Here is a 53,878-nt window from a genome sequence, read left to right as displayed (position 1 = left end):
GGTGCGGGCGCCGCGGGACTCACTGGCCGAGGATGTCGGCGATGCCCTGCCGGTAGGTCGTCACAGCGAAGTCAGGGAAGCGGGAGGCGAACTTCGACGTGTCGAAGATGTTGTCCCCGCGGTACCGGGGAAGGAGTTCGGCCGCCTCGGCGAGCATCGGATTGAACCGGCTGCCCAACTTGAACACCCACAGCGGGAGCACGGTGTAGCCGATCTTCCGCCCGGTGATCTCGGAGGCGATCGCGATGAGCTCACGGTACGTGCGGCGATGCTCGTCGATCGGCAGATGCCAGGTCTGCCCGTACGCGTCGGGGGTGTTGCCGAGCAGCGCCAGCGCCCGACTGGCATCCGGCGTCCAGATCAGCGATCGCTTCGTCGTCGCACTCACCGGCACGAGCGGACGCTTGCCCGCCCTGATCCGGTCGAATACGAGCATGTTCGACCAGCTCTTCGTCTTCCCCGGCCCGTAGAACTCCGGGGCCCGACCGATGAGCGCGTCGATCTGACCGGCGGCCATCGCATCGAGGAGCATCGTGACGATCTCCGCCCGCACCCGCCCCTTGCGGCCACCGGGGGCGAATCCCGTCGACTCGATCTGCGGGGTCGGGGTGCCCGGATACATGTACGTGTTGTCGAAGAAGACGAGCTTCGTCCCATGGGCCATGCACGCATCGATGACATTGCGCATCATCGTCGGGAACTTCTCCTCCCACAGGGCCGAATCCATCGGCAGACCCACCGTGAGATAGGCGATCGCGCTGCCCGCGACAGCACGCTCGGTCGACGCCGGGTCCATGAGGTCGGCGGCGACCAGCTCATCCGTGCCGTTGACCTGCTTCGGGTGCCGGCTGACGAGCCGGATGTCCTGAGTGAAGTCGCGATGGAGGGCGCGGGCGAGTTCGTCGGCGATCGGCCCACCTGCACCGAGAATGGTCTGCATTCCGTCTCTGCGTTCGCTGGTCGGGTTCACTTCACACCCGGTATCCGCTTGAGCACGCGCAGCGCGCCGGTGACGATGCGCGCGTAACGCGCAGGATCGACGTTGTCCGGCACACCGACGGGCAACAGCCGCGAGGCGGCGATCGTCTGCGACTCGGTGTACTTGAGGATGCCGTGCTCCCCGTGCCGCCGGCCGAGGCCGGAGGCCTTCATGCCGCCCATCGGGGCATCCATCGACCCCCACGCCGCGGCGTACGCGTCGTTGACGTTGACGGTGCCGGCCTCGAGCCGGGAGGCGACGCGGACTCCGCGGTCCTCGTCGGAGGTCCACACGCTGAAGTTGAGGCCGTAGTCGCTGTCATTGGCTCTCGCGATCGCCTCCTCCTCGTCGGCGACCCGGTAGAGGCTGACGACCGGACCGAAGGTCTCGTGCGCGTAGACCTCCATCGACTCGTCGACATCGGTGAGGATCGTCGGCTCGTAGAAGTAGGGGCCGAGCTCGGGACGGCGCCGACCGCCGGCGAGCACCGTGGCGCCCTTGTCCCGCGCATCATCGACATGGCGCATCACCGTCTCGAGCTGCTTCTGCGAGACGAGCGAGCCCATGTCCGCGGAGTAGTCGATCCCGGCGGTCAGCGTCATCGCCCGGGCAGCGGCGGCGAACTTCGCAGTGAAGTCGTCCCAGAGGACGTCGGGGACATAGATGCGCTCCATCGAGATGCACAGCTGCCCGGTGTTGGAGAAGCTCGCCCGGATCGCCCCGGACACGGCCTTGTCGACGTCGGCATCGTCGAGGACGAGCAGGGCGTTCTTCCCGCCGAGCTCCATCGACGCATCGATGAGGTTCTCCCCGGCCTGGGCGGCCACCGTCCGTCCCACAGCGGTCGACCCGGTGAACATGAGGAAGTCGGAGTTCTCGATGATCGGCAGACCGAGTTCGGCGCCAGACCCGGTGACGACCTCGACGAGACCGGGCTGCATGCCCGCCCGCTCGAGCATCTCCACGGCCCACAGTGCAGCGAACGGCGTCTGCGCATCCGGCTTCGTGACCACCGCATTGCCGGCGATGATCGCCGGCAGGGCATCGCTGATGCCGAGCGTCAGCGGATAGTTCCACGGCGAGATGATGCCGACGACGCCCTTCGGATGATGGAGCTCCCACACCTTCGTCAGCGCCAGCTGCGCACCCTGACGGCGCTTGGGTCGCAGGTACCTCTCCGCCGTGTGCGCGTAGTAGCGGGCGTTCAACGCGACATCCATGATCTCCTCGAACGCATGCCGGCGGGCCTTGCCGTTCTCCAGCTGGATGAGGTCGAGGACTTCGTCCTGGTGGCGCAGCACGAGGTCGTGGAAGCGCATGAGCACCTCCGCCCGTTCCCGAATCGGACGGGCGGCCCACTCCTTCTGGACGCTGCGGGCCCGTGCGGCCGCGGCGACGACATCGGCCGGGGTGGCGTGCGGAACAGTGCCGAGCACCTCACCGGTCATCGCATTGGTGACGTCCTGCGTGGCGTCGGGGTCGGCGACCCGCACGCGGCGGCTCAGCGCCGCGAGTCGGTCGGCGGTGATCCTCGGAGTGATCCGCGCATCCGCGGTCAATGTGGACACGATGGTCTGCCCTTCTGTGGTCGTGTGTCGGGAATGGAGCGATTGGCTGGGAGTGTAGGTCAGTGACATGAACGTCGTCAGTCGAGCGAGATGACGCGCGGCATGTGGAGAGCCGCCTGACCGTGGGTCATGACATCGAACATCAGGGTCCGCGTCGGACGCAGCGAGCGGATGTCATCGGAGATCCGTCCCTCGCCGAGGCGGGTCTCGACATGGCGCGGGAACAGCGCGGTTCCCGAGACGAGGGCGTTCGTCTGGTTGAACGTCGCATGCCATCCTCCGTCGAAATGCGTATACGACGTCAGGGAGGACACCGCGGTGCCCGACCGGTGCCGCTTCTGCCGGGGAGTCAGGGCCCGGAGTTCGAAATCGGTGCCGCCGGAGTCGTTGAGCACCCGTCCGGTCACGGACTGCGCGGTGATGTCGACATCGATGTCGGTCACCCACTTGGGGAAACCGTAGCCGTCGTGCCCGCGGACCTGGGCGATCTCGGTGTTGACGGGCAGGGAGAGCACATAGGAGTCGAGGTGGTTGTTCTTCAGCGCCGCGAGCAGGTCGATCGCCCCCAGCGGACCGTGGTGGGGCGGTTTGACCGCGATGCCGACGGCCGCCTCGGTGTAGAAGTCGATGTCGGCGACGTCGTAGCGGAACAGCAGCACCGAGGCGAGACCGAAGCCGGGAACGGCTTCGAGCGGATCGAGCGGTGCGGGCAGCCGGTCGCGCAGCGCGCTCATCGGCGCGAGCATCGTCAGGCGCGCGCTCGACATCGCGTAGTAGAAGTTCGGGGTGAACGTGCGCCCGATGCGCGACTCCACCTCGACCTTGGGCTGATTGCGGAAGAAGTCGACGCTGGTCACGCGGGGGTCGCGGGCGACCTCGTCGAGGTCGGGCTGCATGCGATAGCGGTCGAAGAGACCGCCCGCGGGCACCTGGAGGGTGCGCGAGCCCAAGGTGACTTCGGTGGTCGGGGCGGTGTTCGTCTCGGTCATGTTTCTCACTCCACATCTGATTCCGGACTCTCGAACTGAGAGTAGGCTGACGAAGTTAACAGTGTCAACATGGCGATGCGGGGATTCATTCCCGACCTCCGGGTGTGTTCCCGGTCTCAGCGGCGCTGCGTGGGTCTCAGTCGGTGAGCAGGGCGGCGAAGGCGGCGCGGACGCGGGTGTCGAAGTCGACGTCGTCGTTGGCCCCGAGGGTGCCGTCGATGTGGAGGGTCGCCAGTCCGTGGGCGAGTGCCCAGCCGGCGGTGGCGAGTCCGTGCGGGTCCCGCTGCGGGTGGGTGGCGATCGCGACCTCCTGGATGCGGGCGAAGACGGCCGCGCAGGCGACCCTGACCTCGTCGACGGTGCTGAGCTCCTGGCCGAACATCAGTGCGTAGAGGGCGGGATGCGCCTCGGCGAAGTGGATGTAGGTGAGCGCGAGCTCGACGAGCGGGGTGTCGCCCTCCCCGTGCTCGCCGACGACGGCTTCGAGTGAGGTCTGGAGCTCGGCGAAGCCGTCGGCGGCCATCGCGGCTTCGAGGTCCTGCTTGCTTTCGAAGTGGCGATACGGCGCGGCCTGGGAGACGCCGACCCGGCGGGCCACGGCGCGCAGGGAGAAGGCCTCGCCCGTCTCGAGCATCTCGACGCCGGCGGTGATGAGCGCGTGGCGCAGGTTGCCATGATGATGCCGCGGCTTCTCCGCGGACGCTGTTGACACAGTCGATCCTCCCCCGTACTTTTTCAGTGTGGACACTGTTAACTTTAGCAATCGAAGCGTCCTCCCCACAGCGTCCTCGTCGTTCTAGGAAAGGTCCCCTCATGACATCGGTTCTCTTCGTCATCACCGCCGCCACCGGATGGACGCTTGAGGACGGTACCGTCCATCCCACCGGCTACTGGGCCGAGGAGGTCGCCGAACCCTACCGTCTCTTCTCCGAGGCCGGGTGGGACATCACCGTGGCCACGCCCGGGGGAGTGCCTCCGACGCTCGACGAGCTCAGCCTCGGCATCGCCGGGGGTCGACCGAAGAAGCGCCGGGAGATCCGCGCCTACCTCGACTCGATCAAGGACGCCCTCGACCATCCCGTCGCCCTCGACACCGTCGACGAGGCCGACTACGACGTCGTCTTCTACCCCGGAGGGCACGGCCCGATGGAGGACCTCGCGGTCGATCCGGTCTCCGGCGCACTCCTTAAGCGGCGCCTCGACTCCGGCAGGCCGCTCGCCCTCCTCTGCCATGCGCCGGTCGCCGTGCTCGCGGCGAAGAACGAGGACGGGTCGAACGCCTTCGCCGGACGGACGATGACGGGACTGTCCAACGTCGAGGAACGTCTCAACGCCTTCGCGTGGAAGGCCAAGTGGCTCCTCGAGGACGCCGTCAAGGACGCCGGGATCCACTACGAGAAGGGCGTGGTTCCGCTGCGTCCCCACATCGTCGTCGACGGCAGCCTCTACTCGGGGCAGAATCCCGCGTCCGCCGAGGCGCTCGCCTCCCGGATCATCGCCGACGTCGACGGCCGACGCGCGGCACCGGGGCCGACGGCGTGAGTCGGCACGCACTCGACGTCCGCGGCACCACCGTCCTCATCACCGGCGCGAGCTCGGGCCTCGGGGCGGAGTTCGCCCGACAGTTCGCCGCCCGCGGTGCCGATCTCGTCCTCGTCGCCCGCCGCCGTGACCGGCTCGAGGAGCTCGCCCGAGAGCTCGAGACCGCCCACCGCATCACCGCCCATGTTCTCGTCCATGATCTCGCCGAGGCGGCAGGGGTCGACGGGCTCCTCTCGGATCTCACCACCGGGGGCATCGCGGTCGACTCGCTCGTCAACAACGCCGGGTTCGGCATCGCCGAACCCTTCGCCGACACCGCCCCCGAGCGGATCGATGAGATGCTCGCCGTCAACGTCGTGGCACTGACCCGGCTGACCCGCGCGCTGCTGCCGCAGCTGACCGGGGTGCTCGTCAACATCGCGAGCACCGCGGCCTACCAGCCCACGCCCGGGATGGCCGCGTACGGTGCGACGAAGGCCTACGTCCTCTCCCTCACCGAGGCGATCGCCGAGGAGACGCGGTCGGTTCCGCTGAGGGTGCTGGCGCTCAGCCCCGGTCCGACGAACACGGAGTTCTTCGCCGTGGCCGGCAGCGACTTCGCCGGCACGGGACGCTTCGACACCCCCGAACAGGTCGTCGCGGTCGCCTTCGCCGCACTCGAGCACCGTCAGCCGCGCAGCGTCATCTCGGGGTTCGGCAACAAGGTGCTCGCCGCCGGTGCCGGTCTGCTGCCCCGGAGGATCGCGCTCAAGGCCGCCCGGAAGGCACTGGAGTGAACCTGTTCACCGCAGGTACGGTGGGGACATGACGATCGAGACGACCGAGATCACCGCCTACCTCGATGAGTACGCGCGCTCGCTGAGCGAATTCGACGCCGAGGCGGCGAGCCGTCTGTGGTCGATGCCGGGAATGATCGTCGACGATGCGTTCTCCGGGGTGCTCGAATCGCGGGAGGCGATGGCCGCGGGGCTCGAGCAGTCCTACCCGCTCTACCGGCAGCTCGGGCTCGCCTCGGTCGGGTACGACCTCCTCGGCGAGGATCATCTCACCCCTGACCTCGTCATGGTCCAGGTGCGCTGGGACTTCGTCGACGACGCGGGGGAGCCGCTCACCGACAGTGTCGCGCACTACCTGCTGCGACGCGAGAGCGAAGGGCTGCGGGCGACGGTGTGCGTGCAGACCGACGACCGCGAGAAGCTCCAGGCGCTCGCGACGGCGAAGGGCGTCGACCTTGGATAGCCGGTCGACTCACGTGCTGCTGCGGGCGCCGAGGAGGCCGAGCCGCTCGAGGTCGGCCCGCAGGTCCTGAGCACCGGTGAAGACGATGCCGATGAGCCCGAGGCCGCGCGCCGCCTCGACATTGGCCGCGAGGTCGTCGACGAACACCGTGCGCGCAGGATCGAGGTCGAAGCGGTCGAGGAGGAGGCGGAAGATCGCGGGGTCGGGTTTGATGAGCTTCTCCCGCCCGGAGACGACGATGTCCTCGAGCTCGCTGATCGCCGGTGCCGCGACGGGCGCGAAGTGGACGGTCTCGGCCGACCAGTTCGACAGGCCGAGGAGCCGCACGCCTTCGGCTCCCAGGTCGGCGACGATCTCGGCCATGCCGGGGATCGGACCGGTCAGCGACCGGTCGAACCGCTCGTAGTACGTCGCGACGATCTCCCCGTGGCGGGGATCGGTCGCGCTCGCCCGCTCCACCACCTCGGCGATCGTCGCCCCGTTGTCGGCGGAGACGTTGAGGGCGGCGAAGTCGGCTTCGGCGGCGAAGGCGTCCCATTCGGCCCGGCTCATCCGGTCGGCCAGCGGCCCGGACTGGTCCCATCCGACGAGGACCTGACCGAGGTCGAAGACGACGGTCGTGGGAACGGCGACCCCGGTCCCGCTGTCACCGGCGGGGATCGGGTCGTGGGAAGCTTCGGTCATCGGCGCACCGCCTCGGCGTTGGTGGGTGGATGGTCTGGTCTCCCACGCTACCGGTTCGTCGGCTCCCGTTCCCGCCATGCCCGCAGATCGTCGGGGGTGTCGATGTCGGAGGCGTCCCCGAGGTCCGAGCACTCGACGAGGTCGACGAGGTGGGCGTGCCCCCGCAGCCACGCCCGTCCCGCTTCGTCGCCGCACGCTCGCCGGACGGCGGCCCGCGCATGGTCGAGCGGCAGGAGCACGGGGTGGCCGGGGAACCCCAACCAGGCCGCGCGGGCGATGCGCCCGGGATCGAACGCGCCGATCAGTCGGTCGAGGACCGCCCGACCGATCCCGGGCTGGTCGACGAGCATGACGAGGACCGGGGTCGCCGAGGTGGTCCCCGGCTCCCGACCGATCGCCGCGATCCCGGCCCGCCACGATGCGGACATCCCCACCTCGGCGTCGGGCACGTCGATGACGGCGACGTCCCCGAGCCCCGCCTCGGCGAGGTGGGCTTCGATCTCTCCGCGACCGGGACCGGCGGTGACGACGGGCCTCAGCCCGGCGGCGACGGCCACCTTCACGGCCCGGACGACGAGGACCGAGTCCTCCCACGGCAGCAGCGCCTTCGGGCCGAGCCCGAGCCGGTGCCCGGACCCGGCGGCGAGGATGAGGGCCACACCCCGGCCCGTCATCGCCGACCTCCCGGAACCCGACGTCGTGGGCCTGCGCGCGTGCGGCACGGTCGCGCTCATCGCTGCAGCACCCCCGCCTCGGCGAGTCCCGCATAGATGGCATCCCTCGTCAGAGGGGTCGTCGTGAAGTGGACGCCGGTGGCATGGCGGATCGCGTTGGCGAGTGCGGGAGCGACCGGATTGAACGGGGACTCGCTCATCGACTTCGCCCCCTGCGGTCCGACGGCGTCATGGGTGTCGGCGAAGTGGACCTCGGTGCGGGGGATGTCGGCGAAGTTCGGGGCCTTGTACTGGCGGAGGATGTCGGTGACGGGCCTGCCGGTCTCCTCGTCGACGATGATGCGCTCGTAGAGGGCGGCCCCGATCGCCTGGGCGACCCCGCCCTCGACCTGTCCGCGGCACTGGTGGGGGTTCATCACGACGCCCGCGTCGGCGGCGTGGACGGACTGGAGGATCCGGACCTCACCGGTGCTCATGTTCACCGCGACCCGGAACCCGTGGACGTTGAACGCCACCGACCGCGGCTCCCCGCCCCAGTAGCCCGACCCCGTCGGGGCCTCCCCGGTGGTCGCAAGCGACTCGCGCAGGAGCTCATCGAGGTGGACCGCGCGCCTGCCGCCGGCGGGTCCGACGACCTGGGCGAAGCGGGCATTGAGGTCGGCCGGGACGCGCACGCACGCAAAGTCACCGGCGATCTCGACCTCCTCGGGCCGGGCGCCGAGGTGGGGCGCCGCCAGTGCCTGCAGGCGCGCGATGAGGTCCTTCGTCGCGAGATCGTTGGCCTTCCCGGCGATCGTCGTGCCCGTCGACCCGAAGGCCCCCGTGTCGTGTTCGACGACATCGGAGTCGGACTGCCGGAGCGTGATCCGGTCCGTCGTCGTGCCGAGCAGGGTCGAGGCGAGCTGCGCGTGGACGGTCGAGGTGCCGTTGCCGAACTCCGCGGTGCCCACCCGCAGCTCGTACGTTCCGCCCTCACCGAGGGTGATGTGAGCGTGGGCGATGTGGCCGCGCGGTGGGGCGGTGGCGATCATCGCGATCGCGTGCCCTTCGCCGATGTTCCACTCCTCGCCGAGGTCCTCCCCGTGCCCGGCGGCGACGTGCTCGGCCCAGCGGGTGCGGCCCCGGTCGAGGGCGGAGCTGACGAGGTCGATGCACTGGTCGAGACCGTAGCTGCCGATGAGGAGGTCCTCCTCGGGTTCGTCGTGGGCGCTGAGCATGGGGTCGGCGGGTCCGATGATGTTCTTCCGGCGCATCTCGAGTTCGTCGATGCCGAGCTTGTCGGCCAAGGCGGTGATCGTCGACTCGACGGCGAAGATCATCTGGCTCAGCCCGTAGCCGCGGAACGCTCCCGAGGGCATCGTGTTCGTGTAGAGGACCATCGCGTCGACCTTCTTGTGCGGTGCGTTGTAGACGGCCACCGACTCCCCGACCCCGTGGAAGAGGACGCCGGGACCGTGATTGCCGTAGGCGCCGGTGTTCGACCGGACGTCGACGGCGAGTGCTGTCAGCGTCCCGGTCTCGTCGGCGCCGGCGCGCATCCGCATCCGGAAGGGATGGCGGACGGTGGTGGCGGTGAAGACCTCCTTGCGGGAGAGCTCGAGGCGCACGGGCCGACCGGTGGCCATCGATGCGAGCAGGGCGACGTCCTCGCAGAGCACCTCCTGCTTCCCGCCGAATCCGCCGCCCACGCGCTCGCAGTAGACCCGCACCCGATCCGGGTCGAGGTCGAAGATCTCGCTCAGCGCCCGGCGGACGAGGAACGGCACCTGCGTGCTGCTGCGGACGACGAATCGGCCTTCGTCGTCGGTCCACGCGATCGCCCCGTGGGTCTCGAGCGCCATGTGCGAGAGGCGCTGGGTGCGGTACGTCGCCTCGTGGGTGACCGCCGAGGCGGCGAGTGCGGCCTCGACGTCGCCGATCTCGTGGTGGACCTCGGCGAGGACGTTGTCACCGGGGCGGGCGATGCCCGCGTCCGGTCCGGCGTCGGGGTGGATCGCCGGGGCGTCGGGGGCGTCGGCGAGTTCGACGTCGAAGACCGCCGGCAGGTCCTCGTATTCGATGTCGACGAGGCGGACCCCGCGTTCGGCCGCCCGTTGGGTCTCGGCGACGACGACGGCGACGCGCTGTCCGTAGTACCGGACGACGTCGTCGAAGACGCGGGTGTCCTTGGGGTCGTCCTCGACGATCTCGTGCTGTGCGGTCGAGAACCGTTTGGCCGGGGCATCCTCGTGGGTGAGGACGGCGATGACGCCCGGTTCGGCGAGCGCCCGCGCCGTGTCGATGGCGAGGATCCGCGCGTGCGCCCGGGTCGCGTGGACGAGCGCGCCGTGGAGCAGGGGTGCGGGCAGCTCGTCGGGCTGCATGTCCATCGTGTACCGGACGGTGCCGGTGACGACGCCGGGGCCGGCGAGCGCCCCGGTGTTCGCCCCGATGCCGCGGAATCCGGGGTCGACGTTGCGGTGGCCGGCCACGGCATCCTCGATCGTCCGGTAGCCGGTGCACCGGCACACGTTGCCCTTGAGACTGCGCGGCAGGTCCTTCTTGTCGGCCTCGGTCATCGCGGCGACGGTGCAGATCATTCCCGCGGTGCAGAACCCGCACTGGAAGCCGCCGGCGGCGAGGAAGTTCTCCTGCACCGGGTGCAGGTCCTCCGGGGTGCCGAGTCCCTGGATCGTCGTCACCGACTTCCCGGCGATCCGGTGGGCGGGATAGAGGCACGAGTGGATCGCCTCGTCGTCGACGATGACGGTGCACGCTCCGCAGTCGCCGCCGTCGCAGCCCTTCTTCACCCCGGTCGACCCCTGCTCCCGCAGCCATGTGCGCAGGCACTGGCCGGGTTCGGGTGAGACGGCGACGGTGCGTCCGTCGACGGTGGCCGACGGCCTCTTTGGCGCGGTGGCGGGTGGGGTGTGTGCGGTCGTCGTCATCGCGTGCTCCTCGTCATCGTGATGTCTCCGGTCGTGCGCGCGGCGAAGCGCGGGTGCGGTTCGGCAGGGTCGAGCAGTTCGGTGAGGATCTCCGCGCCGAGGCGGTGCGTCATCGCCTCCCGCCACTGCGGGGTGCCGTGGATGTCGTCGTGCCAGACCCCGGCGACCGCCTCGTCGATCGCCGCTTGCAGTCCCTCATGCGTCGCCGCATGCGCGGCGTCCGGGCCGAGGTCGATGATGTGCGGGCGACGGGTCGACCCGGTGATCGCCAAGCGCAGGGCTCCCGCGCCGAGGCGGCGGCCGATGATCAGTGCCGCGGTGCGTCCGCGTTCGGTCAGGGAGATGCGGCGGAACGCGCACGGCTGCGTGAGCGCCGCGATCGGGATGTGGAAGCTGCGGATGAGCTCCCCGGGCTCGAGCGTCGTCTGCGCCTCCCCGACGACGAGTTCGGCCACGGGCAGGGCCCGCAGCGACCCGCGCGGACCCCACAGGAGGGCGACGGCGTCGAGGCCGGAGAGGAGGGAGATCATCGGGCCGGCGGGCAGTCCCGTGGCGACGTTGCCGCCGATCGTCGAGGCGTTCCAGATCTTCCACGATGCGACGAAGGAGTCGCACGCCGGGGCGAAGAGATCGAGGCCGGGCAGCGCCCGATCGCCGTGGCCGGGCACGCGCGGACCGCTCGTGCGGAACTCGAAGATGTCCTTGATCAGGCAGGTCGCGGCGATCTCGAGCTCGACGGGCTCACCGGCGGCGTCGCAGCGCCACAGCGTCGGCGTCCAGCCGGACTCGGTGATGTCGAGCAGGCGCCGCGGCGGGCCCTGGGTGATGTCGGTGCCGTAGGAGAAGAGCACGGTGCCCCCGGCCAGCCAGCTGTCACCGGGCTGCCACCGTTCGGGATCGGCGCAGGTGAGCACCTCGTCGACGCAGCTCATATCCATGAGATCATCGCCTCCCCTCGGGTGAGCGCAGTGCCGAGGCGGTGCAGGGGATGCGGGGGTGCCGCGGGTTCCTCCCGTGGGGGTGTCGTGGGGTCGGGGCCGGGTGCTGGTGGGCCGGCGCTGGGTGCCCCGTGGTCGGAGTTGGGTGCAGCACTGTCGCTGCCGCGGGACCCGTGGATCGGTCCGCTCGTGTGGCGCAGTTCGGGGATGCCCGCCGAGGTGGCCCGGCCCGTCGTCACGGCGATGAGTTCGGCGAGGACGGCGACGGCGACCTCCTGCGGGGTGCGGGCGCCGATGTCGAGGCCGATCGGGGAGTGGAGCGCGTCGAACGCGGTCTGCGGCAGGCCCCCGTGGACGAGTTCCTGCGCTCGCCTCTCGTGGGTCGTCCGCGACCCCATCGCCCCGACGTAGGCGAGATCCATCCGCAGGGCGCGGTCGAGGACCGGCAGGTCGAAGCGCGGGTCGTGGGTGAGCACGATGACCGCGGTGCGCGAGTCGACGCGGCCGGCCGCGCACTCGCGGGCGAAGTGCTCGCCGGGACGGTCGACGACGACCTCGTGCGCGCCGGGGTGGCGGGCCCGGGTCGCGAAGACGGGACGGGCGTCGCAGACCGTGACGTGGAGGCCGAGGAAGGAGGCGGCCTGGGCGATCGCGGTCGAGAAGTCGTTGGCGCCGTAGATGAGGACGCGGGCGCGGGGGCGGCGGGATTCGACGAAGAGCCGGCGCACGGTCGGGCAGTCGGGTCGGGTCTCGTCGCGGACCGCGACGATCCCGCAGCCGCCGCGGCGCACGATCTCCGCGACGGGGGCAGCGGCGGTGCCGACCGCCTCGGCGAAGGCCTGGGGCAGGGGATCGCCGGGGCCGAGCGTCACGGGTGGCAGCGGCGCGCGGACCGCCCGCGGCTCGGGTGCGACGAGTTCGCCGCCGCGCATCGCGACGTCGAGGGGGATCTCGCGGATGAGGGCACCGGCGTCGTCGCGGTCGGAGTCGATGAGACTGGTGACCGCCTCGGCGAGGGAGGTGAGCGGTTCGATGAGGACGCTGATGTCGCCGCCGCACATGAGGCCGACGGAGAGTCCGGACTCGTCGCTGAAGCCGAACTCGCAGACCAGCGACCGCTGGCCGGTGATCGCGGTGAGGGCGGCGTCGACGATCGCCGATTCGACGCAGCCGCCGGAGATCGATCCGATGGTCAGGGTGTCGTCGCGGACGGCCATCGACGTGCCGATGGGGCGGGGGACGGACCCGGAGACGGCGATGACGGTGGCAACGGCCCACCGGTCGGGAGATTCCACGGTCGACGAATAGGCGTTGAGGCGATCCAACACGGGGCTACCAGTCCTTTCTGCAGCGCCCGGTAGATAGCCCAAGTTCGACCTTGAACTCGCCATAGGCAAGTACGAAGAATCTTAGATCACAGTTTTTCCGCCTGGCAATAGGATGTTTCCACTTTGTGAGAAGCGCGGCGGCTCACGTACCCGGATGAATGCGAAGCGGCCGGTGACAGTGGTCATCACTGTCACCGGCCGCTGCCGATCAGTTCACCGCCGTCGACGCCAGTGCGGCGTCAGTCGCGGTGAGAAGTCTCTGGGCTCTGAGCTCAGAGGGGGCGAACGCTCGTGGCCTGGAGGCCCTTCTGTCCCATCTCGGACTCGAATTCGACGTTCTGGCCCTCGGTGAGCTCGCGGTAACCGGTCGATTCGATGGCGGAGAAGTGCGTGAACACATCGGCCGAACCGTCGTCAGGCTGGATGAATCCGTAGCCCTTTTCCGCGTTGAACCATTTCACGGTACCTGTGGTCATATTCCTTGTTTCCTTATTCAGCTGCGACCGCCGGAGCGGTCTTGATGGTCGGATCCGACGTGGATCCGGCTTGTCACACACAGTCGGCCGCTCTGCGAACGGCGGGGGCCGATCGCTCGGTGGCCCAAAGGTGTGATCTTCCCGTCGGAGCACAGGCGAGTGCGCTGCGGAACCGACGAAAACCTGGGGGACGCGTCGACACAGGACGCGAACGAAATGAAGAGGGAGGGAGTTGAAGCGATGGTGCCAGTCTATCAGAGATTCGTCCCGGTCCGGCGTCGAATCGGATGCAATGATCCCTGCCCGAATTCGGCCGTGGGGTCTCGCCTCAGCCCTACACTGAGACGGTGACGCTCCCCGAGGTTCTCCCCTTCCTGGCCGGCATCGCCGTTCTCGTCGTCCTCACGGTCACGATCCTCCGCATCGCCGAGGTGGGGCTCGGCTGGCTGCCCGTCGTCGCGATCGTGCGCGCCGTCGTCCAGCTCGCCCTCGTCGCCCTCCTCCTCTCCGGTGCGCTCACCGCGTGGTGGGCGGTCGCGGCGTTCATCGGCCTCATGCTCACGACCGCCTCGCTGACCTCGCTGCGCCGGGCCCGCGAAGTTCCGCGCGGGCCGCTCGGAGCCGTCGTCGGCGTCGTCGTCGGCACCCTCGTCACGCTCGGACTCGTCCTCGCCCTCGGTCTCGTCGATCTCCAGTTCGAGCGGGTCATCGCGATCGCCGGCATCGTCTCCGGCAATGCGATGACGGCGGCCACGCTCGCGATGCGCCGCTACGACGGCGAACTGCGCGGCGGCTGGGGTGAGGTCGAAGCGTGGCTGGCCGTGGGAGCGCATCCGCGCCGGGCGACGAAGCGCCTGCGGCAGATCGCGGTCCGCGAGGCCCTCCTGCCCAACCTCGACCAGACGAAGAACACCGGCCTCGTCACCCTGCCCGGCGCCTTCGTCGGCGCGCTCTTCGGCGGCGCCTCCCCGCTCGAGGCCGCCCAGTTCCAGATCGTCGTCCTCGCCTCCCTCATGCTCGCCGGCGCGCTCACCGCCGTCCTCGCCACGCAGATCGCCTCGGGCACGGCCCTCAGACCCGTCGACCCCGCCGGATAGGCGGCAGCGCTGCGCCGCGGAGGACCCTGGGTCCCGCTGCGCGGGACGACAGGGAAACATGCAGGCAAAGTGGAGGAATCGTCGTTAGACTGCCCGAATGTCTACGATCGAGATCACCCAGGACAACTTCGAGCAGACCATCACCGACAACTCCGTCGTCCTGCTGGACTTCTGGGCAGAATGGTGCGGCCCGTGCCGCCAGTTCGCCCCGGTCTTCGAGCAGGCCTCGACCCAGTATCCCGACATCGCCTTCGGCAAGATCGACACCGAGGACCAGCAGCAGCTCGCCGGCCTCTTCAACGTCACCTCGATTCCCACCCTCGTCGCGTTCCGCGACGGCATCGTCGTCTTCGCTCAGCCCGGTGCGCTCGCCGCCCCGCAGCTCGAGCAGGTCATCACCGCCGTCAACGACCTCGACATGGACGAGGTCCGCGCCGAGATCGCCAAGCGCGAAGCCGGCGACGGTGCCGACTCCACCGCCGAGGGCGCGCCCGGTCAGGGACAGTGACCGAGCACCACAGCCGCACCGACCGGCCCGGGCCAGATGCCCGGGCCGCGTCCGTGTCCGCCCCCGACACGGCACCCGAGTCCGGGCATGCACCTGAGACCGGGCAGGCATCCGAGTCCGGTCAGGTGCCCGGTTCCGTCGAGGAGTGGGAGAACCGCTACTCCGGCGCCGAGGCGGTCTGGTCGGGCCGTCCCAACGTCGCCCTCGTCGACGTCGTCACCGACCTCGACCTCACCCCAGGTCGCAGTCTCGACGTCGGCTCCGGTGAGGGCGCCGACGCCATCTGGCTCGCCGGTCGAGGCTGGCAGGCCGCCGGCATCGACCTCTCCCCGACCGCGATCACCCGCTCCCGGGTCGCCGCGGAGACGGCAGGAGCGGACGCGGACTTCGCCGTCGCCAACCTCGTCGACTGGGCCGCCGCAGACGACCACCGCGGCGCCTACGACCTCGTCACCGGGTGCTTCCTCCACACCCGCCTGCCCGACACCCGTGCGGACCTCATGCGCCACCTCGGCGAGCTGGTCAGTCCCGGCGAGACGCTCATCCTCATCTCCCACGCCACGGTTCCGCCCTGGGCAGCCCGCGAGGATTCAGAGCATGGGGAAGCAGGGCACGAGCACGGGCTCGACGGCGACTTCAGCACTCCCGAGGAGGACTTCACACTGCTGACCGCCGGCGGAAGTCGACCATGGGAGTGTGTTCTCGCCGAGACGCGGAATCGGCCTGTGACCGGGCCTGATGGCACGGAAACCGAGCTCGACGACGGCATTCTCGTGGCAAGGAAAGTTTAGGCATTCTTCACTACACGCCGTAGAGAGTGCGGGGGTATGATGACGCCATGGCACGGTTCAGCTTTCTCGAGTGGCCGGTGCTGCGGCAGTTCCGTTCGTCCGATCCGACCGGACGCGGCGAGTCCGTGGTGTCAGAGCACACGCGCAACATGGTCCCGCGGACGACGACGTCCGACAAGGTCGTCCAGTCCGTCTGCCCGTACTGCGCCGTCGGCTGCGGACAGCGGATCTTCGTCAAGGACGACAAGGTCGTCGGCATCGAGGGAGACCCCGACTCGCCGATCTCACGCGGGCGCCTCTGCCCGAAGGGCGCGGCGAGCGAACAGCTCGTCAACAACCCCTCCCGGCAGACCGAGGTCCTCTACCGCGCCCCGAAGGCCAAGGACTGGCAGAAGCTCGACCTGAACACGGCGATCGACATGGTCGCCGACCGGTTCCTCGAAGCCCGCCGCAACCACTGGGAGGACTTCGACGACCAAGGCCACCCCCTGCGGCGCACGATGGGCATCGCCAGCCTCGGCGGGGCGACCATCGACAACGAGGAGAACTACTTCGCGAAGAAGCTCTTCACCGCCGCCGGCGCGATACAGATCGAGAACCAGGCCCGCATATGACACTCCGCCACGGTTCCCAGTCTGGGAACCTCGTTCGGGCGCGGCGGCGCCACACAACCCGTCCAGGACATGGCGAATGCCGACTGCATCGTCATCCAGGGGTCGAACATGGCCGAATGCCACCCGGTGGGCTTCCAATGGGTGACTGAGGCCAAGGCCCGCGGTGCCCGGATCATCCACGTCGATCCGCGGTTCACCCGGACCACGGCGGTGGCCGACAAGCACGTCCCGATCCGGGCGGGCTCGGACATCGTCCTCCTCGGCGCGCTCATCAACCGGGTGCTGACCGACGGCCTCTACTTCGAGGAGTACGTCCGGTCGTACACGAACGCGACGAACCTCATCAGCGACAACTACCTCGACCCCGAGGACCTCGACGGACTGTTCTCCGGCTACGATCCGGCGACGAACTCGTATGACAACTCGACGTGGTCGTACCAGACCGATGAGGCCGGCGTCGCCCTGCGCGACCCCAACCTCACCGACCCGCGCAGCGTCTTCCAGATACTCAAGCGCCACTACTCGCGCTACACCGCGGAGATGGTCGCCGAATCGTGCGGGATCTCGGAGTCGGACTTCGAATACCTCCTCGAATCGATCACGACGAACTCCGGTCGCGAACGGACCACGTGCTTCGCCTACGCGGTCGGGTGGACGCAGCACAGCCTCGGCGCGCAATTCATCCGCACCGCCTCGATCCTCCAGCTCCTGCTCGGCAACATGGGTCGCCCCGGCGGCGGCATCATGGCGCTGCGCGGACACGCGACGATCCAGGGATCGACGGACATCCCGACGCTGTTCAACCTCCTGCCCGGGTACCTGCCGATGCCGAGCGCCGGCGTCCACGACACGTTCGACGACTACGTCGCCGCCGTCGGCACGCCCGAGACCCACAAGGGCTACTGGGCCAACGGCCGCAGCTACGCGACGAACCTGCTCAAGGCCTGGTGGGGTGACGCGGCGACGCGGGAGAACGACTTCGCGTTCGACTACCTGCCGCGGATCAACGGCGCCCACGGCACCTACCAGACGCAGGTGCGGATGCTCAACGACGGCGTCGACGGGTACTTCCTCCTCGGCCAGAACCCGGCCGTGGGGTCGGCGAACGGGCGCATGCAGCGGATGGCGATGAGCCACCTCAAATGGCTCGTCGTCCGCGACTTCAGCCTCATCGAATCCGCCACCTGGTGGAAGGACGGCCCGGAGATCGAGACCGGTGAGCTGCGCACCGAGGACATCGACACCGAGGTCTTCTTCATGCCCGCGGCCAACCACACGGAGAAGGCGGGCACGTTCACCCAGACGCAGCGCCTCGTCCAGTGGCGGCACAAGGCGGTCAACCCGCCGGGTGAGGCGCAGAGCGAACTCGAGTTCTTCTACGAGCTCGGCAAGCGCATCCGCGCGAAGCTCGCCGACTCCGACGATCCGCGCGATCGCCCGCTCCTCGACCTGACGTGGGACTACCCGCTCGACGAGGACGGCGAGGTCGATCCCGAAGCGGTCCTCGCCGAAGTCAACGGCTACTACGTCGGCGGGGAGAAGGACGGGCAGCCGCTCGACGTCTACACCCAGATGCGCGATGACGGCACGACCGCCGGCGGCTGCTGGATCTACACCGGCATCTACTCCGGCGGCGTCAACATGGCCGCCCGGCGCAAACCGCGCACCGAGCAGGACGAGATCGCCTCCGAATGGGCATGGGCGTGGCCGGCGAACCGCCGGATCCTCTACAACCGCGCCTCGGCCGACCCCGAGGGCAAGCCGTGGTCGGAGCGGAAGAAGCTCGTGTGGTGGGACACGGACAAGGCCCGCTGGGTCGGCGCCGACGAACCCGACTTCCCCGTCGAGCTCAACCCCGAAGCACACTCCGATGTGCCCTTCGGCGGTCCGAGCCAACTCGACGGCGACGACCCGTTCATCATGCAGGCCGACGGCAAGGGCTGGCTCTTCGCCCCCGGCGGCATGGTCGACGGACCCCTGCCCACGCACTACGAACCGCAGGAATCGACGATCGGCAACCCGCTCTACACGCAGCAGAACAATCCGCTGCGCAAGATCATGCGCCGGGAGGACAACCTGTCGGCCCCGGGTGCCGGGTTCCCCGGTTCCGAGGTCTACCCGTACGTGTTCACGACCTACCGGCTCACCGAGCACCACACGGCCGGCGGCATGTCCCGCTGGCTGTCCTACCTCTCGGAGCTCCAACCCGAGATGTTCTGCGAGGTCTCACCGGAGCTCGCCGAAGAGGTCGGACTCGAACCCTACGGCTGGGCGACCCTCGTCTCCCCCCGGGCGGCGATCGAGGCCCGCGTCCTCATCACCGAGCGGATGACGCCTTTGAAGATCGGCGGCAAGTGGGTCCACCAGATCGGCCTGCCCTACCACTGGGGCGTCGGCGGCAAGGGCGCGTGGGTCGACGGCGATTCGGCCAACGACCTCCTCGGCGTGACGATGGACCCCAACGTCTTCATCCAGAACGGCAAGTACGTCGCCGGCACCGCCCTGCCGGGCAGGCGGCCGCGCGGGCCCGAGCTCGTCGACTTCGTCGAGAAGTACCAGCGCGAGGCCGGTCTCACCCCCGAGTCGGGCAACGAACTCGTCACGGTCCCGCCCGAGGTCGTCGACCGCGCCGCCGAGGCGAGCTCCCCGGCGCACACGGGCGGGCACAACGAGCGCGGAGGCGACTCCGCGGTCGGTGTCACCCCCGGTCGCACGTACGGAGCCGACGAATCCCAGGACTCCGGAACCGCCTCGGCGAAGGGCTACAGCGCACCCACGGATTCCGGGGACTCCGCAGGCAGCGGAGCCGGCGACAGCGGCGCGCCCGAGGATGCCGGCGATCGCGAGTCCGGCGGCGAGCAGCCGGACAAGCGGGTCGACGCGAACTACGCCGTCGACGGGGACCCGACCGACGGCGACCCGCACTTCGGCTACGACGCCGACGGCAAGCCGTACCAGCCGGTCGATCCCGAACAGCCCGCGAACGCGTGGGAGTACGAGAAGAACGCGCGCAGGAGAGCAGAAGAGGAAGAGGAGGAGAACTGATGTCGGCACCGACGCTGGATTCCGGCACCGTCGCGGACGGCCATTGGCATGACACGACGCAGAATCGCAAGGGATTCTTCACCGATACCTCGATCTGCATCGGCTGCAAGGCCTGCGAGGTCGCGTGCAAGGAGTGGAACCACAACCCGCAGGACGGGAACTTCGAGATCCTCGGGATGTCGTATGACAACACCGGTGAGCTCGGCGCGAACACGTGGCGCCACGTCGCGTTCGTCGAACAGGGCAAGGAGCAGATCGAAGCGGCCAGGGAGTCCGGGCGCAAGCTCGTCAACCTCGGCATGCCCTCGATCCGGCCGCGCACCGACGAGACCGCGGGTCCGCAGCCGGTGGGCGGCGGACTGCCGTCGTCACCGCAGCTCGACGTCGACCTCCTCGCCCCCGGCGCGCTCGACCCCGTCGACTTCGACGGTGTCGACACGACCCCGCCGGACACCGCGGACTTCCGCTGGCTGATGTCCTCCGACGTGTGCAAGCACTGCACGCACGCCGGCTGCCTCGACGTGTGCCCGACCGGTGCGCTCTTCCGCACCGAGTTCGACACCGTCGTCGTCCAGGCCGATGTCTGCAACGGCTGCGGCACGTGCGTGGCCGGCTGCCCGTTCGGCGTCATCGAACGCCGTGACGACGGCACGATCCGACCGCCCACGGATCGCGGCGGAGAGGAGTACCCGCTCGACACCGCGGACATCCCGAACATGCACACGGCGAACAAGTGCACGCTCTGCTACGACCGCCTCGTCGAGGGCCAGACCCCGGCCTGCGCGCAGACGTGCCCGACGACGTCGATCAAGTTCGGCGACCGCGAGGACATGGTCGCCCAGGCCCATGAGCGGGTCGCCGATCTCCACGCGAAGGGACTCACCGAGGCGCGCCTCTACGGGGCGAACCCGAACGACGGGGTCGGCGGCACCGGCTCGGTCTTCCTCCTCCTCGACGAACCCGAGGTCTACGGCCTGCCGCCGGATCCCCGGGTCGCGACGAAGGACCTGCCCGCGATGTTCGCCACCGCCGGCATCGCCGCCCTCGGCATGATCGCCGCGGCCGGCCTGTCCTTCCTCGGGAGCAAGCGTTCATGAGCTCATCCGTTTACGATTCGTACCGTCCCCCCGAGCCAGAAGGCGGGCGGAAGAAGCGTCGCCGAGGCGGTCGCGGGGGATCCGGGTCCGGCTCCGGTGGCTCCGGAGGTCGGGGCTCCGGTGGCTCCGGCGGGGGCTGGCAGAACCGCGGTGCCGACGGCGGACGCGAGATGCCGATGGTCGAGGACGTCGAGTTCACCTCGTACTACGGTCGCCCGATCGTCAAGCCGCCGCCATGGGGTCATGAGATCTCGCTCTACCTCTTCCTCGGCGGGCTCGCCGGCGGGTCGACGCTGCTCGGCCTCGGCGCTCAGCTGAGCGACCGGCCCGGCATGCGCACGGCCACCCGTCTCACCGCGATCGGCGCGACGGCCCTCGGCGGCGCGGCGCTCGTCAAGGACCTCGGTCGCCCCGAGCGCTTCATCAACATGATGCGCGTGGTCAAGGTGTCCTCCCCGATGAGCCTCGGCACGTGGATCCTCTCGGGCTTCGGCGTCGGTGCCGGCGTCACCTCGGTCATCGAGGTCGACCGGCTGACGAAGGAGATCCTGCCGCTGGGACCGCTGCGCAAGGTCCTCCACGCACTCGAGCTGCCCGCGGCCCTCGAGTCCGCTCTCTTCGCGACTCCGCTGGCCGCGTACACGGCGGTCCTCCTCGGCGACACGGCGGTGCCGACGTGGAATGCCGCGGGCCGCAACGGGCTGCCGTTCGTCTTCGTGTCCTCGGCGTCGCTGGCCGCCGGCGGTGCCGCGATGGCGCTCTCACCCGTGCGCGAAGCCGAACCGGCGCGTCTGCTCGCGCTCATGGGCTCGGCCGGCGACCTCTATGCGATGTCGCGGATGAAGAAGGGCATGCACCCCGTCGAGGTCGAGCCGATGGAGGAGGGCGAACCCGGCCACAAGCTCCACCGTGCCGAGAAGCTCCTCATCGCCGGAGCGATCGGCGCGGCCGTCGTCGAGGTGGGGGCGCGGATCTTCGCGAAGAAGCTCGGCTCCCGCACCGGCGACAAGGCGCTGCGCGGGGTCAAGGGCGTCGCGAAGACGGCGGCCACCGGCGTCGCCGGTCTCACGGCATCGGGTGCCGCGCAGGCCGTGGCCAAGGGCGTCGCCGGACGTGCGGTCGCCTCCGGCGCTGCCACCGTCGCGGCGAACAAGGCGGGACGCAGCTGGAAGACCCGCGCGCTGCTGCGGACATTGTCCGTGGTCAGCGGCACGGCACTGGCGGCAGCCTCGGCGTACACCCGCTTCGGGATGCTCGAAGCCGGCATCGATTCGACGAAGGACCCGCGCTACGTCATCGAACCGCAGCGCGCCCGCCTCGAGGAGCGCCGCGCCCAGGGCATCACCGACGACTCGATCACCACCGGCTGGTAGCCGGCCGCGGGGCGGTGCGCCGCCCCGCAGGGTGTCGGTGCGTGCAGCCGACTTGAAGGTCTCCAGGCCGCGTGCCCGGTGTCTGCGTCAACTTTCTGTCCTGCTCAGGTGCGCCGCATCCGAGACCGCTGGGCGCGCCGTCCCTTGCCGCGAACACTACCCGCAGCCGCAGCTGCTACGCGGAGGGCGACACCCACCTCGGCGCGCGATTTCCTCCACGCGGCTGCGTACGCACAACCCTCGGCTCCACACACCACCCGTGCACGCGGTGTGTGTGAAGCTCCGCGTGCGGGGTTGCCGTCGGGCGCGCAGTCTCTGGGCGCGAACACTACCCGCAGCCGTAGCTACAACGCGGAGGGCGACACCCACCTCGGCGCGCGATTTCCTCCGCGCAGCTGCGCACGCACAACCCTCGGCTTCACACACCACTCGTGCACGCGGTGTGCGTGAAGCTCCGCGTGCGGGGTTGCCCGTCGGGCGCGCAGTCTCTGGGCGCGAACACTACCCGCAGCCGCTGTTCCTACGTGGAAGGCGACTCCCACCTCGGGGCGTGAGTTCCTCCGCGGAGCTGCGTACGCACAACCCTCGGCTCCACACACCACCCATGCACGCGGTGTGTGTGCAGCTCCGGGTGCGGGGTTGCCGCCGGGTGCCTCTGTGCCTGCGACGCCGGGCGTGCTGCGGAGGCTGCGCGCCCTTCGAGAGCTACTCGCGCGTCGACGCCGCGCTGCCGGCGACGAGTTCTCCGTCGACGTAGGTCCGCAGGACCGTCGCCCCGAGGAGGTCGTCCGGGTCGCCGGTGAACGGGTTGACGTCGAGGACGACGAGATTCGCGCGCCCACCGGACACGATCCGCCCGATCCCGTCACCGAACTCGCCCGCCAGCGCTCCCGCGAAGGTCAGCCCCTCAAGGGCCTGACCTGGGGTGAACGCCCGCTCAGGGTGATAGGCGGCAGGTCCCGGGCTGAGCGCCGACCGTGTCGTCAGCGCGATGAAGAGATTGTGCGCCGCCTCGAGGGGAGCGGTGGGCGCATCGGTGCCGAGCGCGATCCGCACCCCCGCGTCGCGGAACTTCTGCCAGGGGAAGCCCGACTCCGCGCGGTCGTCGCCGAGCATCGTCATCCAGTTGTCCATGATCGCCGGGTCGCAATGGACCGGCTGGAGCGACGCGACGACGCCGAGCGCGGCCATGCGGCGGATCGTGTCATCCGTGACGGACTCGAGATGCTCGATGCGCGGACTGCGCAGTCGCGGACCGTTCGCCCGCACGCATTCCTCGACGAGGTCGAGCGCGATCTCGCTCGCATGGTCGCCGATCGCGTGCATCGCCAGCTGCAGGCCGGCGGCATCGGCGGCCACGGCCACCGGTGCGGCGGTCTGAAACGACCAGATCGCCTCGGCGTTCGTCCCGTTCGCATACGGTGCCCGCATCGCCGCGGTGCACGCATCGATGACGCCGTCGAGGATGAACTTCACCCCGGCCAGGCGGAACCACTCGGAGCCGTCCAGCGACGCCACCTGGTCGCGCACCTCGACCGCTCGCGCGACCTGGGCGAGATCCCGCTCGGGATCGCCAGTGGGGCGGAGGAGCCAATGGGCAGTGACGGGGAACGGCAGGCGGCCGTCGCGCTCGAGCAGGCGGACGACGGCGGCGAGCTCAGGCTCGCCGAGCGCCATGTCGGTCGCCGCGGTCACCCCGTTGGCCAGGTACGCCGCGAACGCCGTGTCGAGGAACCGATCACGATCCGCGGCCGTCGTGATCTCATCGAGGTAGGACCACACGTACTCGATCGCCGCGGTCTCGAGCATGAACCCCGTCGCCTGCCCGTCGGCGTCGCGGACGATCTCCCCACCGGGCGGATTCGGCGTCTCCGCCGTGATGCCCATCGCCTCGAGCGCCGCAGTGTTGACCCAGGAGGAATGGACGTCGTTCGAGTCGAGGATGACGGGAATGTCGGCGATGACCTCGTCGATCATCGCCGCCGTCGGCTGACCACCGGGAACGGCGTCGAACATCCAACTCGCGCCGAGGAGGTACGCCGCCTCCGGCTGCGCGCTGCGGGCCGCACGCAGCCGCTCCTGGATCTCACTCAGACTCCCGGCGTCGCGCAGCTGCACCTTGTCCAGGGTCTGCCCGAGCATCGCCAGATGCGTATGCGCCTCGACGAACCCCGGGGACACGAGCGCACCGTCGAGGTCGACCACCTCGGCGCCCTCACCGGCGATCGCACGGACGGTGTCCGCGTCACCGACGGCGAGGATCCGTCCCGCCTCAAAGGCGACGGCCTCGTGGAGCGGGGCGTCCGCGATGCCGGTGAAGACTGTGGCGTTGGTGAGGACGGTGGTCATGATGTCCTTTCGGTGGAGTCGGTAGGGGAGTCGTCGGTGACGGAGTCCCGTCCGCCAGTGGAACCGGCAAGGGAGTCCGTCGCGGTGTCGGAGGCGTCAGCGGCGGTAGAGGAGTCGGTCGTGGTGGCGGTCGCCTCGGTGGGGGTGCCCGAGGTCGACGGATCCGCGGGCGGTGTCGGTGAATCCTCGCCGAGGTGGGTCAGGGTGCGTTCGACGCTCGTCGAGACGCGGGCGATGAGCACCGTGGGGATGACGACGACGAAGCTGACGATGCCCATGATGAGCCCGAAGGCGGGGATGCCGACAGTGTCGATGACCCATGCGCCCAGGAGGGGAGCGAAGCTCGACCCGACGATGTAGGCCCCGACGAGGGGACCCGACCAGTAGCCGCGGGCGTCGAGACCGGCGGCGGTGGCGATGAAGAGGACGAACGCGAACGCGTAGATCGTGTTGACGACGACGATGAGCACGGCCAGGGTCTGCGGATCGGTCGTCATGCCGATCCAGATCTTCGCCACCCCGCCGAGGATGAGCGCGACGGCCAGCGGCACCGCCCGTCCGATCCGGGTGCCGAGGAGCATGACGATGAGCATCGCCGCGGCCCCGCACCCGGCGGCGGCGCTGAGGGCGAAGCCGAGAGACTGCTCGCTCAGCCCGACGGAGTCGCCGAGGACCGGAGCGAGCGTCCACACGGAGTCCTCGCTCGTGCCCCAGAGGGGGAAGACGATGAGGATGCCGATGCCGGCGAGCACGACCTTGCGGGGCGCACGGGTGCCGGCGGGGGACTCGGCGGCGATGACCGCCGAGGAGTAGTCGGGGGTGGCCGGCAGCCAGATCGTCACGGCGAGGCTGAGGGCCGACAGCAGCGCGAGCGCCCCGAACACCGTGATCTGGGCGAGGCCGATCGCGGGGATGACCCCGAGGACGACCATGACGAGGAGGCGATTGACGACGCCGCTCGTCGCGCTCACCCGGTTGGGGTTCTCGATCGCCGCGATCGCAGCCCCCGAGGTCGAGATCGCCGCGCCCACTCCGGCGCCACCGGCGATGAGTCCGGCGACGATGATCGTGGGACTGCCGATGAACGCCGCGGCGAGGAACCCGATGATGGCGATGACGAGTCCGACCACGGCGATCGTGCGGCGGTGGCGTCCGGCCGCCGGGCGCGAGGTGCCCAGGCCGACGAGCGCCGAGGCGAGCAGTGCCCACGTGAGGATGTTGCCGGAGGCGATGACGTCGAAGCCCACATCTTCGAGCACAGCCATGACGAGCGGGGCGAGGTTGGCGAGCATGAGTCCGGCGAGGGCGACGAGGAAGACCGCCGCGCCGTTGCGCAGTCCGAGCGGGACGCGGGGATCGTCAGCGGGTGCGGGTGCAGTGCTCATGTGGTGGCCCCTTTGCCGGAGTCGGAGTGCGGGGAACGGCACTCATTGACTAAACGAAAAGTTTTCGGTTACCTAGAATGGTGCCTGCCGGTTCGAGAGCTTGTCAATCGCATCGCGGCAGGACATAGAAGTCCCCGAGGTGAGAAGTCGCAGAGTCGCGAGAAGGAGGAGCGTGCGTCATGGCCCGACCGACGTCCCCGCTGCTGAGCCGGGAGAAGATCGCGCTCGCCGCCATCGAGATGCTCGATGCCGGTGAGGAGCTGAGGATCCAGCCGCTCGCGAAGCGCCTCGGCGTCTCCCTCTCCTCGCTCTACCACCACGTCGACGGACGCGACGGGATCGTCCATGCGATGCGCGAGGTCCTCAACGGCGACTACGACCTCGTCACCCTCGCCGATGCGGGGTGGCAGGACTCGCTGCGAGCCGGCGTCGGATCCCTCTGGCGCCTCTACGCCGACCATCCGCGCGTGATGATCCATCTCCTCGGCGTGACGATCGACGAACCCGAGACCCTGCGACTCTATGAGGCGCTCCTTGAGATCCTCCGCCGCGCCGGCCTGCCCGAGGACGAGCTGCTCACCACGCTCGAAGTCCTCGATGCGTTCGCGTTCGGGGTCGCCCTCGACGCCCTGTCCCCGAATCAGATCTTCGCGCCCGGAGACCCGGATTCCCCGCTCGCCGCACTCGCCGCCCGCCATCCGACCGGCACGGAGCGCAACCGACTCGTCTACGATCGCGGGCTCGATCTCCTCATCGCGGGCATCGAGGCGCGGGTGAGCTGAACAGGTTCAGCGGATGCGGATGCCGGACCCGGCGACGGTCTCCCCGATCACCGGGTGACCCGGCAGCTCCCCGACGACGAGGAGGCCGCCGGAGGTCTGCGCATCCGCGAGCAGGAGGAGGTCCGCCTCGGTGACGGTGTCATCAGTGGTCAGGTGCGGCCGCACCCAGTCGAGGTTGCGCCGGGTGCCGCCGGAGACGAATCCTGCGGCGATCGACTCGTCGACCCCGCCGAGGCGGGGCACCGCAGCCGCGTCGATGACCGCACCGACCCCGGAGGCCCGGCCCATCTTGAACAGGTGGCCGAGCAGTCCGAAGCCGGTGACGTCGGTGGCCGCACGGATGCCGGCGGCCACGGCCGCCCGCGAGGCGTCCGCATTGAGCTGCGTCATCGTCGCGATCGCCTCGTCGAAGACCTCCCCGGTCTGCTTGTGACGATTGTTGAGAACCCCCACCCCGATCGGCTTGGTCAGAGTGATCGGCAGTCCCGCCTCGGCGGCGTCGTTGCGCATGATCGCATCGGGATGGGCGATGCCGGTCACGGCCATCCCGTACTTCGGTTCGGGATCGTCGATCGAATGACCGCCGGCGACGGGGCAGTTCGCCTGCCCGGCGACGTCGAGACCGCCGCGCAGCACCTCGGTGAGCAGCTCCATGGGCAGCGTCTCCCGCGGCCACCCGACGAGGTTGATCGCCGTGACCGGGGTCCCGCCCATCGCGTAGATGTCGGAGAGCGCGTTGGCCGCCGCGATCCGCCCCCAGTCGTAGGCGTCGTCGACGACGGGGGTGAAGAAGTCCGCGGTGGAGAGGACCGCGAGATCCTCGCGGATGCGCACCGCCGAGGCGTCGTCGCCGTCATCGAGACCGACGATGACCTCGGGGTGCGTCTGCCCGGTCAGTCCGCGGACCGCGTCCTCGAGCTCACCGGGCGGGATCTTGCACGCACAGCCGCCGCCGTGGGCGAACCCGGTGAGGCGGTACTGTGCGGTCTCGAGCGTCTCCGAGGTGTCCATGTGCGCGAGCCTAGCACTGGCCTCACGGCGTCGGATCGGTGCTCCGGTCACGCTGGACAGCGGGAACCGCGCCGTCATCCACCGGGGACGAAACACCGGCCGGGGACTCGACGTCCGCCTCGGCGACGATCTTGCCGGGGTTGAGATTCCGACCGGGATCGGTCGCGCGGAAGAGGGAGTCGACGATGAACGCCCCGGCGGGGGTGATGTCGTCGACGATCCACGGCCGGTGCTCGGTGCCGACCCCGTGATGGTGGGAGAGCCCGCCGCCGGAGTCGATGAACTCCTGCTGCACGGCGTCCTTGACGAACTGGTACTCCGTCAGCGCGGTGTCCTCGCGGGTGTAGGGGACGGCGAACGTGAAGTAGAGGCACGCCCCGCCGTGGTAGCTGTGGGACATGTGGCAGAACATGAAGCCCGGCCCGCCCTGCGCCCGGCGCACCTGTTCGAAGCGCTCGTGGACGCGGGCGTGCATCGTCTTGAGGTTCGCCCAGCTCACCCCGGTCTCGCAGACATCGCCGAAGACCCTGTAGTTGAGGAGGAAATCGCGCAGGTAGGGGGTGTCGAACTTCTTCTGGTCGTAGATCGCTCCCGGTCCGGTGCCGAGGCTGATCCCGCCGCGACCCGAGACGATCCGCTTGACCTCGGCCCGCTCACGCGCGACGTGCTCCTTCGACCCCTCGAAGCAGACGTAGGACAGGCACATCCCCTCCGTCGTGTCCCAGCCGCGGGCGCGCAGATACGCGAACAGGGCATCCTGACCACGGGCGCTGACCTTGGACTTCACCGAGGTCGGCTGCGAGACCATGGCGAGGCTGAAGCGCGTCTCGGGCCCGTCGGAGAGCCGGGTGAAAGTGGGGCTGACCTCGGAGCGCGCGATGTCGTGCATCGCCTCGACGCCTGACGCCCAATCCGGGTAGAGGTACGCGACGACCTCCCTGACCTCGGGCCGGCGGTGGATCTGGACCGTGCATTCGGTGATGACGCCGAGGCGGCCCTCACTGCCGAGGATCATCTCGTGGACCGACGGGCCGGAGTCCCGACCGGGGATCGGCTTGCTCACGACGACTCCGCGGGGATGGACGACGCGCATCCCCCGCACGATGTCCTCGATGTCGCCGTACCTGTCCGACTGCATCCCCGACGACCGGGTCGCCGCCCAGCCGCCGAGGGTCGAATAGCTGAACGAGTCGGGGAAGTGCCCCATCGTCCAACCGCGGAGGTTGAGCTGCTCTTCGAGGTCGGGACCGTAGGCGCCGGCCTCGACCCGGGCCAGCCCCGAGTACTCGTCGACGTCGAGGACCCGGCGCATCCGTCCGAGGTTGAGCGAGACGATGGGGCGGGTCTCCGCCGGATCCGGGGTGACCGATCCGGAGATGCACGACCCGCCGCCGTAGGGGATGAGGACGAGGTCGTGAGCGAGGACGATGTCGAGGACGGCTGTGACCTCGTCCTCGCTGCCGGGGTGGACGACGACATCGGTGAGCCGCGGCATGATCCCGTTCCGCACCCGGTAGAGGTCGGGCAGGGAGCGACCGAACGAGTGGACGATGCGCAGCCCGTCATCGGTGCTGACGTTGTCGGCTCCGACCGCCTTGGCGAGGGAGGCGAGGAGGTCAGCGGGCATCCGGGACGCGGGCGCGTCGACGTCGGCGAGGTCCGGAGTGCGCGGGCGCGGGGCGTTCCACAGGTCGAGCCCGACCTTCTCCTTCGCGATCGCCGCGAACGCCGGCTTCGTCTCCCAGCGGAACTCGACGCCGTCGGCGCCCCAGCCCCACCAGCGATGCCGCCTGACGTCCTCCGCTCTGACCGGTGTGCTCAATTCCTCATCCTCTCATCCGTGCTTTCGCCGAGGCGGCCCCGAGCCTGTGGCCGATGACGGCGGGGGCTCGGGGCGGTCGTCCAATGGTGCTGCGTGGTCTGCTTGTCCGGCTCCGGGGCATGGGTGGGAGTGCGCGGCTCCTCACCGGGGGCGAGCTTCTCATGCCGGTGCGCGAGGCGGGGCACCCCGATCGCGTCGGCTCCGGAGTCGAAGAGCTCCTCGACGAGGCTCTGGACGCGGGCGGTGAGCGCCGGCAGGGATTCCCCGGGCCGGGGGATGACGGGCTCGCCGAAGACGATGCGCACCGGCGGCCTGCCCGGCACCGGCCAGTTCGCTCCCTTGGGCATCGCCTCGAACCCGCCGACGACGGCGGCCGGAACGATCGGGACACCGGCATCGACGGCGAGCTTGACGGCACCGACCTTGAAATCGGCGATGACGCGGCCCTGCTGCCGACCGCCCTCGGGGAAGAGGAGGACGGGGACGCCGGCGCGCAGCAGCGCCCGCGGCACCTCGGAGCTGCCGCGCGAGCCCTCCCGGTAGACCGGGAAGGCGTTGAAGAGGCTGCGGACGAAGAGCCGCTTGTGCCAGGCGGTGAAGAAGTAGTCGTAGGCGACGCCGGTGGAGAGGAAGCGCGCCTGCCGGTGGGGCAGGCTCTGGGCGATGAGCGGAGCGTCGAGATGCGAGGTGTGGTTCGCGATGACGAGGAAGCCCTCGGTCAGCCCCCGGACCCGCGGCTCGATCCGCACCGTCGGAGAGATCGTCGAGACGACGAGGGCGCGGAAGAGGACGCGCTGGAGGAGAGCGCGCAGCAGCGCACGGAGTCGGGAGCGGTGCTTCGCCGTCGACACCGGCGTGCGAGGTGGTGACGTTTCGGAGGTCATCACCCGCTGTTCGGAGCCGACCGCGGTTCTGGATGCCGCCTCGGCGGGAGAATTCCTCCGGTCCCCCGACGGCGGCCCCGGCGACTGCGGTCCCGGACCCGACTGCGGCTCCTGACCCGACGGATCCCGCCGGCTCATGCCCTCATTCCTCCTCATTCCGCCGCGAGGTGAGCAGGGCGGAGAGCCGGTGGATGACGGGACGAGGAGCCGCGCGCAGCGCTGCGACGATGACCTTCCACCGCAGCTGGGGGACGCTCACGGTGCGGCCGCGGGCGACATCGCGCAGACACTCCTCGACGAGGTCGTCGGCATCGAGCCAGAGGAGATCGGGGATCGAGGTGCCGGCGATGCCGGCGCGCGCATGGAATTCGGTGCGCACCCATCCGGGCACGAGAGCGGTGACGGTCACTCCCGTCCCGGCCGTCTGCACCGACAGCGACTCGGAGTAGTTCTGCGTCCACGCCTTGATCGCGGTGTAGTTGTTCTGGGTGAGCCCGGCGCTCACCGAGCACACGTTGATGATCCAGCCGCGCCCGCGCAGCGCCATCGCCCGGGCGGCCGCACCGCCGAGGACGAGCACCGCCCGCTGCATGACCTCGAAGCCCCGATCATGCTGCCGCAGGTCGGGGTCGAGCAGGCTCGAGCGGACGGAGAACCCGGCATTGCTGACGAGGATGTCGATCGGCGGCCGCGACCCCGGGGCCTCGATGCGCGCGGCGACCTCGGCCTGCGCCTCCCGGTCGGAGAGGTCGGCGACGATGGTCTCGACGGCGACCCCGGTGCCGGCGCGCAGATCCGCGGCGAACTCCTCGAGCCGGTCGCGATTCCGGGCGACGAGCACGAGGTCGACCCCGCGAGCGGCGAATGCGCGCGCGAACGCGGCGCCGATGCCGGCGGTGCCTCCGGTGATGAGAGCAACATGCATACTTGTCACGATACAGTGACGCGGGTCATACTCGCTGGTGACTGCGCGATGACTTCGCCCGTGGTCCCATCCGATTCGGCCGCGACTCCGAATCAGACTCCGATACCGTTTCCTCACACCCCGATAGGCAGCACATGACACCGAGCCGCATTCTCCTCACCGGTGCGACCGGATTCCTCGGTCAGGCGGTCCTCCAGGCTCTCCTCGAGAGCCGACCGGAGGACACCGTCACCGTCCTCGTCCGTCCCCGCGGGACGCAGACGGGCCGGGACCGGGTGGAGAGGCTGCTGACCAAGCCCGTCTTCGCCGAGTGGAGCGCCAGGGTCGGGGACGATGTCGTCGCCGAGGCGGTGCGGACGAGAGTCGAGGTCCTCGAGGGTGACCTCACCGACCTGCCGTCGCTGCCGGAGCCGATCGACATCGTCATCCACTCCGCCTCGAGCGTGTCCTTCGACGCGCCCATCGACGAGGCGTTCCGGACGAACGTCGGCGGGGTCGAGAACCTCTACCGGGCGCTGCTCGACTCCGGTCAGGACCCGCACGTCATCCACGTCTCCACCGCGTACGTCGGCGGGATCTCGAAGGGCGTGGCCCAGGAGCGCCGACTCAGCCACGCCGTCGACCACCGCGCCGAGTCCGCGGCCGCCGAGCTCGCGCGCGAGCGCGTCGATGCCGAATCGCGGACCCCGGAGAGCCTGCGCGGATTCCTCCGGCAGGCCCGCGCACAGAGCTCGCGGATGGGACCGAAGGCCGTCGCCGCCGCCGCGGAGGCCGCGCGCGAGGCCCACGTCGCCAGCCGCCTCGTCGACTTCGGCCGCACCCGCGCCGAGTCGCTGGGGTGGACCGACGTCTACACGTTCACGAAGGCGATGGCCGAACGGGTCGCCGAGGAGGAGTGGGCCGACACCGGCCATCGCGTCTCCTTCGTCCGACCCTCGATCATCGAATCGGCGCTGCGGCACCCGCATCCCGGGTGGATCGACGGCTTCAAGGTCGCCGACCCGCTCATCATGGCCTACGCGAACGGCAGTCTCTCCGAGTTCCCCGGTCACGCGGACTCCGTGCTCGACATCATCCCCGTCGACTTCGTCGTCAACGTCATCCTCGCTCTCGTCGACCGGGATGGTGACCCCGGTGACGCGGATGCCGCTCACGGTGACGGACTCGCACGGGAACCGGAGTACTTCCACGTCGTGTCCGGGACGAGCAATCCGCTCCCGTTCCACCAGATGGTGCGCACGGTGCGCGAGTACTTCCTCGACCGTCCGCTGCCCGATCCCGACGGCGAGCCCACCCCGGTGCCGGAGTGGAGCTTCCCGAACTCCGAGCTCATCGAGCAGCGGATCCGCCTGAAGGAACTGAGCTCCCGGGCGGGTCGCAGCATCGTCGACCGCCTCCCGTCATCCCGCCGGACCCGGCAGTGGGCGGCGCGACTGAGCCGCATCGACTCCGGGCTGCGCTCGCTGCGCCAGTTCGCCGACCTCTACCGCCAGTACACGAAGACGGAGATGGTCTTCGACGACGCCGCGACCCGTGCCCTGCAGGCGGCGCTGCCGCCCGGTCACGCCAGGAGCTTCGACGTCACCGAGATCGACTGGGACCGGTACTTCAAGGACATCCACCTGCCCGCGGTCACGGAGCTCACCCGCAGCTATGCCCGCAAGCGCGGGCGCACCACCGCCCGGCAGGCGAGTCCGGCCCCGATCGCCCCGGCCTCGGACGCCCTCGCCGTCTTCGACCTCGACGGCACGGTGATCTCGACGAACATCGTCCGGCAGTACGCGGCCGTGGTCCGCGCGACCCAGCCGCCCCACCGCTGGCCGGCCGCGCTCGCCGGCATCGCGGGGATCGTTCCGGGCCTGCTGCGGGCGGAGTCCCGCGACCGCTCGGAGCTCATCCGCATGGTCAACCGCCGCTACAAGGGGTTCCGCATCGAGCAGCTGCGCGAGGTCATCGCCGGCGGTCTCGGGGAGCGCATCCGCAGCTCGATCCGTCCGCAGGCGCGCACCCTCATCGATGAGCATCGCGCGGCCGGGCACCGCACCGTGCTCGTCACCGGGGCCCTCGAGGTCCTCGTCGAACCGCTGGCCGATCTCTTCGACGAGGTCGTCGCCACCCGCATGGACGTCACCGACGCCGGGGTCCTCTCCGGCTACCTCGCGACGCCGCCGCTCGTCGACGAGGCCCGCGCGAACTGGCTGCGCAAGTACGCGAGCGGGATCGGCGCCGACCTCGGGAAGTCGACCGGCTACGGGGACTCGCTCGCCGATGCGGCGTGGCTCGAACTCGTCGGCGAACCGATCGCCGTCACCCCTGACCTGGGCCTCTACGGACTGGCCCTGAAGAAGCGATGGAAGGTGCTCGAATGGTGACCAGCGACCATCCGCCGGGCCACGTCAACGGTCGGCTGTTCTCCGACGCCGCGCATCCGACGGTCCTCGTCACCGACTTCGACGTCCCGGGCTACCTCGCGGCGGCTCGTGGTCGGATCGCGGTCGATGCCGCGCATCTCGACCTGCCCGCCGAGGCGGCCCGTGACCTCGGGTTCCTCTGGCGCCTGGAGAACTCCGCGCTGGCCGAGACGCGGGCGATGCTCGCCTCGTGGACGGCCAACGAGGCGCGGATCACCGCCTTCGTCACCGCGTGGGGCTACGAGCGGTACTGGCTGGCCCGGGCGCTGCGCGAGATCCTCGACGCCGCAGACGCTCGCCGTTCGCCGCGCACCCCGCGCTCCCTGTCGTCGACGCTGCGCGGCATCTGGGTCGAACGTGCCCTGCCGATCGTCGCGCCCGTCCTCGGCGGAGCCGTCAAGGAGCCCATCACCGCCGGTCACATGGCCCGGCTGGCCATCCAGGAGGGTGCGCTGCAGGCCGCGGAGCGGGCACTGCTGCCGCGCCTGACGGGGGAGGCCGCCCGGGTCCTCGCCGAGGTGGTCGACCGGCGGGATGAGATCGTGCGGTTCTTCCGCACCGAGGCGATCGCCCGCATCACCCGGTCCCGTGCCGAAGCGCTCACCGCGCGTCTCCACGTCGCCAGGCCGTGGGCGCCGCTGCGGATCGTCGGCGTGCCCGACCCCGACGAGGCGGTCGCCCTGTCGAGTCTGTTCACCGGCAGCTTAGCCCGGCAGGAGCTCAGCGATTCCGATGCCGTCATCGGCCGGCTGCTGCCCGGGGACCCGCAGCCGTCGGTGACCCAGGTGCGGGCGGCCCTGCGCACCGCGCGGCGAGCGGACGGTCCGAGCGCCTCGGCGCCGATATCTCGAGTGAGGAGTGAGCATGGCGTTTGACTTCGACAACTACGCCGAGACGTCCGAGGCGGTCAAGTGGTCCGACCTCGATCTCGATGTGTTCGACGAGATGCCGCTGGACCGCGACACGCTGCGGTCGGTGCGCTACATGTGCGATGTCGAGTACCACACGACGTGCTTCGTCCGGGAGCTGCTCGTCACTCCCTCCCATCGGGAGGACGCACCGGCGGCGTTCATGACGATGTGGAACCGGGAGGAGTTCTGGCACGGTGAGGCGCTCGCCGCCGTGCTCGAGAAGCACGGCATCCACGTCGACTACGACGAGATCAAGGCCAAGCGCGCAGGACTCGGCTGGAAGCTCGCGCTCGGCCCGGCGAAGCAGTCGCTGCTGGCGAACATGGTCGGCTCCGACTTCATCGCCGTCCACATGGCGTGGGGCGCGGCCAATGAGCTGTCGGCGACAGCCGGCTACCGGCGGATGGCGGCGATGCAGGACCACCCCGTGCTCTCACCGCTGCTCGAGCGCATCGCCAAGCAGGAGACGCGGCACGTCGCCTTCTACTCGACCCAGGCCCGGGAGCGCCTCGAGGACAACCCGCGGGCGCAGCGGATCGTGCAGCTTGCGCTGGGGAAGCTGTGGAAGCCGGTGGGCTCGGGCATGATGGACGACGCCGAGGTCAAGCACGTGATGTCCTATCTCTTCCGCGGCCAGAGCGAAGAGGTCGACAAGCTCGACAAGCGCGTGCAGAAGCTGCCGGGCCTCGGCGATCTCACGATCTTCCGCAACGCCTTCGCCCGCCTCGGCATCGAATAGGGGCTGCCTCGGCATCGAGTGAGGGCCACCCCGGCCTCGCAACGGGGACTCACCCGTCCGTGACTGCCGGACCCGGCGGGGACCAGGCCCCGCCTCGGCGAGGTCACAGCAGTTTCGTCGGGTCTCCCGGAGCCCCGGCCTCGGGGTGGGAGTCGGTGCGCCCGAGCCCCCGCGTCAGCCGGTCGACGAGGGGTTCGTTGACGTGGGCGGAGAAGAACGCGATGAGCGGGCCGACGAAGAACGCCGTCATGATCGTCCCCACGCCCACGGGCCCGGAGACGAGAAGGGCACCGACGAGGACGATGAGGTCCTGGGGGACGCGCACGCGCTGGTACTTCCAGCCGGTGCGGTCGACGATGATCGGCGCTATCGCATCGTAGGGTGCGGTGCCGACCCCTGCGGAGATGTACCCGCTGGCCCCGAACGCGAAGACGATGATCCCGATCGCGAAGAACAGGGCGGCCATCGCGTGATCGTCGGGGGCGACGGCGAGCGGGTCGAGCAGGCTCGCGAACACCTGGATGAAGAACCCGGTGAGCGTCATGTTGATGAGCGTGCCGACGCCGATGTACCTGCGCGCGAAGATGAGGACGGGGATGAAGAGGATCGCGTTGCTCAGCAGCTGGTACGCCCCGAGGCTCCACCCGATCCTCTCGCTGATCCCGATGTTGAGGGCGGTGTAGGGGTCGACGCCGACCCCGCCGGTCTGCAGGATCGCGGCCCCGAGACCGATGAGGACGACGCCGATGAGCGCGTAGAGCGCCCGGATGACTCGACAGCGCAGCGACCAGTTCTTCGTCGCATCCGACGACGCCGAGGTGTTCATGGGCTGATCTCCCAAGGTGCGGGTGAGGGGATGGCTGCTGGTGCGCCGGTGGTAAGGCGGTGCGCCGGTGGGGTGGGGCGCGTTCGGTTCAGCTCTGCAGGTCGATGACGACCTTGATGTCCCCGGGTTCGTGGTCGAAGGCGTCGAGGGCGCGGGTCAGCGGCACGGTCCGGGTGATGAGCGCGGACAGCCACTGCGGATCGGCCGCCGCCAGCGCCTCGGCGGCCTGCCGCCAGTGCTCGACGTTGGCGTTGACGGACCCGACGATCGCGACATTGTCGAGGACGATCTGCTTGCCGATCGTCGCGAGGTCGAGCTCGGTCGCGCCCTGCGGATCGTGCATCCCGAGCAGGCAGATGACCTGGTAGGGGGTGACGGCATCGAGGATGTCGGCGAGCGTCCGGGAGTCGCCCGTGGTGTCGAGGACGATGTCGGGCTGCACCTCGGCGAGGATCTGCGGCAAGTCGCCGACGTGGAAGTGCCCGCCGAGCTCCCGCACGAGCTTCTCCTTGTTCGGCTTCTGCGAGGAGTTGACGACATGGACCTCGAGCCCGCGCTGACGCCCGAGGAGGGCGGTCAGGAGACCGATCGTGCCCCCGCCGATGATGACCGCGGTCTGCGGATCGAAGAACGCGCGCCCGCCGACCTCGTAGACCTCGTCCCAGGCCTTCGCGACGACCGAGGTCGGCTCCATGAGGACACCGGTCTGTCCGAGCGCGGGGTCGAGGCGGATCGCGAAGTCCTCTTTGACGACCCACTGCTCGGACCCGAAGCCGTTGAGCTCCTTGATGCCGCGTTCGGTGTACTCGCCGTTGCGGCACATGTCGAACTCGCCGTGCGCGCACGCCGGGCACGGCACCGGATCGGGACGGCGGACGACCCCGGCGATGAGGTCGCCGACGGCGAAGTCGGAGCCGTCGGGCACGGCCTCGACCCGGCCGAGGGACTCATGGCCGATGATGAGCCGCTCCTGACCGGGCGGCGCCCACCCGTACTGCCCGCCGTTGAGCTCCCGGTCGGTGCCGCAGACCCCGATCGCCAGGCCGGTGACGAGGAGTTCGTCGGCCGCAGGCTCCGGAAGAGCCGCCTCGGTGACGGCGAGGGAATCGGCCGTGCCCGGTTCGACGCTCAGTGCTCTCATCATGGTCCTCTCAGGTGGGTGTCCGTGCTGGTCAGTTCGGTGGGATGGGGGCGCCGAGGTGGTGGGGTGCTGTTCCCGTCCGTGGGCTCGCGCCGGGGGCGGTGGGCTCAGCCGTCGAAGGGTGCCACCGGCACTCCCGTGGCCCCGGGGGTCGCGGCGAAGACGGCTCCGGCCTCGGGCTGGGCGCCCGGGGTCAGCCCCTCCTGGCTCGTCGTGATGAAGAGGGTGCGCAGGTCGGGACCGCCGAAGGTGCACGCCGTGACGTTGGTGACGGGCAGCTCGATGACCTCGAGGAGTGTGCCGGTCGCGTCGCGGCATTCGACGCGGGAACCGCCGTAGATCGCCGTCCACACATTGTCCTCGGCGTCGAGGCAGAGTCCGTCGGGACCGCCCGCCGGGTCGTCGGAGTCGAGGGTGAAGAGGCGGCGGGGGTTCGTCAGCCCCGACTCCTCATCCCAGTCGAGGACCCACGTGCTGCGGGTGGGGGTGTCGTTGTAGTAGGCGCGGTCACCGGATGAGGCCCAGGCGATGCCGTTGGAGATCGTCACGTCGTCGAAGACGGTGGACACGGCGCCGTCGCCGCTGATCTGGAAGAGGGTCGCCCCGCCGTCTCCTTGGTCGTAGCGCATCGTGCCGGCGAGGAACCGTCCCGTCGGGTCGCAGCCGCCTTCGTTGAGGCGGACCTCGGGGTCGGAGACGAGTTCGGCGACCGTCGTCCAGTCGCCGCCGGTCGGGTCGTCGGAGACGCTGAGTCCGTGCTCGGTGAGCACCGCGATGCCGCCGGACATTCGGGGGCGCAGGCATGCGGCGACGGGTCCGGGCACATCGAGGACGGTCACCTCGTCACTCGTCGTCCCGCCGTTCGGGGCGCCGGCGGACGCGCTGCTGCCCGCGGTACCGCTCGGGCTGCCGCTGCCGGTCTGGCTGCGGGTGCCGGGTGCGCCGTGCGCGGTGAGGACCCGCCCGGCGAGCATATCGACGTAGCGCAGGGAATTCGCCGCCTGGGACCCGTCGTCGGGCCACCACACGGGTCCCTCGGCATGAAAGGCGATGGGCGGGACGAACAGTTCGGCGCGCATGGGACCTGCCTTCAGCAGCGGTTGTCGGTTCCGGGACACCGCCGCGTCAGCGGCGTCATCCGTGGTGACCACGCTATGCGGGGTCGTCCCGTGCGTCAACGGCAAGGCACGTGGTAGTCCGACCGCCGTGCGGGGTGCCTCCGAGGTCACCGCCGCAGGGGTGCGAGGGCGCGGTCAGCGGTGTCCGGAGCACAGGGTAGAGTTCGATCCGGAGGCGTCTGGCGTCCTGGTGGGCCCCCCGGTCTTCAAAACCGGTGAGACCGAGCATCTCGGTCTGGCGGGTTCGATTCCCGTCCGCCTCCGCCACACGCCCGCACCGGCCCGAGCACGGTCGTGCACGCACCGAGGAGGAGGCAGCCATGGTCGAGCCCGACCCCCGCCGGAGCATTCCGCGCACCGACCGTCTCCTCGCCCTTCCCGAGGTCGAGGCCGCCCGCGACCGCCTCGGCGAATCGGTCATCCGCGCGGTCATCGCCGATGCCCAGTCCCGCGCGCGCAGCGGGGAGCTCCCCGTCGCCGAGGTGACCCCCACCGTCATCGCGGCCGTGACCGACCAGGGTGCCTCCTCGCTCACCCCGGTGCTCAACGCCACGGGCATCATCGTCCACACGAACCTCGGCCGCGCACCGCTCTCACCAGGAGCGCAACAGGCGATCGCCGATGCCGCAGGCTATGTCGACGTCGAACTCGACCTCGAGTCCGGCAAGCGGAGCAAACGCGGCGTCGGCGCGAAGCAGGCCCTGCTGCGGGCCTGCCCGGCCGCCGAGGACGCCCTCGTCGTCAACAACGGCGCCGCCGCCCTCCTCCTCGCCGTCACGGCCCTGCGGGGAAGCGACTCGGCCGAACCGGGAAGCCATTCGACTGAACGGCGGAGCGGCACGGCCGCGGCCGCCCGACCCGTCACGCCTGATGAGATCGTCGTCAGCCGCGGCGAGCTCGTCGAGATCGGTGCCGGCTTCCGCCTCCCCGACCTCATGGTCACCACCGGCATGCGGCTGCGCGAGGTCGGCACGACGAACCGCACCCACCTCGCCGACTACGCTGCCGCGCTCACCCCGGCGACGGCGAGCCTGCTCAAGGTCCATACGAGCAACTTCCGTCTCACCGGATTCACCGCCGAGGCGACCCTGCCGCAGCTGCGCACGCTCGCCGACGAGCACGACCTCCCGCTCATCGCTGACCTCGGCAGCGGGCTGCTCACCCCCGATCCGGCACTGCCCGACGAACCCGACATCGACACGGCCCTGCGCGCCGGCGCCGACGTCGTCATCGTCTCCGGCGACAAGCTCCTCGGCGGGCCGCAGGCCGGGATCCTCCTCGGGTCCACCGCGGCCATCGAGCGCATCGCCACCCACCCGCTGGCCCGCGCGATGCGCACCGACAAGCTCACGCTCGCCGCGCTCGAGGCGACGATCGCCGGGCGCGGCAACCCCGTCCACGATGCCCTCCACATCGACCTCGACCGGCTGCGGGAGCGCACGGAGACCCTCGCCGAGGCGGTCGGCGGATCCGTCGTCGCCCACGACGGTCGCGTCGGCGGCGGGGGAGCCCCCGGGGTGCCCCTGCCCGGATGGGCGCTCGAGATGCCCGAGGCACTCGCCGCCCCCCTGCGCGCAGGCGATCCCGCCGTCGTCGCCCGGGTCCACCAGGGCGTGTGCCTCATCGACCTGCGGTGCGTGCCGGAAGCCGCCGACGACGCAGTCGCCGCGGCGATCAGGACTGCGTCGGACCGCCTCGGCGAGGGTTCCTGATGTTCGTCGTCGCCACCGCCGGGCACGTCGATCACGGAAAGTCGACCCTGGTCAAAGCGCTGACCGGGATGGAACCGGACCGGTGGGAAGAAGAGCGCAGGCGCGGGCTGACGATCGATCTCGGGTTCGCGTGGACGACGCTGCCCTCGGGCCGGGAGGTCGCGTTCGTCGACGTTCCCGGGCATGAGCGGTTCCTGTCCAACATGCTCGCCGGGGTCGGGCCCGCGCCGATCGTCTGCTTCGTCATCGCCGCGGACAAGGGGTGGCAGGCCCAGTCGAGCGATCACCGGGATGCGATCACGGCGCTCGGGATCGACCGCGGCCTCGTCGTCATCACCCGCGCGGACCTCGCGCCTGACACCATAGCTGCGACGGAAGCCCAGGTGAGGACCCAGCTGCAGGGCACACCGCTCGCCGAGGCGCCGATCGTCACGGTCTCGGCGACGACGGGGGAGGGGATGGACGACCTCGTCGCCCGCCTCGACGAGGTGACCGCAGCGGCCCCGGCCCCCGACCCCGCTGCGCGCGTGCGGCTGTGGCTCGACCGCGCGTTCTCGATCACCGGGGCGGGCACCGTCGTCACCGGCACGCTGACCGCGGGAACCCTGCGGGTGGGGCAGCGCATGGAGCTCGTCGGGGCGTCGACGTCGGCCCGCACGGGGATCCGCGGGATGCAGAGCCGGGAGTCCTCCGCCGAGGTCGTCACCCCGGCCGCCCGCGTCGCCGTCAACCTCCGAGACGTCTCCGCCGACGACATCCACCGCGGTGACGCCCTCATCACGCCCGATGCGTGGCCGATCGTCACGGTCGTCGACGTCCGCCGCACGATGGGTGAGCCCCTCGACGACGGCGTCCATGAGCTCATGCTCCACATCGGCACCGCGGCCGTGCCCGTGCGCCTGCGGCCCTTCGACGCCGACCACGCCCGGCTCACCCTCGACCGGCCCCTGCCGCTCGAGCTCGGCGACCGGGTCGTGCTGCGCAATCCCGGCAGCCGCAACGTCTTCGCCGGCGTCGTCGTCCTCGACGTCGATCCGCCTGAGCTGGGACGACGCGGCGACGGGGTGCGTCGGGCCGCTGAGCTCGCCGACCGGCCGGTGACCGGGGATGTCCTCGCCGAGGTGGCCCGCCGGGGAGCCGTCGAGCGCGCGGTGCTCGCACGGTTCGGGGTGGTGGGTGCGGGGTCGGCCTCGTCCATCGATGCGAGCGGTGTGGCCGGTGCGGCCGACGCGGGCGGTGGCGCCGGTGCGACCCTGCCGGCCGGTGTCGAGGCCCTGGACGGGTGGCTCGTCCACACTCCAACACTCGAGGCGTGGGTGACGGCGGCACGCGAGACTGTGTCGAGACAGCTGGCCGCGCAGCCGATGGCGGCGGGCGTGCCGGTCAAGGTCGTCATCGAGGCGCTGCGACGCACGGATCCGCCGCTGCCGGACGGCGGTGGAGCGCTCGTGGCGACGACCATCGGGCGGGCCGGTCTCGAGACCGCTGACGGTATGGTGCGCCCACCGGGTCACACAGCCGATCTCGGTCCCGCCGAGGCCGGGGTCGCCGCACTCGAACGTCGCCTCGCGGCCGATCCGTTCGATGCGCCGGAGGCGGACGATCTGCGGGCGCTGCGCCTGGGAGCGCGGGAGCTCGCGGTCGCAGAGAAGGCGGGGAGGGTGCTCCGCCTCGGCGATGGTGTCGTCGTCTCACCGCGCACCCCGGCGCAGGCGATGCGTCTGCTCGCCGGTCTCGCTCAGCCGTTCACGACGAGTCAGGCTAGGCAGGCGCTCGGCACGACGCGGCGGGTCGTCATCCCGCTCCTCGAGCACCTCGATGGCCGCGGCTGGACGAGGCGCCTCGACGGCTCGCATCGTGAGGTCGTGCGGTAGGGAAGGCCCCTGCGGCCGCTCACACTCCTGCGCCCCCGTCTCGGTAGCGCGCGCCGGCGGCGGTGAGCCCGTCGAGGATGGTGAGGTCCCCCGGTGGGAGATCGAGCGCGAACGCTCCGAGGTTCTCATCGAGTCGATGCGGCTTGCTCGTTCCCGGGATCGGCACGACGTCGTCGCCGCGGCGCAGGAGCCAGGCGAGTGCGACCTGGGCCGGGGTCGCGCGGTTGCGGGCGGCGATTCCCCGGATCGTGTCGACGAGCTGCGCGTTGTGCTCGCGGTTCCTTCGCGACCACCGCGGCAGGAAGCGGCGGAAGTCGAGCAGCCCCGGTTTGAGCGCGGCCGCGTCGCCGGAGAGCATGCCCCGGCTGATCGGCGAGTACGCGACGATCCCGATGCCGAGCTCCCTCGCCACCGGCACGACATCGTCCTCGAGTTCGCGGGAGACGATCGACCACTCCATCTCGATCGCGGCGATCGGATGCGTGGCATGCGCTGTGCGCAGATCGGCCGCCCCGACCTCCGAGAGCCCGATCTCGCGCACGAGACCGCGGTCGACGAGCTCGGCCATCGCCCCCACCGACTCCGCGATGGGGACGGTCGGATCGATGCGGTGGAGATAGTAGAGGTCGATGACGTCGGTGCCGAGACGACGCAGAGACGCCTCGGCGCTGGTGCGGATGTAGGCCGGGTCGCCCTTGACCCCGCGAGGCAGGCCGACGACCGGCAGCGTCGTGATCCCGCACTTCGTCGCGATGATCGCCTCATCGCGACGCCCGGCGATCGCGCGGGCCACGAGCTCTTCGTTCGCGCCGTTCGCGTACATGTCGGCGGTGTCGAGCAGGGTGACGCCCCGGTCGAGGGCATGCCGGATCGTCGCGACCCCGCCGGCGGGATCGCCGCGGCCGTAGACCATCGTCATGCCCATGCAGCCGAGCCCCATCCGAGGGACGTCGAGCGCGCCGAGGCGGGTGTGCGGAAGGCCGGTCTGCGGGCGGTCGGTCATGGCCTCAGGCTAATCGGTCGAGTGAACCGGAAGCTGAGGGGAAGATGAACGCTCGGCGAGGCGACACGCGCCGTCGTGTCTGCCGAAAGTCGACATGCGCTCAACTAGTCGAGGACATATCGACTTTTTGCAGACGAATGCACGGCCCCTTACCCCGCGAGCGCCCCCGACGCCAACCGCCGGACCACCTCGGTGAGGTGATGGAGGCCGGAGAGAAGGTCCTCGTCCTTCGTGAATTCCTCGAGGCTGTGGGAGACCCCGCCGACGCTGGGGACGAAGAGCATGACGGTGGGCACGGTGTCTTTCATATTCGTCGAGTCGTGGCCGGCCACCGTCATCACCGGCGCCGAGGTGAGCCCGAGGTCATCGGCGACCGCGCGGGCGAGCTCGACGCCCTCGGCCGGGTACGGGTTCTGATCCCAGCTGTGCTCCGCGGTGATCTCGATGTCGACGCCGACCTCCTCGGCGACCGTCGCGACAGTGGACATGAGCGAGGCATGGGCGGCGGCGATCACCTCGGCGCTGGGGGAGCGCAGGTCGATGAGCAGCTCGACGTCGCTCGCGACGACGACCGGGGAGTTCGGGTAGACGGTGAGCTCGCCGCACGCGGTGTGCAGCGCACCGGGCTCGAACTCGTCGACGAGGTCGCGGGCGGCGACGACGAGCCGGGCCGCACCGAGCAGGGCATCCCGGCGATCGGCCATGAGCGTCGAGCCGCTGTGCGCCTGCGCGCCGTGGACCCGGAATTCGAACTTGTGGGCGGCCCACGTCGCGCCCACGAGCCCGATCGTCACGCCGTCCTCCTCCATGCTGCGGCCCTGTTGGACGTGGATCTCGGCATAGGACGCGATCGGCGGGGCCGTGAAGCCGCCGCGTTCGCCGAGGGCATCGAGCGCCTCGGCGACGGTGATGCCCTGCGGGTCGGTCGTCGTCAGCGCCGCCTCGAGGTCGGCCTTGCCGGTGAAGACGTTGCTGCCCATCATCGACGGTTTGAAGCGGGAGCCCTCCTCGTTGAACCAGTTGACGACGGCGAGGTTGAACCGCGCCCGGCTCGGGTCGGCGCGCAGCTCCTCGGCGACGGCGAAGGCGGCGTGCGCGCTCGCCATCACCCCGTACGCCCCGTCGAAGCGCCCGGCTGTCGGCTGCGAATCGAGGTGGGAGCCGGTGAGGACGTAGGGGGCGCCGGGCACGAGTTCGAGCAGCCCGAACTGATTGCCGATCGCGTCCCGCTCGACGACGAACCCGTGTTCCTGAAGCAGCCGCGCGAACCATGCGCGCTGCTCGCCGTCGGCGGGGCTCGCCGCCTGCCGGTCGACACCGTTCGTGCCTGGCACGGCTCCGAAGCGGGAGTGGACGGCCCAGTCGGCGAGGAAGTCGGCGTCGCGGTCGGCCCGGTCAGGCAGGTTCTCCGGCGCCGAGGTGGTCGTGTCGTTCATCGAGGGGTCCTTCTGTGCGCGTGGGGTGTGGTCAGTGCTTGAAGCCGGGGAGGGCGACGCTCAGCCGCGGCGCGATGGCTCCGGCGAACGCGGTGAAGAGGGAGAGGAAGACGAGCATCGCCGCCGCCGGCCACCAGTGGTCGCCGGCCGAGGCGACGAAGCCGGTGGCGAGCAGCGGGATGAAGCCCGAGAGCATGCCCGCCGCATTCTGCGCCATGCCCACTCCCGTGTAGCGGGTGGTCGCGGGGAAGAGGCCGGTGAGCACGGTGCCCGAGGCGGCGTAAGGGAACGAGAGCGCGCCGACGGCGACGGTCATCGCGATGACGATGAGCACCGGCTGGCCGGAGGAGAACATGAGGAACGCGGGCACCGCGACGACCGCGGAGAGGATGCCGCCCCAGAGGATGACGCGGCTGGCGCCGAACTTCGCCCCGAGCATTCCGCCCCAGATGAGGATGAAGATCTCGACGAACGCGGCGACCATGCTGCCGAGCAGGAGAAGCGAATCGTCGTAGCCGAGGATGGTGACGCCGTAGTACACGCAGAACGCGGTGACGAGGTAGAACCCGCCGACGCCGAGGAGCGCGGCGGCCATGCCGACGATGATCTGCTTCCAGCTGTTCTTCAGCGTCGTGCTGATCGGGCTCTTCTCGACCTCACCGGTCTCCTCGAGCTGGCGGAAGACCGGGGACTCCTCGAGGCGGCTGCGGATGTAGACGGCGACGAGGAGGAGCGGGATCGCGACGAGGAACGGGATGCGCCAGCCCCACGAGTTGAAGTTCTCCTGCGAGAGCAGCAGCGTCATGACGAAGAACCCGCCGGAGGAGAGGATCGTGCCGATCGGCGAACCGATCTGCGGGATCGCGGCGTAGCGGGCGCGCAGGTGGAGCGGGGCGTTCTCGACGACGAGCGTCATCGCCCCCGACCATTCACCGCCGACGAAGAGACCCTGGGCGATGCGCAGGAGGACGAGGAGGACCGGGGCGGCGAACCCGATCGCCGCGTAGGTCGGCAGCATGCCGATGAGTCCGGTGACGATGCCGATGCCGACGATCGTGATCATCAGCACCCGCCGCCGCCCGATCCTGTCGCCCATCCGACCGAAGATGATTCCGCCGATCGGACGCGCGGCAAGGCCCACACCGAAGGTGGCGAACGACGCGAGCGCGGCGGCCGTGGCGTTCTCGGAGGTGAAGTACTGGACGTTGAAGATCAGCGCGGCGGCGGCGCTGAAGAGGAAGAAGTCATACCATTCGAGCGCCGTGCCGATGAGCGCGCCGACGGCGACCTTGTTGGCGTCCTTGACGCTGAGTTCCTGGGTCGCGTCGTATTCGATCGCCGAGGTGGTGGGCTTGCTGCTCATGCGTGATCTCCGTCGGGTGCGCCGGTCGGGTGCGACCGGTGGGTCGCGGCTATCGCGGGTGGCGCCGCGATGACGTTCCTGTGACTCACGACACTACCGAGGGAGAACGCTGAGTTTCCACGAGGAAATGCCGCCGTTTCACCGCCGCGGATTGTGCATCTGCACAGTCTCGCGTGTCTAAACTGGGGCGATGAGTGCGACGCACACCCTTCACGATCGCCCGCTGCCCGGGGATGAGGCCCGGTGGGGCGAACTTCTCGACGCCCTCGACCTCGACGAGCTCACCGAATCCTTCGTCGCCAGGGTCGCCGCCGTGCCGGGCTACGATCCGGCTCCGCTGCCGCTGTCCGAGCTGCGGCGGACCGGGCGGAATTCGTTCGCCACGCTCATCGACGGACTGCGCGCCGGCGGATTCACCGGTGCCGTGGCCGTCTCGACCGATGTCGGCGTCTCCCGCGCCCGGGCCGGGATCCCGCTCGAAGCGCTGATGACCGCGATCCGACTCGACTTCACCGTGCTCTGGGAGGCTCTCACCAGGGTCGCCGCACCGAGTGACGCCGAACTCGTCATCCGCCACACCGGGGACGTCCTCAGCACCGTCGATGACTACATCGTCCAAGTCCAGCAGGCGTACACGGCGGAGCAGGCGCGGATGCGCGCCGAGGAGTCCTCGGTCCGCCAGGGCGTCATCGCGGGACTCTTCCAGGACGCCGACCCGACCGCCGAACGGCTCGCAACGATCGCCTCGGCGCTGGGCCTCGAGGTCGACGACGCGCTCATCGTCGCTGCCGCCGGTGCCGAGGACACCCCCGCCCTGCGCGTCATCGTCTCCGCGCACGAACGCGCCGGGGGGACGATGTTCACCCACCACCTCGGCGATGTGCTCATCGCGTTCACCCGGGCCCAGGGAGTGCGACCCGGCGGGGCGGCCGGGCGGGGCGAGAGCCGGGTGGAGAGCGGTCGGGCTGAGAGCGGTCGGACCGGTGGCGGCGATGAGTCGCGGACGGGTGGGAGCGGCCTGCGGGCGGACGAGATCGAGGACCGCCTCGCCGAGGCGCGCGTCGGGGTGGTCGCGGCAGCGGGACTCGGGTCGCTGCGCCGGTCGGCGCTGACCGCGCGTGACCTCGCCCAGGTCTTCGAGCCGGGCGAGACCGGGGCGATGACCTGGAGCAGAGGCTGGGCCCGGCTGGCCGGCCGGGCCCTCAACGCCACCGGCAAGTCGGTCGTCGCCGACGTCGACGACGCGCTCGCCGGGTGCGGCATCGCCGAACGCGAACGTCTCGTCGAGGCCGTGCGCGCCTACCTGGACTCCGGAAGCATCGGTCGGACCGCAGACGTCCTCTACTGTCACCGCAACACCGTGGCCAACCGTCTGCGCCGCTTCGCCGAGGTGACCGGCGTCGACCCGACGATCCCGGTGCAGGCGGCGCGCCTCGTCGTCGCGTGGGCGTGAGGGGTCGAGGGTGCCGGGTTCGGTGTGCCGGGTCGGCGGTGCCGGGTTCGGTGCGCCGGGTCGCGCGCATCGAGTGACTGTGTCAGTGGTCGAGCGCATACTGGAGGCATCGCGCAGGGCAGTGTCGCCCACGCGGTGGCACGGCAGGTTCGATCACTCATCATGCGAGGTGGATAGCAATGCCAGTCATTCCCCATGTCTTCATCAGCGGCGGTCAGTGCGCTGCCGCGTTCGAGCGGTACCGCGACATCTTCGGCGGTGAGCTGACGCTCACACGGTCGAAGGATGCGCCGCCGGAGGCGCGCATGCCCGGCGCGAGCGAGGATTCGGTCATGCACGCCGAACTGTCCTTCGGCGACTCGCGCATCATGGGCGCCGACGATCCGACCGGTGACGGCGGCGCGATGACCGGAGTCGCGCTCAATTTCGTCGCGCCCGATGTCGACGCGGCGACGGAGGTCTTCGAGGCGCTCTCGGCGGGCGGGCAGGTGCAGATGCCGCTCGGGCCGACGTTCTGGTCCCCGGGTTTCGGCGCCTGCGTCGACCAGTTCGGTGTCCCGTGGATGGTCGACACGAGTCAGGGAGACGGCAGCGCCTCGTAGCTCTGACCGTGAGGGCCGGTGAGGGCTGTGGCGACGCCGTCGACGGCGAGGACGAAGCGTCCGTCCGCACCGTCGACGCCGTGGTCGGCCAGCTGTGCGCCGATGTCCGGCAGCACGTGCTCGCCCTCGTTGCTCAGCCACACGACGTCGGGGTGGGCCCGCATGATCGCGACGAACTCGTCCCGGCTCTCCGGGTCGACGTAGGCGAGGACTGCGCTGTGGAACACGACGACCTGTGATTCCGCGGGTGCCTCGGCGATGAGTCCCGCGACGGTCGTCGTGAGGTCGCCGGTGACGAGTCTCGGCGGGTCCGCGGCGGCGATGGCCGCAGCGGCCTCGAGCCGGTCGCGCCGCACGGTGTGCTCGGGCCAGATGAGGGAACGCAGCCAGGCCCGCTCATCGAGGTCGGTGATGTCGAGCGGATTGAGATCGATGCCCGCGCGCCAGATGACCTCGGGAAGCCGGGTCGGCGGCAGAACCCCCGCGATGTCACAGGTCAGGTCGACGGTGCTCGGCCCGTCGACGGGATCGAGGTGGGTGACAGCGGGTTCCGCGGCCGTGGATTCCCCAGCGGCGACTGTCCGGGCCTCGCCGTCCCTGGGATCGTCCTGCGCGGCGCCAGAAGGCTCGCGCGCGTTCTGCGCGGCGTCGGAGTCGGCGCCGGAGGGTTCGCGCTCGTCCGGGCGCGGACTGGCACCCGTGCGGTAGGTGTAGCTGTAGCGGTCCGGGTAGAGGCACAGCCCGGCCGAAGCACCGACTTCGATGAGCGAGAGCGGGCCGCTGATCTGCGCGAGCGCCGGCAGCAGCACGGCACAGCGCCCGGCCTCGTTCGTCTGGGTCGAGCGGGCGAGCATGAGCGCGCGGGTCTCGTCCCAGTGGTCGAGCAGCCACCGCCGCAGCTCGGCATAGTCGCCCTCGCCGGAGCCGAGATGCCTGGCCGCGCCGAAGAGCAGATTCGCCTGACGTTTCGGCCGCGGGAGATCAAGGAGGAGGGCGAGAATCCGGTCATCGTCGGCGACCCCTGCCGCCCACGCCGTGTAGATCGGTGAGGTCCCGGCCGCCTCGATGCGGGAGAAGTTGCGGTAGTACTCGCGCAATGTCTCGGTGTCGAGGTCAGTCATCGGTCGCATGCCATCTCACCTGCTTCTTCTCCGGCGGTGGTCGTTGGGTTCATCGTAGGCGGCGGCGACTTGGAATCGGGCAGCAGGGTGGGATTCACCGTCGGGCAGTCGGGTGACGACTCACCTCCGGGTGGCGGTGTGAGGACTCACGGCCGCCTGCCCTCTGTAGCCGGCCGTGTCCCGGTAATCGGCACCACATCGGCGAAACCCTAGGCGCGAGACCGGTCCGGGCGTAATGTGATCCCACATTCCGGAGTGCGTCACGGATCGATGTCTCCAATGTGGGTGTCGCCGGCGACGATGACGTGCGCAACCGCGCGGGCGATGGGACTCTCCGGCTCGTGAACACCGCGCACCAGCCGGCAACGCCTGATCAGAGGAGATCACATGGCAACCGATGCGAACCAGCCCGGAACCGGGGACGGTGCGGCCGCGCACCCGGGCCCCACCTCGGCGAACGATCCTGGTCACCGGAGAAACCCGGGCCCCACCTCGGCGAACGCTTCCCCCACCACCGCCGAGGCCGCGCTGGAGAAGCGGACGATGCGCAAGGTCATCGTCCGACTCATCCCGTTCATCATCGCGATGTACTTCATCAACTACCTCGACCGTACGAACATCGGCATCGCCGGCCCCGGCGGCATGACCGAGGACCTCGCCCTCAGCGCCACGCAGTTCGGATTCGCCGCGGGCATCTTCTTCTTCGGCTACCTCCTGCTCGAGGTGCCCTCGAATCTCGCGCTCCACCGCTTCGGGGCCCGGCGATGGCTCGCGCGCATCCTCATCAGCTGGGGTCTCGTCGCCGCGCTCATGGCGTTCGTACCCAATGCGTTCTGGCTCTACGCGCTGCGGTTCCTCCTCGGCGTCGCCGAGGCGGGATTCTTCCCCGGCATCATCCTCTACCTCACGTACTGGTTCCCGACGACGATGCGGGCGCGGGCGACGGCACTGTTCATGCTCGCGATCCCGCTCTCCTCGGTCGTCGGCTCCCCGCTCTCGTCGTGGCTGATCTCGAGCGGCAATGCGCTGTTCGAGGACTTCGCCGGGTGGCGGTTCATGTTCATCATCGAGGGGGTGCCCGCGATCATCCTCGGCATCGTGTGCCTCTTCTACCTCACCGACCGACCGCGGGATGCGCAGTGGCTCGAACCGGAGGAGCGGGAATGGCTGCAGGCGCGGATGGACTCCGAGGAGAACAGCAAGGCCGAGACCTTCCACTACCCGGTCCGCCGCTCGCTGCTCCAGCCGCGCGTGTGGGCGCTGTCATTCGTCTACTTCGGCATGGTCTACGGTCTCTACGCGCTCAGCTTCTTCCTTCCGACGATCATCGCCGGCTTCCAGGAGACCTTCGGCACCGAGTACTCGATCGTCGAGATCGGCTTCATCACCGCCATCCCCTACGTCTTCGGGGCGCTGTCGATGTTCTTCTGGTCCCGGCACGGCGATCGCACGGGCGAGCGGGTGTGGCACGTCGCGATCCCGCTCTTCATCGGCGGCATCTCGATCCCCATCGCCCTCTACCTCAGCTCCCCGTTCACGACGATGATCGCGGTCACCGTCACGGCGATGTCGATCTGCGCGGCGCTGCCGACGTTCTGGCCGCTGCCGCAGACGTTCCTCGCGGGCGCGGGAGCGGCCGCCGGGCTCGCGCTCATCAATTCGCTCGGCAATTCGGCCGGATTCTTCGCCCCGTACATCACCGGCTGGCTCGCCGAGCTCACCGGCGCCCAGAACGCCGGAATGTGGGTCGTCGGCGCGGCGATGGTCGCCGCCGGAATCGTCACCCTCGTCCTCAGGGCAGCACCGGTGCCCGATAGGGTGAGCGGACCATAGCTCGCCGAGGCGGCTCCTCAGAACCCCGGTGACTTCCGGTGGCGACGGAGGCGACCTGTGGTGGTGGCGGGGTAGCCTCTGTGACGACGAGGTCTGCCTGCGGTGACGACGCGATGCCCTCCGGTGACGAGGTGGGTGGGACGGGGTCGCCTCTGACAATGGAATGGCTCGTGGTTATGGCGCGATGCCCTCCGGTGACGACAGAGCCGTACTTGCCGTCGGACCACCTCGGCGAGATGACGGCCGATGATGCGACGATGACGGGGAAGACGGGCGGCGCCGGCCGCCATCCGCGTGAAGGGACCGAGACGATGACCGAGCAGAATTCAGCGACGCCAGTGGCCGGAAGCACGGGTGCGGGGGAGCCCACGATGGGAACGGCAGGCGCTGCGGTCGGGGATGCCGACGGGAATGCCTCGGCGGGTGATTCCCGCAGGGTCGCTGTCCCGCCCCTGGCCGAGCTCGCGTCCCGCCTCGGCGAAGGGGTGCTCACGACGGACCCCGACATCATCGCCGCCCACGCCCGGGACGAAGCCCTGTTCTGCCCGGCCGAGGGCGCGATCGCCCTGGTCAGGGCCACCTCGGCGAGCGACGTCCAAGAGGTCATGCGGTTCGCCACCGAACATCGGATTCCGGTCGTCCCGCAGGGGGCGCGCTCGGGGATCTCGGGCGGCGCGAACGCCTCACCGGGGGCGATCCTGCTCAGCGTGGCGCGGATGAATGACGTCGTCGCCGTCAGCGAGGCGGAGCGGACGGTCACCGTGCAGCCGGGGATCATCAACCAGGACCTCAAGGACCACCTCGCGCCGTTCGGGCTGTCGTACCCGCCGGATCCGGGGTCGGTGGGGATCTCGTCGATCGGCGGGAACATCGCGACGAACGCGGGTGGCCTGTGCTGCGTGAAGTACGGCGTGACCAGGGATTATGTCCGCAGTCTCACGGTGGTCCTCGCCGATGGGACGCTGAGCGTGCTCGGTCCGCAGACCGCGAAGGGCGTCGCGGGGCTCGATATGCGGCAGCTCTTCATCGGGTCCGAGGGCACGCTCGGCGTCATCGTCGAGGCGACCCTGCGGCTCGTGCCCGCCCTGCCCGACCCGTTCACCGCGGTCGCGACGTTCCCCGATGAGCGCAGCGGCCTGCAGACGGTCGCCGACTTCATGGCCGGCGGCGGAGTGCCGAGCCTGTTCGAGTTCCTCGACGGTTCGAGCCTGACCATGCTCAATGCATACGGCGACTTCGGCCTCGACGGGGAGGCCGGGTCGATGCTCATCATGCAGGTCGATCTCGCGGCGGCTGAGTCGGAGGCGATGATGGCGAATTTCGCCGAGGTGGCCCACGCGTGCGGTGCCCTCGACGTTGCGTACTCCGATGATCCCGCCGATTCCGCCGACCTCATCGCCGCACGGCGGATGATCCAGCCGGCGTACGAGAAGTTCGCCGGTGCGCATGGCGGGGGCCAGCTGCTCGACGACGTGTGTCTGCCGCGGGCGGCGATGCCGGAGTTCTGCGACCGACTCGACGCGCTGCGGGAGTCGTCGGGGCTGACGATCTCGCTCGTCGCGCATGCGGGAGACGGGAACACGCACCCGTCGGTGTTCTTCGATGCCGCCGACGAGGCGGAGACCGCGAAGGCGCTCGAGGTCTTCGGGGAGATCATGCGCATCGGCCTCGAGCTCGGTGGGACGATCACCGGCGAGCACGGCGTCGGATACCTGAAGAGGGACTGGCTGGGCGAGGAGCTCGACGCTGGGGCGCAGAGGATGCAGCTCGCGGTGAAGAACGCGCTCGATCCGCTCGGGATCCTCAATCCGGGGAAGATGCTCGGCGGTCTCTGAGCGGAGGCGGGGGACTGGTGGGTTGGGTGCCCGCGTGGAGGTCTGCGTGCCGGATGCAGAAGATGAGCCTGTGATGCACACGTACTTCGGCTTTGGGCACTGCAGGGTCGTCTACGGTATGTGCGCGAGTACTCGGGTCGTGTCAGCAGCGGCCTGTAGCGTTGACCCACCCTGGAACACATACGAACCCAACCCGACACCGATGTCGGGACACGCATCGGCACGTAGACAACACAACTTGCGCTATGAATCGAAGAACCTAGAACACTTGGAAAATAGTCGAACAAAAAACAAAGAAACATCTTGACACGCACCGCAACGGTGTATAATAGGTCACACGACATGGACAATGGCGAATGGACCCCTGGACACCATGACTCTCACCCCGAACCGCAAGCACCCCACCCCCGGCAACGACGCCGCAGGTGCGCACACGGGCGAGTCCTCGACGCCGGAATCCTCCCCATCCACTGGTGACACCCCGGATACCGAATCCCTGTTCGATCAGCTCACCAACGCCGGCATCGACCTCACCGGAAACCCCCTCGCCGACACCTTCACCGCCCTCACCCCCACCCCACCCGCCGAAGACCACAGCCCCGAGCCGGAGAGCACCTACTTCGACACCGTCGACGACGATGCCGCACACGAGTCAGCCAGCCCCCACACCACTGATGCCGCCAGTGATCCATCGACACCCTCGGGTGAGGAACACGATTCCGTCGACGACGAGATCGCTGAGATCGCTGCGGCCGCTGCCGCGTTGGACGGGGACACCGACGTGCCCGCCTGGGTGAGCAGGCACCCTCTCTTCACCGGCACCGCGTGGGCGGACCTGTCCGCGTTCGCCCCGGAAGTCACCACCGGCATCACCACGCTCATGGCTCTCGATGCCCAACTGCGGTCCTTCGACAAACCCATGGGCCCCGACGAGGCACTCCTCCTCGTCGACGGTGCCGAAGCCCTTTCTCGGGTCTCGGAAGCTCTGTCGATTCTCGCCCTGTCCGTCTATGACCGGGTGGGGACACCGGCGGAGACGGGGGCGAAGGACACGAAGTCCCTCATCCAGGACCGACTCAACCTCACCCGGACAGAAGCCCATCGGCGGGCCGAGATGGCCAAGAACCTCGGTGGGCGGGTGGATCTGGCCGGGCAGGCGCTGAAACCCTTGTGTCCCGAAGTCTCCGAAGCCCTCCACGCGGGTGCGTTGTCGGCAGGGCAGGCGAAGACCATTGATGACTGCCTGGCCGCCCTCCCCGACTGGGTGAGCCCGGAGCAGCGGGCGGATGTGGAAAAACGTCTCGTCGGCTATGCTCCGACGGTTCGAGTCACTGATATTCGTGCGATCTTTAACCGGATGCTGGGGTATATCGACCCGGATGGGAAGAAACCGGTCGAGGAGACACCGCGCAGTGACTATGCGGTGACGATGCGACCCAAACGCAATGGTGACTGGGTGCTCAATGGTCTCCT

At 69.9% G+C, this 53,878-nt stretch carries 42 protein-coding genes, 1 tRNA gene and 1 pseudogene; 21 read left to right on the top strand and 23 right to left on the bottom strand.

All coding sequences use genetic code 11. The features are described 5' to 3' along the window. Positions 1 to 19: 19 nt before the first annotated feature. The 4 genes from ABD154_RS02770 to ABD154_RS02755 form a co-directional block, all read right to left on the bottom strand. Positions 20 to 940, bottom strand: a complete 921-nt coding sequence (locus ABD154_RS02770) for an NAD-dependent epimerase/dehydratase family protein (protein ID WP_198500058.1) — start codon at positions 938 to 940, stop codon at positions 20 to 22. Between the two features lie 26 nt (positions 941 to 966). Next, positions 967 to 2,547 carry a succinic semialdehyde dehydrogenase gene (locus ABD154_RS02765; protein ID WP_198500057.1) on the bottom strand — a complete coding sequence of 527 codons (1,581 nt, stop codon included), beginning with the start codon at positions 2,545 to 2,547 and terminating at the stop codon, positions 967 to 969. Between the two features lie 77 nt (positions 2,548 to 2,624). Continuing rightward, entirely contained in the window at positions 2,625 to 3,536 is a 912-nt protein-coding gene (locus ABD154_RS02760; RefSeq protein WP_198500056.1) for an acetoacetate decarboxylase family protein, read from the bottom strand. 136 nt (positions 3,537 to 3,672) lie between these two features. Next, complete coding sequence (locus tag ABD154_RS02755) at positions 3,673 to 4,248, bottom strand: TetR/AcrR family transcriptional regulator (protein WP_232623778.1); 576 nt, start codon at positions 4,246 to 4,248, stop codon at positions 3,673 to 3,675. Between the two features lie 101 nt (positions 4,249 to 4,349). On the opposite strand from ABD154_RS02755, the gene ABD154_RS02750 reads away from it, so the two are divergent. Genes ABD154_RS02750 through ABD154_RS02740 form a run of 3 tightly spaced genes read left to right on the top strand, consistent with a single transcriptional unit; the run spans position 4,350 to position 6,317 of the window. Continuing rightward, positions 4,350 to 5,078: a type 1 glutamine amidotransferase domain-containing protein gene (locus tag ABD154_RS02750; protein ID WP_198500055.1), complete on the top strand. Its 729-nt coding sequence runs from the start codon at positions 4,350 to 4,352 to the stop codon at positions 5,076 to 5,078. Then, entirely contained in the window at positions 5,075 to 5,854 is a 780-nt protein-coding gene (locus ABD154_RS02745; protein ID WP_198500054.1) for an SDR family NAD(P)-dependent oxidoreductase, read from the top strand. The genes ABD154_RS02750 and ABD154_RS02745 overlap by 4 nt, the downstream gene beginning before the upstream one ends. Positions 5,855 to 5,882: 28 nt before the next feature. Next, a complete protein-coding gene (locus tag ABD154_RS02740; protein ID WP_198500053.1) occupies positions 5,883 to 6,317 on the top strand; it encodes a hypothetical protein in 435 nt (144 codons plus the stop codon). A gap of 9 nt (positions 6,318 to 6,326) precedes the next feature. On the opposite strand, the gene ABD154_RS02735 is transcribed toward ABD154_RS02740, so the two are convergent. The 6 genes from ABD154_RS02735 to ABD154_RS02710 all read right to left on the bottom strand — a co-directional run bounded on the left by ABD154_RS02735 (position 6,327) and on the right by ABD154_RS02710 (position 13,344). After that, entirely contained in the window at positions 6,327 to 7,001 is a 675-nt protein-coding gene (locus tag ABD154_RS02735) for an HAD family hydrolase (RefSeq protein ID WP_198500052.1), read from the bottom strand. A gap of 47 nt (positions 7,002 to 7,048) precedes the next feature. Then, positions 7,049 to 7,675 (bottom strand): nucleotidyltransferase family protein, encoded by a 627-nt coding sequence (locus ABD154_RS02730; protein ID WP_344249911.1) that lies wholly within the window; start codon positions 7,673 to 7,675, stop codon positions 7,049 to 7,051. A 56-nt stretch (positions 7,676 to 7,731) separates the two neighbouring features. Further along, complete coding sequence (locus ABD154_RS02725) at positions 7,732 to 10,602, bottom strand: molybdopterin-dependent oxidoreductase (RefSeq protein ID WP_198500050.1); 2,871 nt, start codon at positions 10,600 to 10,602, stop codon at positions 7,732 to 7,734. Further along, positions 10,599 to 11,540, bottom strand: a complete 942-nt coding sequence (locus tag ABD154_RS02720; protein WP_211978539.1) for an FAD binding domain-containing protein — start codon at positions 11,538 to 11,540, stop codon at positions 10,599 to 10,601. The genes ABD154_RS02725 and ABD154_RS02720 overlap by 4 nt, the downstream gene beginning before the upstream one ends. Next, on the bottom strand, positions 11,531 to 12,868 hold the full coding sequence (locus ABD154_RS02715) for an XdhC family protein (RefSeq protein ID WP_249120970.1): 1,338 nt from the start codon (positions 12,866 to 12,868) through the stop codon (positions 11,531 to 11,533). The genes ABD154_RS02720 and ABD154_RS02715 overlap by 10 nt, the downstream gene beginning before the upstream one ends. 272 nt (positions 12,869 to 13,140) lie before the next feature. Beyond that, complete coding sequence (locus ABD154_RS02710; RefSeq protein WP_137825906.1) at positions 13,141 to 13,344, bottom strand: cold-shock protein; 204 nt, start codon at positions 13,342 to 13,344, stop codon at positions 13,141 to 13,143. 347 nt (positions 13,345 to 13,691) lie between these two features. Between ABD154_RS02710 and ABD154_RS02705 the strand changes: the two genes are divergently transcribed. The 6 genes and pseudogenes from ABD154_RS02705 to nrfD all read left to right on the top strand — a co-directional run bounded on the left by ABD154_RS02705 (position 13,692) and on the right by nrfD (position 21,869). Then, positions 13,692 to 14,441 (top strand): ABC transporter permease, encoded by a 750-nt coding sequence (locus tag ABD154_RS02705; RefSeq protein ID WP_198500047.1) that lies wholly within the window; start codon positions 13,692 to 13,694, stop codon positions 14,439 to 14,441. Positions 14,442 to 14,538: 97 nt separating this feature from the next. Continuing rightward, positions 14,539 to 14,949: a thioredoxin gene (gene trxA, locus ABD154_RS02700; RefSeq protein ID WP_198500046.1), complete on the top strand. Its 411-nt coding sequence runs from the start codon at positions 14,539 to 14,541 to the stop codon at positions 14,947 to 14,949. Then, the gene (locus ABD154_RS02695; protein WP_232623776.1) at positions 14,946 to 15,740 is read left to right on the top strand and encodes a class I SAM-dependent methyltransferase; all 795 of its coding nucleotides are present in this window, start codon (positions 14,946 to 14,948) and stop codon (positions 15,738 to 15,740) included. The genes trxA and ABD154_RS02695 overlap by 4 nt, the downstream gene beginning before the upstream one ends. 47 nt (positions 15,741 to 15,787) lie before the next feature. Then, a pseudogene (gene fdnG / locus ABD154_RS02690) lies at positions 15,788 to 18,952 on the top strand (formate dehydrogenase-N subunit alpha); the annotation flags it as partial. A 446-nt stretch (positions 18,953 to 19,398) separates the two neighbouring features. After that, positions 19,399 to 20,496, top strand: a complete 1,098-nt coding sequence (locus ABD154_RS02685) for a 4Fe-4S dicluster domain-containing protein (RefSeq protein WP_198500044.1) — start codon at positions 19,399 to 19,401, stop codon at positions 20,494 to 20,496. After that, on the top strand, positions 20,493 to 21,869 hold the full coding sequence (nrfD, locus tag ABD154_RS02680) for an NrfD/PsrC family molybdoenzyme membrane anchor subunit (RefSeq protein WP_211978541.1): 1,377 nt from the start codon (positions 20,493 to 20,495) through the stop codon (positions 21,867 to 21,869). Before ABD154_RS02685 ends, nrfD begins: the two co-directional genes overlap by 4 nt. 705 nt (positions 21,870 to 22,574) lie before the next feature. Here the strand turns inward: nrfD and ABD154_RS02675 are convergent. Continuing rightward, positions 22,575 to 24,218 (bottom strand): amidohydrolase, encoded by a 1,644-nt coding sequence (locus ABD154_RS02675; protein ID WP_211978542.1) that lies wholly within the window; start codon positions 24,216 to 24,218, stop codon positions 22,575 to 22,577. Further along, complete coding sequence (locus ABD154_RS02670; protein WP_249120972.1) at positions 24,215 to 25,603, bottom strand: MFS transporter; 1,389 nt, start codon at positions 25,601 to 25,603, stop codon at positions 24,215 to 24,217. The genes ABD154_RS02675 and ABD154_RS02670 overlap by 4 nt, the downstream gene beginning before the upstream one ends. 179 nt (positions 25,604 to 25,782) lie before the next feature. Between ABD154_RS02670 and ABD154_RS02665 the strand changes: the two genes are divergently transcribed. Next, positions 25,783 to 26,385, top strand: coding sequence for a TetR/AcrR family transcriptional regulator (locus ABD154_RS02665; RefSeq protein WP_211978543.1), 603 nt, complete (start codon positions 25,783 to 25,785; stop codon positions 26,383 to 26,385). A 6-nt stretch (positions 26,386 to 26,391) separates the two neighbouring features. On the opposite strand, the gene selD is transcribed toward ABD154_RS02665, so the two are convergent. The 4 genes from selD to ABD154_RS02645 all read right to left on the bottom strand — a co-directional run bounded on the left by selD (position 26,392) and on the right by ABD154_RS02645 (position 31,027). Further along, positions 26,392 to 27,396, bottom strand: a complete 1,005-nt coding sequence (gene selD / locus ABD154_RS02660) for a selenide, water dikinase SelD (RefSeq protein ID WP_211978544.1) — start codon at positions 27,394 to 27,396, stop codon at positions 26,392 to 26,394. 22 nt (positions 27,397 to 27,418) lie between these two features. Continuing rightward, on the bottom strand, positions 27,419 to 29,218 hold the full coding sequence (locus ABD154_RS02655) for an FAD-binding oxidoreductase (RefSeq protein ID WP_211978545.1): 1,800 nt from the start codon (positions 29,216 to 29,218) through the stop codon (positions 27,419 to 27,421). Continuing rightward, positions 29,215 to 30,102, bottom strand: a complete 888-nt coding sequence (locus ABD154_RS02650) for a lysophospholipid acyltransferase family protein (RefSeq protein ID WP_249120973.1) — start codon at positions 30,100 to 30,102, stop codon at positions 29,215 to 29,217. Before ABD154_RS02650 ends, ABD154_RS02655 begins: the two co-directional genes overlap by 4 nt. Before the next feature lie 142 nt (positions 30,103 to 30,244). Further along, positions 30,245 to 31,027, bottom strand: a complete 783-nt coding sequence (locus ABD154_RS02645; protein WP_211978547.1) for an SDR family NAD(P)-dependent oxidoreductase — start codon at positions 31,025 to 31,027, stop codon at positions 30,245 to 30,247. A gap of 134 nt (positions 31,028 to 31,161) precedes the next feature. Here ABD154_RS02645 and ABD154_RS02640 point away from each other — a divergent pair, with 134 nt between their 5' ends. The 3 genes from ABD154_RS02640 to ABD154_RS02630 are packed head-to-tail and all read left to right on the top strand — an operon-like array spanning position 31,162 to position 35,088. Continuing rightward, complete coding sequence (locus ABD154_RS02640) at positions 31,162 to 33,399, top strand: HAD-IB family hydrolase (protein WP_211978548.1); 2,238 nt, start codon at positions 31,162 to 31,164, stop codon at positions 33,397 to 33,399. Beyond that, positions 33,393 to 34,313 (top strand): hypothetical protein, encoded by a 921-nt coding sequence (locus ABD154_RS02635; protein WP_211978549.1) that lies wholly within the window; start codon positions 33,393 to 33,395, stop codon positions 34,311 to 34,313. The genes ABD154_RS02640 and ABD154_RS02635 overlap by 7 nt, the downstream gene beginning before the upstream one ends. Beyond that, the gene (locus ABD154_RS02630; protein ID WP_137825888.1) at positions 34,303 to 35,088 is read left to right on the top strand and encodes a ferritin-like domain-containing protein; all 786 of its coding nucleotides are present in this window, start codon (positions 34,303 to 34,305) and stop codon (positions 35,086 to 35,088) included. Before ABD154_RS02635 ends, ABD154_RS02630 begins: the two co-directional genes overlap by 11 nt. A gap of 103 nt (positions 35,089 to 35,191) precedes the next feature. Here ABD154_RS02630 and ABD154_RS02625 read toward each other — a convergent pair whose 3' ends face one another. The 3 genes from ABD154_RS02625 to ABD154_RS02615 form a co-directional block, all read right to left on the bottom strand. After that, complete coding sequence (locus ABD154_RS02625; protein ID WP_211978550.1) at positions 35,192 to 35,914, bottom strand: YczE/YyaS/YitT family protein; 723 nt, start codon at positions 35,912 to 35,914, stop codon at positions 35,192 to 35,194. Positions 35,915 to 36,002: 88 nt separating this feature from the next. Beyond that, on the bottom strand, positions 36,003 to 37,055 hold the full coding sequence (locus tag ABD154_RS02620; RefSeq protein WP_211978551.1) for a glucose 1-dehydrogenase: 1,053 nt from the start codon (positions 37,053 to 37,055) through the stop codon (positions 36,003 to 36,005). A gap of 107 nt (positions 37,056 to 37,162) precedes the next feature. Beyond that, positions 37,163 to 38,134, bottom strand: a complete 972-nt coding sequence (locus ABD154_RS02615; RefSeq protein WP_211978552.1) for an SMP-30/gluconolactonase/LRE family protein — start codon at positions 38,132 to 38,134, stop codon at positions 37,163 to 37,165. Positions 38,135 to 38,344: 210 nt separating this feature from the next. Here ABD154_RS02615 and ABD154_RS02610 point away from each other — a divergent pair. The 3 genes from ABD154_RS02610 (at position 38,345) to selB (ending at position 41,759) form a co-directional block, all read left to right on the top strand. Then, positions 38,345 to 38,440 (top strand) — tRNA-Sec (locus ABD154_RS02610). Between the two features lie 53 nt (positions 38,441 to 38,493). Beyond that, positions 38,494 to 39,885 carry an L-seryl-tRNA(Sec) selenium transferase gene (gene selA / locus ABD154_RS02605; RefSeq protein ID WP_211978553.1) on the top strand — a complete coding sequence of 464 codons (1,392 nt, stop codon included), beginning with the start codon at positions 38,494 to 38,496 and terminating at the stop codon, positions 39,883 to 39,885. Beyond that, complete coding sequence (gene selB / locus ABD154_RS02600; protein ID WP_211978554.1) at positions 39,885 to 41,759, top strand: selenocysteine-specific translation elongation factor; 1,875 nt, start codon at positions 39,885 to 39,887, stop codon at positions 41,757 to 41,759. The genes selA and selB overlap by 1 nt, the downstream gene beginning before the upstream one ends. A gap of 19 nt (positions 41,760 to 41,778) precedes the next feature. Here the strand turns inward: selB and ABD154_RS02595 are convergent, their stop codons facing one another. The 3 genes from ABD154_RS02595 to ABD154_RS02585 form a co-directional block, all read right to left on the bottom strand. Beyond that, positions 41,779 to 42,762 (bottom strand): aldo/keto reductase, encoded by a 984-nt coding sequence (locus tag ABD154_RS02595; protein WP_198500030.1) that lies wholly within the window; start codon positions 42,760 to 42,762, stop codon positions 41,779 to 41,781. Between the two features lie 149 nt (positions 42,763 to 42,911). Beyond that, positions 42,912 to 44,198 carry a M20 family metallo-hydrolase gene (locus ABD154_RS02590; RefSeq protein ID WP_198500029.1) on the bottom strand — a complete coding sequence of 429 codons (1,287 nt, stop codon included), beginning with the start codon at positions 44,196 to 44,198 and terminating at the stop codon, positions 42,912 to 42,914. Between the two features lie 31 nt (positions 44,199 to 44,229). Beyond that, on the bottom strand, positions 44,230 to 45,561 hold the full coding sequence (locus ABD154_RS02585; RefSeq protein ID WP_211978555.1) for an MFS transporter: 1,332 nt from the start codon (positions 45,559 to 45,561) through the stop codon (positions 44,230 to 44,232). A 190-nt stretch (positions 45,562 to 45,751) separates the two neighbouring features. Between ABD154_RS02585 and ABD154_RS02580 the strand changes: the two genes are divergently transcribed. Both ABD154_RS02580 and ABD154_RS02575 read left to right on the top strand, forming a co-directional pair. Further along, complete coding sequence (locus ABD154_RS02580) at positions 45,752 to 47,014, top strand: RsbRD N-terminal domain-containing protein (RefSeq protein WP_198500027.1); 1,263 nt, start codon at positions 45,752 to 45,754, stop codon at positions 47,012 to 47,014. A 179-nt stretch (positions 47,015 to 47,193) separates the two neighbouring features. After that, on the top strand, positions 47,194 to 47,616 hold the full coding sequence (locus ABD154_RS02575) for a VOC family protein (protein ID WP_198500026.1): 423 nt from the start codon (positions 47,194 to 47,196) through the stop codon (positions 47,614 to 47,616). Here the strand turns inward: ABD154_RS02575 and ABD154_RS02570 are convergent. Further along, a complete protein-coding gene (locus ABD154_RS02570) occupies positions 47,592 to 48,737 on the bottom strand; it encodes a DUF2332 domain-containing protein (RefSeq protein ID WP_232623773.1) in 1,146 nt (381 codons plus the stop codon). The two genes, ABD154_RS02575 and ABD154_RS02570, sit on opposite strands and share 25 nt — an antisense overlap. A 387-nt stretch (positions 48,738 to 49,124) precedes the next feature. On the opposite strand from ABD154_RS02570, the gene ABD154_RS02565 reads away from it, so the two are divergent. The 3 genes from ABD154_RS02565 to ABD154_RS02555 all read left to right on the top strand — a co-directional run. After that, a complete protein-coding gene (locus tag ABD154_RS02565; RefSeq protein WP_232623772.1) occupies positions 49,125 to 50,570 on the top strand; it encodes an MFS transporter in 1,446 nt (481 codons plus the stop codon). A gap of 371 nt (positions 50,571 to 50,941) precedes the next feature. Then, positions 50,942 to 52,405 (top strand): FAD-binding oxidoreductase, encoded by a 1,464-nt coding sequence (locus ABD154_RS02560; RefSeq protein ID WP_198500832.1) that lies wholly within the window; start codon positions 50,942 to 50,944, stop codon positions 52,403 to 52,405. A gap of 373 nt (positions 52,406 to 52,778) precedes the next feature. Continuing rightward, positions 52,779 to 53,878, top strand: a 1,100-nt coding sequence (locus ABD154_RS02555; RefSeq protein ID WP_344249878.1) for a DUF222 domain-containing protein, incomplete at its 3' end; no start/stop codon positions are given.

The organism is Brevibacterium sanguinis (genome assembly GCF_039528855.1).
GTDB lineage: Bacteria > Actinomycetota > Actinomycetes > Actinomycetales > Brevibacteriaceae > Brevibacterium > Brevibacterium sanguinis.
Note: the sequence above shows the minus strand (reverse complement) of the source record. Positions and strands in the feature narration are given on the sequence as shown.

What these genes read in the sequence shown, in the direction of transcription:
- ABD154_RS02720 (WP_211978539.1), bottom strand. Translation starts at nt 11,540, where the DNA reads ATGGATATGAGCTGCGTCGACGAGGTGCTCACCTGCGCCGATCCCGAA.
- ABD154_RS02590 (WP_198500029.1), bottom strand. Translation starts at nt 44,198, where the DNA reads ATGAACGACACGACCACCTCGGCGCCGGAGAACCTGCCTGACCGGGCC.
- ABD154_RS02580 (WP_198500027.1), top strand. Translation starts at nt 45,752, where the DNA reads ATGAGTGCGACGCACACCCTTCACGATCGCCCGCTGCCCGGGGATGAG.
- ABD154_RS02725 (WP_198500050.1), bottom strand. Translation starts at nt 10,602, where the DNA reads ATGACGACGACCGCACACACCCCACCCGCCACCGCGCCAAAGAGGCCG.
- ABD154_RS02735 (WP_198500052.1), bottom strand. Translation starts at nt 7,001, where the DNA reads ATGACCGAAGCTTCCCACGACCCGATCCCCGCCGGTGACAGCGGGACC.
- ABD154_RS02595 (WP_198500030.1), bottom strand. Translation starts at nt 42,762, where the DNA reads ATGACCGACCGCCCGCAGACCGGCCTTCCGCACACCCGCCTCGGCGCG.
- ABD154_RS02770 (WP_198500058.1), bottom strand. Translation starts at nt 940, where the DNA reads ATGCAGACCATTCTCGGTGCAGGTGGGCCGATCGCCGACGAACTCGCC.
- ABD154_RS02760 (WP_198500056.1), bottom strand. Translation starts at nt 3,536, where the DNA reads ATGACCGAGACGAACACCGCCCCGACCACCGAAGTCACCTTGGGCTCG.
- ABD154_RS02630 (WP_137825888.1), top strand. Translation starts at nt 34,303, where the DNA reads ATGGCGTTTGACTTCGACAACTACGCCGAGACGTCCGAGGCGGTCAAG.
- ABD154_RS02645 (WP_211978547.1), bottom strand. Translation starts at nt 31,027, where the DNA reads ATGCATGTTGCTCTCATCACCGGAGGCACCGCCGGCATCGGCGCCGCG.
- ABD154_RS02675 (WP_211978542.1), bottom strand. Translation starts at nt 24,218, where the DNA reads ATGACCACCGTCCTCACCAACGCCACAGTCTTCACCGGCATCGCGGAC.
- ABD154_RS02730 (WP_344249911.1), bottom strand. Translation starts at nt 7,675, where the DNA reads ATGACGGGCCGGGGTGTGGCCCTCATCCTCGCCGCCGGGTCCGGGCAC.
- selB (WP_211978554.1), top strand. Translation starts at nt 39,885, where the DNA reads ATGTTCGTCGTCGCCACCGCCGGGCACGTCGATCACGGAAAGTCGACC.
- ABD154_RS02740 (WP_198500053.1), top strand. Translation starts at nt 5,883, where the DNA reads ATGACGATCGAGACGACCGAGATCACCGCCTACCTCGATGAGTACGCG.
- ABD154_RS02670 (WP_249120972.1), bottom strand. Translation starts at nt 25,603, where the DNA reads ATGAGCACTGCACCCGCACCCGCTGACGATCCCCGCGTCCCGCTCGGA.
- ABD154_RS02750 (WP_198500055.1), top strand. Translation starts at nt 4,350, where the DNA reads ATGACATCGGTTCTCTTCGTCATCACCGCCGCCACCGGATGGACGCTT.
- selA (WP_211978553.1), top strand. Translation starts at nt 38,494, where the DNA reads ATGGTCGAGCCCGACCCCCGCCGGAGCATTCCGCGCACCGACCGTCTC.
- ABD154_RS02560 (WP_198500832.1), top strand. Translation starts at nt 50,942, where the DNA reads ATGGGAACGGCAGGCGCTGCGGTCGGGGATGCCGACGGGAATGCCTCG.
- selD (WP_211978544.1), bottom strand. Translation starts at nt 27,396, where the DNA reads ATGGACACCTCGGAGACGCTCGAGACCGCACAGTACCGCCTCACCGGG.
- ABD154_RS02615 (WP_211978552.1), bottom strand. Translation starts at nt 38,134, where the DNA reads ATGCGCGCCGAACTGTTCGTCCCGCCCATCGCCTTTCATGCCGAGGGA.
- ABD154_RS02635 (WP_211978549.1), top strand. Translation starts at nt 33,393, where the DNA reads ATGGTGACCAGCGACCATCCGCCGGGCCACGTCAACGGTCGGCTGTTC.
- ABD154_RS02625 (WP_211978550.1), bottom strand. Translation starts at nt 35,914, where the DNA reads ATGAACACCTCGGCGTCGTCGGATGCGACGAAGAACTGGTCGCTGCGC.
- ABD154_RS02570 (WP_232623773.1), bottom strand. Translation starts at nt 48,737, where the DNA reads ATGACTGACCTCGACACCGAGACATTGCGCGAGTACTACCGCAACTTC.
- trxA (WP_198500046.1), top strand. Translation starts at nt 14,539, where the DNA reads ATGTCTACGATCGAGATCACCCAGGACAACTTCGAGCAGACCATCACC.
- ABD154_RS02575 (WP_198500026.1), top strand. Translation starts at nt 47,194, where the DNA reads ATGCCAGTCATTCCCCATGTCTTCATCAGCGGCGGTCAGTGCGCTGCC.
- ABD154_RS02685 (WP_198500044.1), top strand. Translation starts at nt 19,399, where the DNA reads ATGTCGGCACCGACGCTGGATTCCGGCACCGTCGCGGACGGCCATTGG.
- ABD154_RS02650 (WP_249120973.1), bottom strand. Translation starts at nt 30,102, where the DNA reads ATGACCTCCGAAACGTCACCACCTCGCACGCCGGTGTCGACGGCGAAG.
- ABD154_RS02585 (WP_211978555.1), bottom strand. Translation starts at nt 45,561, where the DNA reads ATGAGCAGCAAGCCCACCACCTCGGCGATCGAATACGACGCGACCCAG.
- ABD154_RS02710 (WP_137825906.1), bottom strand. Translation starts at nt 13,344, where the DNA reads ATGACCACAGGTACCGTGAAATGGTTCAACGCGGAAAAGGGCTACGGA.
- ABD154_RS02640 (WP_211978548.1), top strand. Translation starts at nt 31,162, where the DNA reads ATGACACCGAGCCGCATTCTCCTCACCGGTGCGACCGGATTCCTCGGT.
- ABD154_RS02565 (WP_232623772.1), top strand. Translation starts at nt 49,125, where the DNA reads ATGGCAACCGATGCGAACCAGCCCGGAACCGGGGACGGTGCGGCCGCG.
- ABD154_RS02620 (WP_211978551.1), bottom strand. Translation starts at nt 37,055, where the DNA reads ATGAGAGCACTGAGCGTCGAACCGGGCACGGCCGATTCCCTCGCCGTC.
- nrfD (WP_211978541.1), top strand. Translation starts at nt 20,493, where the DNA reads ATGAGCTCATCCGTTTACGATTCGTACCGTCCCCCCGAGCCAGAAGGC.
- ABD154_RS02665 (WP_211978543.1), top strand. Translation starts at nt 25,783, where the DNA reads ATGGCCCGACCGACGTCCCCGCTGCTGAGCCGGGAGAAGATCGCGCTC.